Origin of the sequence: Siphonobacter sp. (assembly GCF_048595215.1) — a bacterium.
Taxonomy (GTDB): Bacteria; Bacteroidota; Bacteroidia; order Cytophagales; family Spirosomataceae; genus Siphonobacter.
In genome coordinates, this window is sequence record NZ_JBMDWJ010000047.1 from 1 (window position 1) to 42,967 (window position 42,967).

Sequence of the window (42,967 nt, forward strand, 5' to 3'; positions counted from 1 at the left end):
AACCCACGGAAGAGGGGGTTGTTGACCAGGTAAACCACCTGACCACGACCTAAATCCTGCGTACCGAACATCAGCGTATTTTCCAGTTTCTTTTTCGCTTCAAAGCCCACGAAGCCAGCAACGGCCGGGTTTTTCTGCAGATACCCTACATTCCAGCCGTTCTTCAGGAAGCCATACTCACTCGTCGAAAGTACCAGTCCGTGGTAAGGATTCGTCAACCCATACGCCAGCGGGTGCGTAGTGTCTAGGTTAAATTTGTAAATGGCTCCTGGCGTGTCGGTCGATACGGATTCGCGTTCGCGGTTACCGAATACTTTCAGGTCGCTGACCGCTTTTCCTTTCTCGTCCTTTTCCTCTTTTTTCGTGATTTCAAAACCATCCTTGCCCGCCAGTGATCCAACGGCACCTTCCAGGGCAATCAGTTTACCACCCGCCTGTACCCAGCTTTTCAACTTGGCCAGACCTGATTCGTTGAGTACCCGTCCGTAATTACCATTCGCCAGAATCAGTACGTCGAAATCGGCCAGCTTGGCACTCGCAAAATCGTTCGTGTGAATCATCGTGGCCGGGTAGTGCAGCTGCTGATCGAAGTAATGCCACACTTCGCCTACGGCGTAGGGAGAGGTGCCTTCACCCGTCAGGATCGCTACTTTCGGAGCCTTCATCTGTGCTACGTAATTCGAGCCCAAATCCGGACCGTTCGTTACGTAACCCGTAGCCACGGGGATCAGGCTGCCCGGCATTTCTTTGGCTTCCTGTTGTAAAATCGTGTCGAACGCGTCACCCAGTCTGGCGTTTTCACCCCGCGTCAGAATGACCGTACCAATGTCGTATTTCTGACCTTCTACCTCAAACGCCTTCGTAGCTACCCGGGCCCGAACGTTTTTCCGGAACAAATGAGCCAGCAAATGAGCATCTTCCTGTGATTTCCAGCGAAGCAGATACGCGTAGGGTTTCGTCGTAATGGCCGCTGGCGTAGTAGCTGCCGGAGCGGTGGTCGTAAACGGCACTTTTTCTTTCAGAGCAAACGCTTTCAGACCGTAGGCGTATGGAAGTGCCCAAGACGTGATATCGTAGGTAACAGAATCTTCCAGTGTAGTTTTCGGTTCCATCAGAATTTTCAGGAAGGTCGAACGAGGCTGGGCGGTACTAATCACAATATCACCGGCTTCCACGGAAGCAGAGGCCGACTTATCATCCGCAAAACTATAGGCTCCCGAGAAATTAGCGGACTTGTCCGCGTAACCGTACTGGAAGCCCATGCGTTTAAGGTACGCTGTGAACGCCCGTGCATTACCTTCACTGCCTTTGGTTTTGATGACGTAAGACTTGTACGTTCCGGTCGGGTTATTTTTGGCATTGGTGAAGAACTTGATAAACTCCGCCGCCGCTTTATCGGCATTCGCCGAAAGGGCTTCCATCGTTGCCTTACTGGCCGCTACGTGGTGGCTGATGCGTTCGTGAAGCGTCAGCGTATCGCCGTCTTCCTTCTGAATAGCCAAACCCGCCCGGCCATTTCCGGCTTGTTCAAACGTCATACCAATAGCCCCGTTGAAAGTCGGGTACGTATCGCCATAGCTAGGGTAGAACAGGTCAAAGTTCTCGCGGGTAAAGTACAGCCAGCCGTTTTTATCAAAGGTTTTCCGGTTGTAATCACCAATGATGGTTTGAAATTCCCGTTGCCAGGCCGTAACGTCCTGATGTACGGGTTTGGCCGGGGGCGTAAAGAAATAGGGAGAATTGATGCCTTGCTCGTGGAAATCGGCGAATACGTGCGGCATCCATTGCTGATAAATCGTATTACGAGCCTGACTTTCCTTCTGTACCATCCAGGCCCAGTCGCGGTTCAGGTCAAACATGTAGTGGTTCATCCGTCCGCCCGGCCAGGGTTCCGAGTGCTCCCAGGCACCGGCGTAGGCGTTAGCTACGTTACCCAAACGCTGGTTGTAGCCATTTACGTAGCGATCGTAGCCATCGGGGTTCACGCAGGGATCGATGATCACAACCGTATTCTTGAGAACGGCCGTGTTGTCGCCTTTTAATAAGTTATACGCTACAATCATGGCGGCTTCCGACGATACGTTTTCGTTGCCGTGAATGTTGTAGCTCATCCAGGAGACGGGTACTGATTTCCCAGAGGCGGAACCTTCCAGTAAGCCAATCGACTTGAGGTGATTGGTACGGATGATTTCAAGTTGGGAGAAATTGTCTTCAGACGCGATGATGGCCACCATCAAAGGACGGTTTTCATAGGTGGTGCCGTACTGCTGAAGTTTGACCTGCTTGGGAAACTGCTGAGCCAGGTACTCAAAATAATCCAGAACCCGGTAATGGGGGGTACAACGAATAGTACCGGGTTCGTATCCTAAAAATTCTTTGGGAGTCTTCTGAGCCAGAGCTTGGTACGCAAAGAGGGTTAGGAGAAAGAAAAGGGAAACTTTTTTCATGCCAATGTTGTGTATTATCCGGAAACTTCAAAATTAGGCGAATTTTCTCCTACTCGGATCGCAGATCGACAAAAGATAAAATCAAATGCACCTGTCTGGGATTATCGTCGATCAAGTACAGCTCTAAAGTGTTCAGGAAAATCTGAAAGAGCCAACTGATTTTTTATTACGTATGCAGTATTTATTGATCCGCTTGTTTTTCGTGATGGGTACGCTGGTTCGTCCTCCGGAGACCTACTATTATTTTCTGACGGCTACGAACGATGAAATTCGAACACCGGGTACGACACGCTTGGTGTATCTAAGCACGGTTCGCACCACTGACACGTACATTTCGGCCAGTTTTCTTCGCAACGCTCAGGAAGATTTTGCGGCTCAGATCAATGCGTACCATAAGCATAGCAAACCCGAAAAAGAATGGTTCGATACGGAAATACGAACGGGTACGGATGAAGAGGAGGTAGGGGCTGAACGGGCTGAGCTTGTTAAAAATTCTAAAGCAGATACTAGTACCCGGCTCGTTGAGTTTAAGGAATGAAACCTTTATTCCTTAATCTATACCTATGAAACGTGCCTTCTGTGTGCTTATCCTTTGCTGCCTCAGCTCTCTAGCTCAAGCTCAAGTATTTGTGAATGGATTTGACCTTAATACCTTGAAGGAAGGAACCGTGGTTAGTATCGAAGTTACGGAATCATCCCTCCTCAGTTCTCTTTCTACGCGAGTCGATTACGGTCAGAAAAACCGGTCTAATCGAAAGATGGCCATCGAAGACCCTGAAACAGAAAAAATCATAAAATTCAACTCTTCGATGGAAGTCGTCAATTTTATGATTGACAATGGCTGGGAATACCTGCAAGCGGTGTTTCAACAACCGAAAACGGTTAATGACTACTACGATTACCGCTACTTCTTTCGAAAGAAAAGTCCGTCGGTGTCTTTGGATCGTTAAGGCTGGTTTGTGTCTTTTCTGGCAATCAGTAGAGTCAGTCCTGTAAATTCCGTAGTTTTGCGGCGATTTTAGACTTTGGGAATGATTCGTTCGGTTCTGGTTTTTGTGTTTTTGGGCTTACTCGGGGGAATGATGGCCTGTTCTTCGGAAGAGCAGGCGGGGGGGCGTATTCCGCCGCTGCCGAATATGAACGAAGGTTTTTCTACCCCCAAAGCTCTGGATTTGCTGACCCGTGTTATTCACCAGTACCCGGATGCTCCGGACAACTATCAGAAACGGGCCGAAATTTATCTCCAGCGTTCGGAGCTGGATGCCGCCCTGGAAGACATCAACCGGGCCATCGAACTCAAGCGAAATACGGGTCGTTATTACGTAACTAAAGCGAAGATTTTGCGGCAACGCCGACAGATCGATGAAGCTCTATACGCGGCTCAGCGGGCCGAAATTCTGAACGAACGTACTCCCGAGCTCTTCGTACTACTGGCGGATTTGTACCAGCAAAAGTACCAGTTGGGAAAAGCCCGGCAGTACCTAGCCCGTACCTTGCAAATCAATCCCTACCACGGCGAAGCCTATTTTTATCGGGGCATGATTGCCGCCAAATTAGGGGATACGACGTCGGCACTAGTACTGTTTCTGCGAAGTCGTACACTGATGCCGGGTTTTCTGGATGCGTATCAGCAACTATCCCGGATTTATTACCAGAAAAAGGAGTATCCTAAAGCTTTGATCTTTGCTCAGGAAGGACTTCATTTTTATCCGAATGATGCCGATTTACATTATCGTCGGGGACTGACTTTCCTGCAAACTTCGCAAGTGGACAGTTCGTATACGGAGTTTATGAAAGCCATTAAAACGGAGCCCAATAACCCCGGAGCGAACTTGTATGTAGCCTCGCTTTTGTTCAATGTCGAAAAAGCAGCGGCTGCCCTTAAGCATCTGCAAGTGGTGGAAAAGGTGAACCCTAACTATCCCGGATTGAACTTTCTGATGGCTCAATGTCTTGAATTAGTAGGTAACGACGACAAAGCCATGGATTACTACTTAGCGGAAGCCCAGCAAAATCCGGGCAATCGAAAGGCAGTAGGCGGCTATTGGCGAACGCGACGAAAACAGTTAAGCAATTATCCAGAGCTGCGGCAGGATGAACGATACCGACCAGCCCTGACCGTCCCAGATAGAACGGGAACCGCCGCCGCCGATTCTATTTAGTAGTGCTTTTATCCGGAACGGTTGCTAGTTTAGGGCATTAAATGAAAGGATTTCATAGTACAAGTAACTATACATCGCGTTGACAGAATTGTTTTCTGGACACAGTTCACTGAAAACAGCAAACGATACTCTGGAAACTGTAAGGCTCTCACGGACTTTGTATCTCCGTGATTTTTAATCGTTTATTTCACATATTCATGGAAAATCAAATCCAGATTACCCTGCCGGACGGAAGCATCCGTACGTTTCCGAAGGGCGTCTCCGGCCTGGACATTGCCCGTAGCATCAGCGAAGGCCTTGCCCGTAATGTATTAGCCGCCGAAGTAAACGGCGAAGTATGGGACGCTAGTCGTGCCATCGAAAACGATTCAACCGTTAAACTGCTGACCTGGAACGACACGGACGGAAAAGCAACCTTCTGGCACTCGTCAGCTCACTTGCTGGCTGAGGCTCTGGAAGCCTTGTACCCTGGCGTGAAATTCGGGATTGGTCCGGCCATCGAAACTGGTTTCTACTACGACGTTGACCTGGGCGATCAGAAGTTCTCGCAGGAAGATTTCAAGAAAGTAGAAGACAAAATGCTCGAACTGGCCCGGCAGAAAGAAGTGTACGCTCGCACACCGATCTCAAAAGCGGAGGCTATTGCGTATTTTGAAGAAAAAGGCGACGAGTATAAGCTGGATCTGCTGAAGGACCTCGAAGATGGAAAGATTACGTTCTATTCGCAGGGAAATTTCACCGATCTCTGCCGGGGGCCGCACATTCCGGATACTGGTTTCATTAAAGCTGCCAAGATTCTCAACGTTGCCGGAGCCTATTGGCGTGGTAACGAAAACAATAAAATGCTCACCCGGATTTACGGTGTGACTTTCCCGAAACAGAAAGAGCTGGACGAATACCTTCATCTGCTCGAAGAAGCCAAGAAGCGGGATCACCGGAAGCTGGGTAAAGAATTGGAGCTGTTTACTTTCTCCGAGCGGGTAGGGCAGGGCTTGCCCCTGTGGCTGCCTAAAGGAGCGGCTCTTCGTGAGCGGCTGGAAAATTTCCTTCGCCGGGCTCAGGTTCGGGCGGGGTATTTGCCGGTCGTAACGCCGCACATTGGCTCCAAGCAACTCTACGTGACTTCCGGTCACTACGAAAAATACGGTAAGGATTCCTTCCAACCCATCCATACGCCGGATGAGGATGAGGAATTCCTGCTGAAACCGATGAACTGCCCGCACCACTGCGAAATCTATCGGTCGAAGCCCCGCAGTTACCGGGATCTGCCCGTACGGTTTGCGGAATTCGGTACAGTGTATCGCTACGAGCAATCGGGTGAGTTGCACGGACTGACCCGCGTACGTGGCTTTACGCAGGATGATGCTCACATTTTCTGCCGTCCCGATCAGGTCGAGGAAGAGTTCATGAAAGTAATTGATCTGGTTCAGTACGTATTCAAGGCTCTGGGCTTTAATGAATACAGTGCTCAGATTTCATTACGGGATCAGGAAGATCGTTCCAAATACATCGGTTCGGAAGAAAACTGGGATCGGGCCGAACAAGCCATCATCAGCTCCGCCGCAGCGAAAGGACTGAATACGGTTATTGAATACGGTGAGGCAGCCTTCTACGGTCCCAAGCTGGACTTCATGGTGAAAGATGCCCTCGGCCGTAAGTGGCAGTTGGGTACCATTCAGGTAGACTATAACCTGCCCGAACGTTTTGATCTCGAATACACCGGAGCGGATAATAAAAAGTATCGCCCCGTGATGATTCACCGGGCACCTTTTGGTTCGCTCGAGCGTTTTGTAGCTATTCTGATTGAAAGTACGGCTGGAAATTTCCCGCTGTGGCTGTCACCGGAACAATTGGCAGTATTGCCGATTTCAGAGAAATACACCGATTACGCCAACGAAATTTTCCTGTTGCTTCAGGAGGACGACCTGCGGGGATACGTAGATCACCGGGATGAAAAAATTGGCAAAAAAATCCGCGATGCGGAGGTTTCGAAAACGCCCTTTATGCTCATTGTAGGTGAGAAAGAGCAGGCCGAAGGAACCGTTTCTGTCCGTAAAAAAGGCGAAGGTGATCTAGGCAGTATGCCAATCGGTCAGTTTATTGCCCTGGCTAAGGAGGAAATCAATAAAAATTTGCTTAAATTTTAAAAATACTTCATCTTAGGCACGTATTTTTCGAAGCCGTTACGTAAGGAAGCTTTCGTGACGGCTTCTTCTCAGTTTTCAGTTCAGGATCAGGAGTTTTCAGTCTACTTCCATTCTGCTGAAAACAGTAATCACTGAAAACTTAAAAATCACCAAATTAACAAGTATGGCATTACGCCCCGGCGGTATGAACCGCAGACCTCCTGTAAGGAAAGAAGAACCCTACCGCATTAATCAATTGATTCGCGGAGTACAGCAAGTACGCTTGGTTGGCGACAACGTAGACCAGGGTATTGTTGATATTCGTCAGGCTCTGGAAATGGCTCAGCAGCAGACGCTGGATTTAGTGGAGATTTCTCCCAATGCAGATCCTCCAGTATGCCGCATCGTTGATTATTCGAAGTTCAAATACGAACAGAAGAAAAAACAGAAGGAGCTGAAATCCAAGCAAATTAAAGTGGTAATTAAAGAGATCCGCTTTAGTCCTACGACGGATGATCACGATTACGACTTTAAATTAAAGCACGCGACAAACTTCCTGAAAGAAGGTTCGAAAGTGAAAGCTTACGTACAGTTCTCCGGACGTGAAATCGTATTTAAAGACCAGGGTTTCAATCTGCTGAAGCGATTCATGTCGGATCTGGAAGAACATGGAAAACTGGAATCAGAAGCTCGTCTGGAAGGTCGCCGGATGAACATCATCATCGCTCCGAAAGTGAAAAAATAAATCGACCCGCTTTTTAGCAAAGTCGAATCTGTACCAACCCATGGAGTAGTATTCACATGAATACTACCCCATGGGTTGTTTTATGACCTGAAAACGAGGAAGATAGCTTAAAAAACGTAATTAAATCGTAGCTATTGTTGCTTTTTTTGTTACTTTTGCGGTTCATTTCACTTTGAGTACTTTTTTCATCTATTAACAGGTTCAGTTTATGCCTAAGCAAAAATCAAACTCGGGCTCCAAAAAGCGTTTTAAGCTGACTGGAACCGGACAAATCAAGCGGAAGCACGCCTTCCACAGCCACATCCTGACGAAGAAGTCTAACAAACGTAAGGCTAACCTCGTTAAGACCACGCTTGTACATGAGTCAGATCACGCTCGCGTAATCGCTCTGCTTGCCAAGTAGTTCGTCTTCGGACCAATTACAGGTTTCCTTGTTTAACCCGACTCATGGCCATTTAAGTGAGCAAGCTTAGTTTTCAGTTTACTCTTTTCAGTCTTCAGTTAACTGACAACCGAAAACCAACAACCGATAACTAAACGCTCCGCCAACGTCAAAAAACTAACACAACATGCCACGTAGTGTCAATCACGTAGCGTCTCGAGCCCGTCGCAAAAAGGTGCTCAAACTGGCCAAAGGTTATTATGGCCGTCGTAAAAACGTTTGGACGGTAGCTAAAAATGCCGTTGAACGTGGTTTAAATTATGCTTACCGCGATCGTAAGCAGAAAAAACGGAATTTCCGTGCTCTTTGGATTGCTCGTATCAACGCCGGTGCTCGTCAGCACGGCTTGAGCTACTCACAATTCATTGGCAAACTGCATAATTCAGGCGTTGAACTGAACCGTAAAGTATTGGCTGATCTGGCAATGAACCATCCTGATGCGTTCAAAGCTGTGGTTGACCACGTGAAATGAGCCATAGATTAGAAATCAAGTTTCGATCTATAGAAAATCCTCCGGCTTGCCGGAGGATTTTTGTTTTAGTAGCCTATAGAGAATACGACGAAATGTCACTTTTTCAAGAAAGGAGACTTCAATTCATGACTACACGTCAGGCTTGAAAATTGATAGCTATTCCGTTTCTGTCGCTTTCGTCTTTAAACTTACCCAGGGGCCATCCACGGACTGCCCCACGATGTAAATGTCGATTTCTACTTCTCCCACGCGATATACCTGAGGTTTTGTCAACTGGGTAGCGACGAAGCTTTTCAATTGCTGATAGCGTTCTACCGTCTGATTTTCTTCTTCCCCAAACCAGTCATAGGTCTTCAATAAAGGTCTGAAAAACGATTCTATTTTTTGGATTTTCACGGGTACATCCGCTTCTAGTCCCAGCAAGGAACGGAATGCTTCTGCTTCGGGTGGCGTCTCTTTCTGCCATTCGGGCAACGCGTTTACCTCAAAAGGAGCATCAGATTCGCTGGTATAGAGCAGGCCATTTACTTCCTGCTTCAGGTTTTCGATCAAGAGATTGGAAGCCAGTCGGGCAGCCATAATCGTAAGGTTGAAAAAGTCCGAGATTGAATCAAAAATAAGCGTACGAAGTGAGGTAGGCTCAACTTTTTTACAAAGTAATGCAGCAAAGGTAATTTTTGTTTTTCAAAAAAGTAGAGTACTATTGCTAAGTAAAAACGACCATACGCTTACTAATAAACAACTATGTTAGATCAGCTCCTCAATCTCGTCAAAAATAATTCACAGGAAGCCATTGTCAACAATCCGGCTATTCCTGAACAACAGAACGAAGCCGCTCAGACGACCATCTTTACGTCTATCGTACAGGGTTTACAGGGCGAAGCAGCCAAGGGAAACATCAGTGGCCTGATGGAATTATTCTCCGGTCGCCAGGCAGTACAACAGAGTCCTATTGTTTCGGGAATTTCCCAAAATGCCATAGGTAGTCTGATGGACAAATTTGGAATTAGTGGCTCTGTGGCACAGAGCATCGTCGGAGCCATTGTCCCAATGGTATTAAGTACAATCATTGGCAAGTTGAACAATCCGAACGACAAATCCGTGGATGCTAATTCCATGATGGGATCGCTTCTGGCGGGTACGGATGCCAACACGGGTGGATTTAACTTTAATCAGGTAGGAGCGGCTCTGGCCGACGGTAAACTTGATATGAACGATTTGAAAAATATTGGAGGTAGTTTGTTTGGTTCGTCCAACGATAAAAATGACAAAAACAACGAAGGCGGATTGGGTGGTATGCTCGGCGGACTTTTTGGTAAATAAACTGTCAGTACCTCAACGATGAGTAAAGTTTGTGTCGAAGGCTCGCAGATTTTTTCGCTGCGGGCCCTTTTTTATGCTGTCAATCTGTCAGAATATAAGACAGAAAATAGCCATAGGCACGGGGATTTAGATAAATAGAGCATCTACCGATAACCGAGAAATTAAACCAAATACTTTATCATGGGAAAAATCATTGGCATTGACTTAGGCACGACAAACTCCTGCGTTGCTGTAATGGAAGGTAACGAGCCCGTTGTTATCCCAAACAGCGAAGGACGTCGTACGACTCCTTCAGTCGTAGCCTTTATGGATAATGGTAATGGCGAGCGTAAAGTAGGAGATCCTGCCAAACGTCAGGCTATTACAAACCCTACGAATACTATTCAGTCAATCAAGCGTTTCATGGGTAAACGTTTTACGGAAGTACAAAACGAAATGAAAACCATTTCGTATGTCGTAGAACAAGGCCCTAACAATACTCCCCGTGTACGGATTGGTGACCGTCTGTATACGCCTCAGGAAATCTCGGCTCAGATTCTGACGAAAATGAAGCAGACGGCTGAAGATTACCTGGGACAAACCGTAACAGACGCCGTTATTACGGTACCTGCGTACTTTAACGATGCCGAGCGTCAGGCTACGAAAGAAGCCGGACAAATCGCTGGTCTGGACGTAAAACGGATTATCAACGAACCTACAGCTGCCGCTCTGGCCTTTGGTCTGGACAAAAAACATGACATGAAAATTGCCGTGTTTGACTTAGGTGGTGGTACGTTTGATATTTCAATTCTGGAACTGGGTGATGGCGTATTCGAAGTAAAATCAACTGACGGTGATACGCACTTAGGTGGTGATGACTTCGACCAGGTGATCATTGACTGGCTGGCTGGTGAGTTCAAGGCGGACGAAGGATTAGACCTTCGTCAGGATCCGATGGCTCTGCAACGTCTGAAAGAAGCCGCTGAAAAAGCGAAAGTAGAACTTTCTTCTTCCAGCCAGACGGAAATCAACCTGCCGTACATCTTCCCTGTGAACGGTATGCCCAAGCACTTGGTGCGTACGCTGACTCGGGCGAAATTCGAACAACTGGCCGATAGCCTGTTCGTACGCATGATGGAACCCGTTCGTAAAGCGATGAAGAACGCCAACATCAGCACTTCCGAAATCGACGAAGTGATTCTGGTAGGTGGTTCGACGCGTATTCCGAAAGTACAGGAAGAAGTAGAGAAATTCTTTGGTAAGAAACCTTCGAAAAATATCAACCCTGATGAAGCCGTAGCCATTGGTGCTGCCGTACAAGGGGGCGTATTGACGGGTGAAGTGAAAGACGTACTGCTGTTAGACGTTATTCCTTTGTCACTGGGTATCGAAACTATGGGTGGTGTATTCACGAAATTGATCGACGCGAACACCACGATTCCTACGAAAAAATCTGAAACGTTCTCAACGGCGTCGGATAATCAGCCTTCGGTTGAAATCCACGTATTGCAGGGCGAGCGTCCGATGGCCGGTCAAAACCGTACCTTGGGTCGTTTCCACCTGAGCGATATTCCGCCCGCACCCCGTGGTATTCCTCAAATCGAGGTAACTTTCGACGTGGATGCGAACGGTATCCTGAACGTATCAGCCAAAGATAAGGCTACGAACAAAGAGCAGAAGATTCGGATCGAAGCTTCCAGCGGTTTGAGCGACGCCGAAATCCAACGGATGCGTGACGAAGCCAAAGCGAACGAAGCCAACGATAAGGCTGAACGTGAAAAAATCGAGAAGCTGAACCAGGCCGATTCACTGATTTTCCAAACGGAACGTCAATTGAAAGAGTACGGTGATAAATTGTCAGAAGGCAATAAATCAGCCATCGAAACGGCCGTTGCTGCTCTGCGTACGGCTCACCAAAGCCAGGACGTTGCTGCTATCGATGCTGCTTCCGAACAACTGAACAATGCCTGGGCGGCCGCTTCTACTGAAATGTACAACGCTGCTAATGCCGGTGGTGGTGCTCAGCCGAATGGTTACCCCGGTGGTGATGCTACCGAAGGTCAGGCTGGCGGTTCTGCTGGTAATGATAAAGATGTTCAGGATGTGAACTTTGAAGAAGTGAAGTAATCCTTTCTGAATAGTTATAGTAAAGTCCCTAATCAATTGCGAAATTGGTTAGGGACTTTTTATTTGCCACGGTATCTGTGTATAGGTGTGCCCCAATCTTTCTTCCACTGTTAACCACCCAACTATGCTTATCGAAAACTGTACACTCGACGACTATTTTATCATCATTCGGGACATCGCCGAATTTTGGGGAAGCGAACGTACACTGTCCTTCCATCATCCCATTTACATTCACGAATTCGGAAATACGGCTTTTGTCATTCGAGAAGAACAAAAACCCGTAGCGTATCTCTTCGGTTTTCTCTCCCAGACGGATCAGTCAGGGTACGTCCATCTCGTTGGGATTCGGGAAAGTCACCAGAAAAAAGGGCTCGGTACGCTCCTGTACCAGCATTTTATCAACTATTGCAAAACGAAAGGCTGTACGCATGTAAGAGCCATCACAACGCCAGAGAATACTAAATCAATTGCCTTCCACCATCATAAAATGGGCATGGAGATGATCGGTGAGCGGGGCGGCTATGACGTACCCGTTGTCAAAAATTACGCAGGCGAAGGGCAGGATCGCGTCGTATTTATCAAAGAAATCTGACGGACGTTTGTAATAAAAAGCCTTCTCTGATCAATCAGAGAAGGCTTTTGTATTTAGAAAAACGCAATACTTATTTCGGCATGAGTACGGCACTAATCACGTGTACTACACCATTTTTCTGAGCCTGATCAGGGAATTCTACCACTGCCTGATGGCCTTTTTCATCGGCTACCACAAACTGATCACCTGATTTTGTTACCGTCAGGTTTTGACCGGTAAGCGTGCGTAGTACGGTTTTTCCTTTACCCTTATTCACAGCGTTTTGGAGGTCATTCGCCGTCCATTTGCCCGTTACGACATGATGTAGCAGGGTTTTACGTAAGGTCGTCACATTGCCAGCCGAAACAAACTGAGCTGCGTCAGGAACGGCAGCAAATGCTGAGTCGGTAGGAGCAAAAACCGTGAAGGGACCGCTGGAAGATAGGGTATTGCTAACGCCGGTTTGTTTCAACGCGGCGGTAAAAGTCTTTAAGCCCGGTGATTGAACGGCATTTTCCACAATCATTTTCTGGGCACTCATGATAATTTGACCTTTTTTAGCCGCATCTACGGGAGCTGTTTCCTGAGCGAAGGTCTGGGTGGAGGTAAGCAAACCAGCGGCTAATACTGACAAAAGAATCGCTTTCATATTCCTATAGTTTTAAGGGGTGATCGTTGTTATGGGTTTCGTTGATTCTAGTGCAAGTTTAGGTATTTATCGATGCGATGCTATAAATGTCGTGTTAAAAATTACTAACAAACGTTCTCCGGTTCCCCTAACATATGGGCTGATTCCCAACCGATCAAAGCCGCTTTTCGACTCGCTCCCCAGTGGTAGTCACCAATCACACCCGTAGAGCGAATGACGCGGTGACAGGGTATCAGGTACGCAATGGGATTTTGCCCAATCGCCGTTCCCACGGCCCGGCAAGCGGAGGGCTTCCCAATCACCTGCGAAAGGTGTGCATACGTGCTCAGTCGTCCCGGTGGGATTTGTAGCAGGGCCTGCCATACTTTGAGCTGGAAATCCGTACCCATCAAATGTAATTTCAACTGGGGTAAATCCGCGGGCGAATTTTCAAACCGCAGCAGTACGGCCCGATGAAATTCAGTAGGCAGAAGCTCCAGCTGAGCGTAGGGAAAGCGGAGTTGTAGGGTAGTTCTTCCTTCATCCTCACTGGTAATAAACGCCACGTGGCAGACGCCTTTTTCGGTGGAAGCCATGCAAATTGGTCCGAAGGGCGTAGAGCCAAAGCTGTACTGAATTTGTAGGTACTGTCCGCCGTTTTTGTATTCGCCGGGCGTCATGCCTTCGATGGTAATGAATAAATCATGCAGACGGCTGGTACTGGAAAGGCCGGTTTCGAAACTGGTATCGGCCAGGGAGTGTCCCTGAGCCAGTAAGCTCTTGGCGTGTTCGAGGCTGATGTACTGCAAAAACTTCTTGGGACTTACCCCCGCCCAGTCTTTAAACAGACGTTGAAAATGGTATGGGCTCAGGTGGACATGCTCAGCCACCGCGTCCAGCGAAGGCTGTTGCTGGAAGTGCGTATTCAGGTACTGAATCGCTTTTTCAATGCGTTGATAGTCATTCATGAACCAAAAATACCGCCTTCATTGCAGTCCCGTAACCCGAAACTTGCGGACTTAGGGCCAAAGCACGGCGTCAGTTACGTGTACAATTCCGTTACTAACGGCATAGTCCGTGGTTTCAAGCTTGGCCTGATGGCCGGTTTTATCTGTTACCAGCCACTGGTCGCCGTTCTTGGATACGTAGATGTATTCGCCTGCGAGGGTTCGCAGTTCTACGCGTTGGATACCCCGATCTAAAGCTTCCTGGAAGTTTTTGGTTTGCCAAACGCCTGTAACGATGTGATAGGCCAGCACTTTTCGCAGGCGGTTCATCTGATCGGGTTGCAATAGGGCAGTAGCTTCCGGCGACTTGTGAAAGGCGGAGTCCGTGGGAGCAAATACGGTAAAAGGTCCAGAGTTCTGTAAGGTGTTTACAAACCCGGTTTCTTTGAGAGCTTTGGTAAGGATACTGTGTTCCTGTGAGCGGGCCGCATGCTGGGCAATATTCACGCGTCCGCCACTGGCTGAAGCCGCAGGAGAAGTCGGTTGAGATGGGGTAGAGGTACGGCTGGGGCCCTGGCTACTTACACAACCGGTAGCCCAGAGAGTGAGTAAAGCAAAGCAGATTTTTTTCATGATGGGGATATAGGAATAAGAATCCGGCAGGAGCGAATACCTGCCGGATTCCGGGGTTACTCTGCCGCTGGTTCGACCCGCTCAAAAGGCTGTTCGGGTGAATCCTTTGAGGTTGGGTTCGAATCATTTTCAAACGCCGCCACTGCCTCCGATAACGGACGCAACTGATCCATCTTCTGGTTGTCCACGTCGTAGGGAACCACTTCAAGAATGGGTGTAAGGGACACGTCCGTAATTTCGTAATCTTCTACGCGACCCAAGGCATCTTCCACCCGATCGTAGGCCTGTTTGATGGAGTCGGCGTTGATGAGAAAAGAGGCCGAGGACTTCTTTTCTTTCTTCGCTTTTTCGTCAAAAGTCGTAATCAGAATTTTGACTTTAAACCACTTTAATTCAGGGCCTTCCACATGAAAAACTTCCTGAACTTTCATGGGCGACAGGCTGGTTACCCGGAAATCGGGAGCGTTGTCACCTAATAAATCATACAAGCGGGCTTCGGCATCTGTAAACGATACGGCGTCGAGTAAATACGCCTCCGTAACGGTTTGAAACTTCCCTGCATCAATTTCCTTTGTAAATCGGATCTTTCCTAAAAACCACGTAGCCATGTAAAAATATAAAGTGTAAACGGATGATGGAGCAATTTACAAGATCACTCCTATATGCAACGAAGGATCGACGAAAGAAATTCTCTTCCATCGATCCTTCGAAAATGTAGTGACAAACTAGTACGAAAACAAATACCTACTTCGTCTGATCAACTGTATCTATAATGTGAATGATGCCGTTATCGGAATTCTGGTCGGGCATGATTACTCGGGAGGTGCTCCCGGCTTCGTCGGTAATCAGGACGGCGTCTTCTGATAAAGCTGCCGTCAGGGTACCGCCACCCAGGGTTTTGAATGTGGCTTTGCCCTGGCCTTTTTCAATGGCTTCACGAATCGATTGAGCCGTATACTTTCCCGTCAGTACGTGGTTGGATAGTAACTTGATCAACTTCGGTTTATTTTCGCTTTTTAGGAGTTCATCCAGCGAAGGAACCTTTGCAAAAGCCTTGTCCGTAGGTGCGAATATGGTAAAGGGACCGTTGGCACGTAACGTTTGTGACAAACCGCTCTGATTGAGAGCGTTAGTGAACGTGGCGTAATCGGCCGTACTGCTCAGATTTGCAATCAGATCCTTACGAGAATCATTAACGGAAGTTTGAGCGTAGCTGGTCGTAATACCCAGAGCGAATACAAACAGTAGCGTTTTCATAAGCTATATGTTGGTTGAATATCCGCAATAGCCTAAAAAAATAAGGCCACTTGGGCCGCTGGAATGAAAATGGTAGCGGACCAGAGGCAAATCAATCCCTATGTTAAAAATTGCTTACGCAGCTGAGTACTGCTATTCGCTTCCCGAAGGTCACCGCTTTCCCATGGAAAAATACGAACTAATTCCCCAACAACTGTTGCGGGAGGGCGTCGTTCGGGAGGATTCCTTTTTTCAACCCCAGCCCCTCGATCCGCACTGGATTCTTCGAACGCATACGCCAACGTATTGGGATGATCTGCGGAATCTTCGTTTATCGGACAAAATGGTGCGGCGGATTGGATTCCCCTTAACGGAGGCTCTGGTACACCGGGAAATCGTCATTGCTCAGGGTACGATCGACTGCTGCCGGTACGCTCAGCAATACGGTATAGCTATGAACATTGCCGGCGGTACACATCACGCTTACGCGGACAAGGGCGAAGGGTTTTGTATCCTCAATGACGTAGCCATTGCCGCGAATTATCTACTGGATGAAGGACAGCGGAAGAAAATTCTGGTGATCGATCTGGACGTGCACCAGGGAAATGGAACCGCCTGCATTTTCGAAAACGAACCCCGCGTGTTTACGTTTTCGATGCACGGGAAAGATAACTATCCGCTACATAAGGAGAAGTCGGACCTGGACATCGAATTGCCCTCTTACCTAACGGATGAACCGTATTTGCAGCAACTGTATGATACGCTGCCCGGCTTGCTGGAGCAGGAAAAGCCCGATTTCCTCTTTTTCATTGCCGGGGTCGACGTGCTCGAAACGGACAAACTCGGCAAGCTGAAGATGACCAAAGAAGGCTGCCGCCGTCGCGACCAGTTTGTATTCGAACAGGCTCAACGCTATGGTTTGCCGCTCGTGGTGGTCATGGGCGGGGGCTACTCGCACCGGCTCGCCGACATTGTCGAAGCTCATTGCAATACGTTCCGACTGGCGGAAGAGATGTATTTCTAACGTTTGTCCGAAATGAGTCGTAAGGTCTTTTGCTGGTTCAGTTCCTCTTCCATCCGAAGCAGCCGTTTTTCAGTCTCGTGTTTGGCCGCCAGCGTCGAATCATTGCTAACGATGGCATTGTTTAACTGCGTACGTATAGCCTTTTGGGAGGTCCACTGTACGAGATTGCCCAAGATGGAAAGCAGGAGTAGTCCAGAAAGAATGCCGGCAGAAGTCCGTTTGGCTGGCCGGGGTCGGTATCTGAGTCCGTTCAAGTAAAATGCCATACTTATCTAATTGTTACAGAAGTACCAATAGAACGCGTTGAAAATCTGTGTTTTCTCTAGATATAAATCGTATGGGGCTAGGAATGCGGTCCAGGGCAAGAGTATTGCTGCCAGGGTAGCTCCGCATCCTTTCACTTCGTACTTTCTTCAGGTCCCAACCGGCAAAGACCGTCCACCCTTGTACTGGGAAGTACGGTGAATCGAAAGCATAAGCGGGTCAAAAGTAATGGATTACTGGAAAAGATGCATTATACGCTTGTTGTAAAATACTTAGAGTAGGTCCGGAAGACCTACTCTAAGTACCATTAATGTAAGTTGATTGTGAGTAGATTGTTGCAGTAAAGCTAGAATGGAGACGTCGATGTTTCGACAAAAGGCTTTTACGCTAAACTCTGCGTTCGTACTAATTTTCGAGCAGGCAAAGAGGTAAGGGAAGTTTAAGCATATTCCTAATCTTAACAGGTTTAAGACTCATCGCTTTCCTAGACTCCAGTTACTTGTTGGCTAGAGCATCCGATAGTTGTGAAACTGAATTGATCGCTGGCAAACTCAAATATCAAATCTTTGATGCCGATGTACTGGGCGACGAGTGCTTCGAGATGGGTCATAAGATTTTTAGAGTTGTCGAACTATCTTCATTGAAACCCCATGTTGGTAATCAGCACTTCCAAACGTTAATGAAGATGTGCTTGTGTTAGGATAGGGAAGTGCAATTAAGGAAACTCTAGCTCCCTGTGAGACATATAGCATGACATGGCCGTGAACTTTAGGATCTCCTTGAGAGGAGATTTGTACGGAACCTGGAACTACTCCATTGGATGAGCCAGTATTATTTGCGACGTTCAATAGTAGTTGATATTGATTACCTGTCACAGAAATAGGAGTCATATCATATTCTATGCTATAGACACCAGATTTGTTTATAGTAATAGAATGGGGCTCTTGGCTGTATATATCTCCGTTTGAATAGGGTACTCTCAAAGATATTTGGGTTGGAAAGATAGGCTCCACGTTTAAAACGTAGTCTGTAGTGAAGTACGATACCGCATAAGCAAACCCTTGGGGCTTTACATCCATAGGTGTCATTACTTTTATCCAGCCATCCCAGTTGTATAGATAAAATCCAGGTATACCATCCGGCTGATAAACAATCATCCCAGGCGTAGCCGCTTCTTTGCCAGGGCTGCCGGGCCGGTTGACTTCGGTAACCCTTGGAATCAAAAGTGCTTTATCGGGAGACACGATGTCGAGGGCCGCCCCTGGATGAGGGGTTGACGTACCAATACCCATTTGGGCGGAAACGGAAAGAACAGAAATCAGGAAAAAGATGGGAGTAAACAGTTTGTACATACTGGATTGAGTTGAAAAGTGGAGGTATAAATTTGAGTGGATTTGAGTGCTGTAATAATGAGGTTGGCCATTAGGTAATCTACCAATCAAACCAACGAGGCTCTTGGGCTATCGGATAAGGTAACGTTGAATGGCTAAAATATTTAAGGCTGTATTCGATTGTAAGTCCCCGAGGAAATTAAGGAGTTACTACTGAAAGAAGAAAGTACTTTAACTCTCTTGAATTTTAAGAAAGCAAAACTTGATCTGAGGGGAGGGCTTAATGAGGCATGCATCAAATAGAAGATGCTCGCAAAGAGGATACCCATAAGCATAGTTCAATAAAGATGTGGTTCAATTACAAGAGGTTGATGATATATCTATCGACTTGGTAGAAAGTTGATAGTAGGAATATAAATTTCAATAGATGGACAACACTTTTCTTTTGCCTCGAATATACGTTAAGATTCGTAATTTTTTGCGTACAGCCCAAAGGTGTGGGTTTCTTTAACGGGTTAAAGCTTTTTCAAAGAGCTTCAAGGTTTGAATGATCCGAAAGAGTAAGTAGATAGATATGAGCCGATAAAGGAAGAGTGTTTCTACAATATTACTTGAAACTTTGCAAAAAGGCCTTACCAGATCAAGGAACAGACAATCCCCAAGCATACGAAAACCCGTATATCAAGCAGACGACTTTGAGGAGGATACCGAACGGCGATGATTTGTAAGACGAATCCGGAAGGTACACCGATGAGTACCGTAACCAGCATCATTTCGCGAGAGGATACGAGGTCTGTCCAGGGGTAGCAGTACCAACGAACCATGCCGCCTAACGCAAACCCGGCTATGGTAGCGACCAGGTAAGGCATATACTTCATGAGGGTAAAAGAGGTTACTGATCAAAAAGACTACGCTGGAGCCGACAGTAAGGGCCCCAGCGTGTCTGCATTTCCCCCATTACAAACCATCTAACCGGATGAGAAAACTGGTTTGCTTTGCAAGGGCAAATGAACGGGCCAATACTTAAGCACACGTGAAGCAATCCTTAAAATCTACTGAAAATTTGGTTTAGCCTGAGGAATGACGATACGAAAGGTCACGTTTCCTTCCTGCGAATCTACCTCAATCGTGCCATTATGCAATTTTATGATTCGGTCTACCAATGATAAACCGATGCCGTACCCCGAAATACGTACGGATTTCTGACTACGGTAAAACGGCTGAAAAATTAGACTCAACTCTTCCTGAGCAATGTCGGAACGGTTACTGAAGACCAGCTCGAGTTGCGTCGGGCTAGGCAGTACTTTCACAAAAACCGTATGATCGTTGGAAAACTTACAGCCATTTTCCATCAGATTGATTGCCGCTACCTTCAATAGATACGCATTGCCGTTTAAGGTTAAAACGGAGTCTTCTTCAATGTCAACCGGAAATTCAACCTTAATGGTATACGACTGATGGGTCGAACGAAGCAGATCACGGGCATCCCACAGTACTTCATCAATGCGTACGGGAGCCGTGAGGAAGGGCTGATTTTGATCAGAAACTTTAGCCAGTTCGAGTAGGGTATTCGAGAGCTGACTCAGGTCGCGGGCGTCCGCCAAAACGGAAGAAGCCGTCTGGCGGTACTCTTCGGTACTACGTTCCCGCAGCAGCACTACTTCCAACTGAGAGATGATCTTAGTAAGCGGGTTTTTTAGTTCGTGCGAGACATTCGAAATGAACATATTCTGTAACCGGAACGCCTGTTCCACCCGGTCGAGTAGAGCATTGAACGTGAAGGTGAGCCGCCCGATTTCGTCCTTTTCGTTTTGCGTATTCACCCGCCTACTCAGGTTCTGCGGATAAATTCGCTGCACTTCGTTGATGACGTCCGATATGGGTACAAGGGCTCGTCCCGCAAAAAACCAGCCTACTACCGCTACCAGCAAAATACAGGCAACGTAGGCGTACAGCATAATCCGCAGCAGCGAACGCATACTCACCTGATCGGCTACGTCGGCGGCTCCGGCTACGCTCACCATACGTTCGCCATCGTTAGTGTAATAGAGTCCGTAGAGCTTGTACTCACCCTGATCAATTCGCAGCTCTTTATTCAGCCGGATGCGGTTCAGGATATTCCGGTCCAGATCGAAGCGAATGGTATCATTATTGGCATGGTAGATGTCATTTCGATAGGTGTACAGAATGACATTCTCCTTGTACAGCAGGTCGTAATTCGACTGGTCGATGAGCTTGAGAATCTCGGAGTTTACCTCATTCTGGTTAACCAGCAACTCGACTGTACTCAGGGCTTTCTGACGGAGACGTTTATAGAACTGTTCCTGCAAAGAGTACTCCCGGAAGTAATAAATGGCCGCAAACGCCAGCAAAACAATTACCGAAACCAGTAGGGTAAATTGAATGGTAAGGCGAGTACGAATTTGCATGGAACCCTAATAAATCAGTATTGAGAAAGAGGAGAAAGGTGGCAGTAGCATCCGCTAATCTTCCACCTTTAGTACGTAGCCCATCCCGTATTGAGTGTGAATGAGACGGGTCGTGAAATCTTTGTCCACCTTTTTGCGTAACAGGTTGATATACACCTCAATTACGTTCGTTCCCGTATCGAAATTGACATCCCATACTTTCTCCGCAATTTCGGCTTTCGAAAGCACTTTTCCCTGATTCCGTAACATAAATTCCAGGAGGGCGAATTCCCGGGCGGTAAGTTCAATTTTCTTCTCGCCGCGGGTTACCGTTTTCGAATCCAGGTTCATTTCCAGATCCGTGTACCGCAGAATATTGGAAGCGATGGGCATGGAGCCGTTCCAGCGGCGGGTCAGCACGCGGATACGGGCCAGCAGTTCGGCAAATTCAAAGGGTTTAACCAGGTAATCGTCGGCACCGGCGTCGAAGCCCATCAGCTTTTCGTCAATACCACCCAACGCCGTCAATAGCAAAACGGGCGTTTCCACACCTTCACTCCGAAGCTCACGGGTCAGTTCCACACCATTCAGGCCCGGCATGATAATATCCGAAACGATCAGATCGTAGGGATTTCGCTTGGCCAGGTGTTTACCAATCAGACCATCGTAAGCAATATCTACTTCAAAACCATTTTCTTCCAGGCCCTGTCTGATGGACTGGACGGTTTTCGGCTCGTCTTCGATGATCAATAGTTTCATAAGTCGTCTATCTTGGGAGGCTCCGGGCCCATTTCCGCTAACAAAGCGAAAGGTACGGGCCAGGAGTCAAAAAACCTCGGCCATTAAACCGTAGCAAAGCGGTAAAAGATGCCCAGCGGTAACTTTTTATGGAATGAATCGGGTAGGTACAGTTCACCGAACTCAGGATTTTCGGTTTTCTCGAAAATTCGCAGAATCAGACTTTCGGCAATCAGGGCCGAAAAACTCAGGGAGTATAGATTGATCAGAAAAAAGTGCTGTTGTGGATTCAGTAATTGCTTGCAAAGTTTGAGTAACTCGTTGATCTGTTCTTCCAGTACCCACTTCTCGCCGTCAGGACCACGACCGTAGGCGGGCGGATCCAGAATGATGCCGTGATAGGTATTGCCCCGGCGAACTTCCCGCTTCACGAATTTCATGGCGTCTTCCACCATCCAGCGGATGTTATCCAGATTACTAAGTTCCATGTTTTCCCGCGACCAGCTAATGACCTGTTTCACCGAATCCACGTGCGTAACGTCAGCTCCGGCGGCCCGGGCTGCCAGCGAGGCCACGCCCGTGTAGGCAAACAGGTTGAGGACTTTGGGCTTCTCTATGCCGAGGGCCTTGGTTTTCTGGTAGATGAATTCCCAGTTAGCGGCCTGCTCCGGAAACAGACCCACGTGTTTGAAGGAAGAGAGAGCCAGCTTGTAGGTAAGCTTCTGCGAACCCAGGGGGTAGGTGCCCGTCCAGCGGTCGGGCATCCCCTGCTTCGTCAGCCATTCGCCGCGTTCGGAGTTGCCTTTTTCGCGTTTAAAGTAGGCTTGGGCTTTGCTTTCCCATTCGGCATCGGATAGGGTTTTATCCCAGATGGCCTGCGGTTCGGGGCGGGCCAGTACGTAGGCACCAAAGCGTTCTAATTTCTCGAAACCTCCGCAGTCGATCAGTTCATAATCAGACCAGGGGGTGGGAGTCAGTAATTTCATAAAGGTATTGTTTAGACAAGTCTTTTGCTTGCCTTCAGTCGTTCAGGTTTAATCATACATTCGTACAAGTCACCGAGCGTGTGATTCGTTCATCGATGAGCGTATTACTTCTAAGCACTAAAATACGGCTACTATTCCTAAAAGAAGTTGATGGTTCAGAGACAGGAAAAGGACTGATGAGGTAAATCATCAGTCCTTTCGCATCGTATTTCGGGCAAAATTAATATGCTACTTTATTGAGATAAAACACGTTCCGACGGCCTTCGGCATCGTTGGTGATGCGTTGGAAACCCCAGGCCAGGAAGTAGTTATCGTACCAGTAATCCAGATTATCGGTCGAGTTGCGGCGAACCCGGTCTCCGTTGTTATTCGTGGCAATCGCCTGAGCTGTACCGTCTTCGAGCACCATACCGCCTTTGATACTTTTCGAGCGGAGGCTGCCTTTGTCACTGTACACCAACGTTACCTGATCATTCTGGAGATTTACTTTCACTTTTTCCTTCAAGGACAGGGTTTTTACCTTGTCAATTTCAAAGCTGTTATCCCACACTAACGCTCCCTGCTGGTTGATACCTGCCACCACAGCGTGCGTATACTGCCAGCCATCAAACATCTGCGAACCGTTGTTATAGAAACCACGATTTCCGAAGTAGAAGGGGTTCAGACTATACATCCCCCAACCCCAACCGGGATAAAAACCACCCATCGGACTGCCCCAAGGGCCACCGCCGTAACCCCAAGGATTTCCATTATTACGGAAGGTAGCCTGGAAGGCTTCAGCCACTAGAATCAACTGTCCATCCTTCTGAATCAGATCGTGCAACAGTAACTGCGTGTTCAGTTTCAGATCGCTGCCTTTTTCCTTCTTGCGTTGAACCTGACGCTCACGACGCTCTTGGTCGCGGGGACTCAGGTAGGAAAAGAAGTTTTTGAAATCCGTGAAGCTGTAATACTTCAGGGGCAGAATTTCGTTGTCGGTTACCTTACAGATGTAAATTCCCTGTACCATCCGGCCCTTCGTCTGCGACTGCATATTCCGGAAACCATAGGTACCAATCATCAGATTCGTACCATCGGCCAGCGGACTGAGTCGGCCATCGAGCAGGGCGTAATCTTCATCGGGGGTTACCACAATTTCCGAAAGCTGTTTTCCTGCATCGTCGAAGGATTTTACTACAATTGAGTACTCCCGATTTTTCCGAACGGCGTAGGTGACGTTTACGCGATTGGTTACCGAATCCACGTCAATGGTCTGTACTTCGGCCTGACCTTTGAAGGAAGCATTAAGGAGACGATTCTGACGCGTTTGCAGGTTCGTGTAGGATAAAATGGGTTGTTCCCGAACCACCCCAGCAATGTATATGCCATCGTGGAAAGCTTTGAACTGGGAAATTTCCATTTTATCCACCGAATGAATTTCAAATTTTTCGGTGAAACCCGGACCTACGTATACTTTAATGATTTCGTACACATTACTCTTATTCCGGCTAAAAAGCAGATACACATTTTTGCCGTCATACGAATACGTGACATACTCCAGGCCATCCGTAATCGTGCCATCTACCGACCAACTACGGTCCAGATTGGTATCGAACCGATCGATGTGATACGAATTTCGGCCCGTCTGGGTGAGCAGCATCACGCCTTCCTGACCCACGGGGATCGTGAAAATATTGGCGGTAGACGAGGGAATAGGAATTTCAAGTCGCTTCTGTTGAGCGAATAGAGTAAAAGAGCCCAATACAAGGGCAAGGACAATAAGGGGGCTACGCATGTTCATGGCCTAATCCAACGATGATATCAAATTCTTCGGGCCGGACGGGGGAAACCGATAAGCGTGACTGACGGATCAGGGCAATATTTTGTAGGCGGGTATCGGCTTTGATGGTTTCCAGTGTGACGCTTTGGGGGAGCTTTTCGACGGGCTCCAGATCCACGACTACCCAGCGGTCATCCTCCGTTGTGGGGTCGGGATATGCCTCACGTACCACTTTAGCAATGCCTACAATTTCTTTTCCTTCGTTTGAATGATAAAATAACACCAAATCTCCGACTGCCATTGCCTTCAGGTTATTACGAGCCTGAAAGTTTCGTACACCATCCCAGACGCCTCGCTTTTCTTTAACGAAATCATTCCAGGAATATTTAAAAGGTTCGGATTTGACGAGCCAAAAATTCATGAATTTTATAATTGGGGGAATAAGCAGCAAAAAGGCAAGTCCGATCGCTTGTTACAGGGCCTTCAAAATGAGAGCATCCTTGGCGAGAATCAGTACTTCGTAGCGTAATACCGTAGGGATTCGCTGACCCGCTTCCGTATAATTAATGGTCAGTTCTTTCACGGAATTACCGTTCATTACTACCGTATAGCTGCCTTTGTACTGCGTAAGCTTGTTGTTTTTAATGACTGAAACCTGTACGTCATTTTCACTAAAAGTAAACGTCTGACGGTCTTTAGTAGTCGGGAATTTGTAATCGGCATTGCGATAAATCAGGCGGCCTTCGGTATCTTCTTCGTCGGAATGTTTCCAGGTCTGATGCAGATAACTCAGCTCATCCCGATCCTGCGGATCACTGGTATCCCGGCAACTGCCCAAAAGAGTCACTAAGGCCGTAAACAGCAAAATGGATTTCAGATAGTTCATACGTTCCGTTTTCAGTGGTTAGTTTTCTGTTTTCAGTATTACTTACCAGTTAGCATAAGAGCAGATTTATGGCCGTGCCAACATCGATTCAGTCATAGATACGTAATAAAGTAGTACCAGAGCATGTACTGAAAACAGAAAACTGTCAACCGTAAACTATTAAGGAAACTGCGGGAATTTCCGGAAATCGGGTTTGCGTCTTTCCAGGAACGAACGCTGCCCTTCCTTGGCTTCGTCGCTGAGGTAGTACAGCAGGGTGGCGTTACCGGCCAGCTCCTGAATACCCGCTTGTCCGTCCAGATCGGCGTTGAACGAAGACTTAAGCATCCGTAAAGCGATGGGGCTGTTTGCCAGAATCTTACGGCACCATTCTACCGTCGTGTGTTCCAGTTTTTCGATGGGTACTACCTTATTAACCAGACCCATCGACAGAGCGTCCTGAGCGTCGTACTGATCGCAGAGGTACCAGATTTCACGGGCCTTCTTCTGACCTACGATACGGGCTAGGTAGCTAGCACCAAAACCGCCGTCGAAGCTTCCCACTTTCGGTCCCGTTTGACCAAATCGGGCGTTTTCAGCCGCAATACTCAGGTCACAGATTACGTGCAGTACGTGTCCGCCACCGATGGCCCATCCGGCTACCATGGCAATGACGGGTTTGGGAATCGAACGAATCTGACGTTGTAAGTCCAGTACGTTCAAACGGGGAACGGAATCTTCGCCCACGTAGCCACCGTGACCACGTACCGACTGGTCGCCGCCCGAGCAGAACGCCCGACCGCCTTCACCCGTCAGAATGATTACGCCGACCCGCGTATCCTGACGGGCCAGTTCCATCGCTTCAATCATTTCACTGACCGTCAGGGGCGTAAAGGCATTGTGTACCTCTGGACGGTTAATCGAAATCATCGCGATGCCTTCGTAGTACAAATAGCGGATTTCGCGGTATTCTTTAATCGGTTCCCAGGGCAGCTGCCAGGAAAGGATCGGAGTGGTTTTCGGATTATTACTCATTACTTCGTGATTTTCAAGATGAAGTCTTTATGCAGCGACTAAATTTCAACGCGTTCTTCGTCGCCTTCGTCGTTATAAAACAGTACATCCCAGGTGTGATCGTACAGCATCGTTACCTGAGCTACGTAGCGGTTATATTTAAAGGAACGTCCCCATTCGTGCGGAGCCACCAGCGAGAGCAGGTCTGAGCCATCGGCTTTTTCGTACAGATACATGGTCTGACCAATGAAGGGCTCAAAGTTAATCGCCGCCGTATAGACTCGTTCCGAAACTTCCACCCGCTTCTGAATGGCTTTGGCCTGATCCAGCAGGGTTTTCATTTGTCCGGCGAGCTGATCGTACTGCTTGCCCGTCTGCTGCCGCATGGCGGTCAGAGCTTTAGCTTTGATTTTACCTTCGTCTTCGGGACGAATGACTGCACTGCCCGCGTTATGGGCGTAGGGAAGGAGACCGGGATTTTCGGCTACCTTGTCTGGGTTAATGGGGTTTTCGAACGCCCCTGCTTCCGTGTTTTCCGGCATAGTACCGATGGTTTTTAGTAGAAAAACGCCCAAAAATACGGATTGTTTGGCAGGAAATTGGAAAGGGGAGACAGGAATCGAATGGAAGCAGGCAAAGAAGCCCGTATTAGGAAGCGTAAAAATTTAGCTAGTGCATAGAATATCAATTGAAAAGCCCTGAAAAGTTAGGTAGATCGTTCTTTCACGACCCGGCGGGAAGGGCGGAGGGCTTTACATTCACCGTTCTGTACAGTCAGATTATGGTCATAAAATTCAAGAGCCCGGTGCAGCGTTCGTTGGTTAACGGCGACGAGGTACGGCTGTTTTCCCGGCGTTTGTACGAGTCGAGCATCCAGTTTATAAATGGTTCCTTCTGGAAACTGACGTAGTAAACGCAGCGGACAACGGACGGATAAATCGCCCGGAACCCGTTGATTGGTAATGGTTTTCAGCCGAGGCCGATTCCGGCGGGAATCGAAAACCACTTGAGCAAACAGGTCAATAAAAAAACGGCGTTCGTCGGCTGGTAAGAAAGATAATTGCATGGGTTACGCGTAATAAAACGTTCCAAATATACGTCGTAACTGTCCTATAGTCAACCATTTGTCCATAATTGCTTGCGGTTTTTCTTGAAGAGGAGCAAGCCAGATTTCTTGGGTAAATGAGCAAAGGGGACTCAAGGAAATCGCCGGATTCCGTATCTTTGGGTTTGATTTTCGTTTTACTATTTAGAGCAGAATATTATGCAATTGATTGACGGCAAGGCTGTTGCCTCTCATTTCAAGGCCCAGATCGCCGAAGAAGTACAACAATTGAAAGCTCAATCCGGCAAAACGCCCCATTTGGTGGCTATTTTGGTGGGTACCAATGGAGCTTCTGAAACCTACGTTGCTCACAAAGTCAAAGCCTGTGCAGAACTGGGTTTTGAGTCGACTTTGGTTCGTTTTGACGAAACGGTAACGGAAGCCGAACTGCTTGATAAAGTCCGCGAAATCAATGAAAATCCGGACATGGACGGTCTGATCGTCCAGTTACCCCTGCCGGCTCATATCAATCCCGACGCCGTGATGGAAACGATTCATCCGGCAAAAGATGTGGACGGTTTTCATCCCATCAACATTGGCCGCATGGCCAAAGGCCTGCCCGCCTACATTTCAGCCACGCCTCAGGGCTGCCTGATGCTGTTGGAACATTACGGCATCGAAACGGCAGGTAAACACTGCGTCGTTGTGGGCCGCAGCCAGATTGTAGGTTTACCGATGAGCATTCTGATGCAACGGAATACGTATCCGGGCAACTGTACCGTAACGATCACACACTCCAAAACTAAAAATCTGGCTGAAATCTGCCGTCAGGCGGATATTCTGGTAGGAGCCCTGGGCCGTCCGGAATTCATCACGGCGGATATGGTAAAAGAAGGAGCCGTTGTACTGGACGTAGGCTTGGAACGCGTACCGGATGCCACTAAAAAGTCCGGTTTTTCACTGAAGGGAGACGTGAAATTTGATGAAGTCGCTCCCAAGACCAGCTTCATTACTCCGGTACCCGGTGGCGTTGGCCAGATGACTATTATTTCACTGATGCAGAATACGCTGTTAGCAGCCAAAGGCAGCATTTATAAAAAGTAATGTTCCGTTTGCGGGCTTCCGGCCGACCGTACAAAGCAATCCGGAAGCCCACTAGTTAAACTTATTCTTCACTCAACTCCGTATCTAATTCATTCATGGCCTCCAATTCGTTGCGGCAGGTTCCGATATTGACCCTGTTGCTGGTGGCTGGTTTAGTGGCCTTTTCGTATGTACCCGAAAGGGTTTGGAGCGATATAAATCTGAAACCAGTTCGATTGTTTTCGTCTATTCAGGAAGATACGAAGCCCTCGCCACCTTTGTCTCTTGCGAAAAAAAAGCCTTCGGTAAAGACTGCACCGAAGGTAGAAGAGCTCGTGGCGGTACAGAAGAAGCATCTGCCCTGCCCGAACGGAATTACCTGTATTGAAGACTATGACAGCACGGGACAAGGTCTCCGGCAGATTATGCAGGCTCTGAGTCAGGAAGCCCAGACCAAGCCCGTACGGATTGCCTTTTTTGGCGATTCCTTTATTGAAGGAGACATGTTATGTGGGGATTTCCGGGATACGCTACAGGCATTGTTCGGAGGACGAGGGGTGGGTTACGTACCGCTCACGTCGCCCGTAGCTAATTTTCGGGCCACCATCCGCCATCAATTCCGGAATTTCAAAACCTATTCGGTCCTACAAAAACAGCAGGGAAGTCCGGCTTTAGGTGTATCTGGCTACAGCTTCATTCCTGAAGGCAATAATCTGGTCAATTATAGTACCGGACGACCATACGGGGCCAGTCGGTTTGATCGCGTTCGGGTCTTTTACCAAGCTAAACAGAGCAGTGCTTTACGGTATACGCTGGGTTCTGAGCCGGAGCAGGCCGATACATTGGTCGCCCGCTCTGCACTGGCCGAGCACGCTCTGATGGCGGCGGGAAATCAGGTTCGTTTTTCGTTCGGGAATAATTTAACGCTGTACGGACTGAGCTTCGAAGCGGATCATGGAGTCTACGTCGATAATTTCAGTATTCGGGGAAATTCAGGCTGGGGTTTGCTGGGGGTTTCGGAATCCATGTATCAGCAATTCAACAACCTCCAACATTATAAACTCGTCATTTTGCAGTACGGCTTAAATGTCATTCAGCCGAATACGACGCAACTGGGCTGGTACGTTCCCAAAATGATGGCGGCCATTGAACGAATCAAAAAAGGATTTCCCGAAGCAAGCATTTTGGTTATTGGCGTATCCGATCGAAGCATGCGACAGGCGGGTTCGTACGTTTCCTTTCCCAGTATTCCATACCTGATTGAAGCCCAACGTGAAATGTCCCGCAAAACGGGCGTAACCTTCTGGAACCTCTGGGAAGCCATGGGCGGGGAAGGCTCAATGGTCAAGTACGTAAATGCGGGGTTGGCGAACAAAGATTACACGCACATGAAATACGCCGGTGGCCGTAAGATTGCCCGTTTGTTGGCAAAAGCCCTCTTGTTTGAAAAGAAAAAATATGATCAGAATCTTACGACTGAGCCTGTTGCTGTTCGCACTGTTGCCCAACGTTCAGGCTCAAACCTCACTCGTCAAACTACTGTCTCCCAGCATCGAGACCTCCGAAACCAACGCGATCCAGCAGGTAGAAAGCCTGAATCCGTTTTTTGATGCTCTGACGGAATTAAAGGCACGGCAACAGGGCGTTGTCAATATTTTACACATTGGTGATTCTCACCTGCAAGCTGATTTTCTGACGAATACTGTTCGAAAGCAGTTTCAGTACGAGTTTGGGAACGCTGGCCGAGGACTGGTGGTACCCCTGCACGTAGCTCGTACTAACGAACCGCATACCTATCAGACCAGTAGCGAGGCCATCTGGCAAGCCAGACGTTGCATTTTTCCCGACACTGAATTACCAATTGGCATTGGAGGTGTAACCATTCGGAATGCCTATCCCGGGAAACGAATGAACGTACAAATTCGCTCGGACTCGGCCTTAGGGTATCAGTTTGATCGCCTTAAAGTGTTCTGTTTACGGGATACCAGCAGTTATGACTTGAATATCCTGGATGCTTCGGGAGCAGTAATGGCTTCCGTACAAACCTCTGGTGGAGCGGAGGGACAAGCACCGATTTCAGTCGATCTAAATGAACTGAACGACGAATTTTCCCTGGAATCCGTCCAAACAAGACCGGGACAAAACCATACGACCTTGTTTGGATTTAGTCTGGAAAATGGTCAGCCCGGCGTACTCTATCACTGTGTAGGAGTAAACGGGGCTCAGTTTTCGCATTACCGCGACGCCCAGTATTTCGCGGAGCAGACCAAAGGGCTTGAGCCGCAGCTTATTGTGGTTTCGCTGGGTACGAACGAAGCCCATAGTGCTGCCCTGACCATGACGGAGTTTTACACCAACATCGATGCTTTAGTACAAAACCTGCAAAAGGCCAATCCGCAGGCGACGATCTTACTGACCACGCCCGCTGATTCATACAAACGTCGTACGCAGGCCAATCCGAAGATGGCGGAAGTACGGCAGACCATTCTGAACTACGCCAGTGAACATCACCTGCCTTGTTGGGATTTGTACGGAATTACGGGACCAGCCGCGTTCTGGAAAAAAAATCATCTAATTACGAGCGATGGGGTGCACTACACTCGCAAAGGCTACGAATTGCAGGGAAATTTACTGTATCAGGCTCTAATGCAGGCCTTCAACGATTATGCCACCCATCGACTTTAGTAAACTGACGGAACTGCTTCAGTATCAGCCCGAGGCACCGATCTTATTTAACAGTGGCCTTTTTTTGTGGTTGTTTCTAGGGTTCTCGTCGATATACGTACTGCTGCAACCACACCACCGGGCCAAGGTCATTTTCGTGACCTTATTTTCGCTGTACTTCTATTACAAATCTTCGGGCTGGTATTTCCTATTGCTGGTACTAGCTACCGTGGTGGATTACGTACTGGGCTGGTTTATCTACGATGCCGATCAGAAGGTTTTCAAACGGCTCTGGATGGTTATCAACCTGATACTTAATCTGGGCTTGCTGGCGTATTTCAAGTACACCAACTTTTTCTATGAGGCCTGGACGGAGTTTTCGCACCAGCCCTATAATCCGCTGCCGATTTTCCTACCGGTGGGTGTTTCGTTTTACACCTTTCAGTCGCTGAGCTATACCATTGACATTTACCGGGGTGAAATCAAACCCGTCAAGAGCATTCTGGATTACGCCTTTTTCGTTTCCTTTTTTCCGCAGCTGGTTGCCGGTCCGATTGTACGGGCCAAGGACTTTATTCCGCAGCTATACCGACCTACGATCGTAACACCCGAGCAGTTTGGGCGAGCTATCTTTCTGATTGGTAGTGGATTATTTAAAAAGGTCGTTATCTCCGACTATCTCAGTGTCAACTTCGTCGATCGGATTTTTGATAATCCTACGCTGTACTCGGGGCTGGAAAATCTCTTCGGCGTTTATGGCTACGCTTTGCAGATTTACTGCGATTTTTCGGGGTATTCCGATATGGCAATTGGTATTGCTCTGCTGCTGGGTTTCGAGTATCCGGTCAACTTCGATTCACCGTACCAATCCCGAAACATTACCGAATTCTGGCGTCGCTGGCACATTTCATTGTCCAGCTGGTTACGCGACTACCTGTACATTTCGATGGGGGGAAACCGTAAGGGCATTTTCCGTACGTATTTCAACCTTTTCATGACGATGGTTCTGGGCGGACTCTGGCACGGGGCCGCCTGGCGATTTATTCTGTGGGGCGTATTACACGGCGGGGCCTTAGTTTTCCATCGCGTTATTCGTTCGTATTTTTCTCCCGGAGCGTACCCGACGTACCGCTGGCTATCTCAGCTGATAACCTTCCATTTTGTCTGCTTTTGCTGGATTTTCTTCCGGGCCGATTCCATGGAAATTGCTCAGCAACTCTTGCACCAGATCGCTACTCAGTTTAATCCCATGCTGATGCTCCAGTTTATTGAAGGCTATCAAAACGTTCTGTTGGTAATGCTATTGGGTTATACGTTACATTTTCTGCCCCGATCCATGGAACTACAGGCCGAAAACTGGATTATTCGCTTACCCCTCGTGGGCAAACTGGCCTGGTTGCTGGCGGTTATTCTATTGATGACACAGGTACAGTCGGCGGAAGTACAACCCTTTATCTATTTCCAATTTTAGAAGCGACGGTTAGGCTGTAAGAATCGAAAAGTTTCTTCCGAGTGAACCGATTTCAATATATACAAAAAGAAAGGCAGCCTCTATGACTGCCTTTCTTTTTGTATAGTGAACGAGTAAAATCTAGCGACGGCCGCGAGTAATGATTACTGAGCCAATACGATCATTCCAGCCAATGTTCCGTAGACGGTTATTGCTGCTCGTCAGGGTATAAGAATTGCCCGTGAAGCTATCGTTTTCAAATACTTGAATGGTGTAACCCGCCGGAACCTGAATCGAAGAGGCTTTTTTGCTCATTTGACCCAGGGCTGACGAACGATAACGACCCGTATTCAAAGTCACCGAACCTCCCTGATAGTCATCATCCGCGAAGAAAACGACGGAACCATTATCGTTGTACCCGGGCCGATTGTTGTGGGAGCCCGGACGATCGTTGTAATCTGGACGGCCACGGCCCGGACGGTTGTCGGAGTAATCGGGGCGACCGTTGTAGTTCCGGTCTTGCACGATGCGTAACGAACGAATCTGGTTACCGGACTGGGCTACGTTGCCACTGAACTTCACCGATTGTCCGCGGAAATTAGGCTCCGAAAACGCTTCGACAATATAGCCATTAGGTACGCGGATGGAACCAATGGAAAAATTGATGGTCCGGAAATCACCGGAATATTGCTGTACGGATTGACCCCGGTAGTTGGAGTTCGAAAAAAAAGTAACGGCTTCGCGGTCGTTACGACGATTCCGATTGGAACCGAATTGAGCAAAAGAGTAGGTGCTGAACAACAGCATAGCGAAGACAACTAGATAACGTTTCATGGCTAAAGTGTTAAAAATTTACGGGTACAAACATTACTTTGATGGGGGCAATTAGGGTGATAGAAATGGATTTGCCAATAGCCATAGGTCGCTTTTGCGATGAAAAGGGCCTTTTTGGCTGTTAAAAAATGTGAATTCAAGCAATGGGAGGCCCATGAAACGAAAGTTGCCAACCCAATGGGGCTGGCAACGCTGTACAAAGGCTACGGTCAATGAAACAGATCGGGTTATTTCAGGGCCTGATCGTAAAAGGTGTCGGCATCTTTCTTCAACTGGACCAGCGAAGGCTTATGGATGTACATCATGTGCCCGGATTCGTAATAGGTAAACGATACGTTTTTCCGCTGTTCCGGTTTAAGTCCCATGTGGTGAAAGGTGTACTCGGCGGCAAAAAACGGCGTCGCCAGATCGTAATAGCCCGCACCCACCCAAACTTTCAGAAAGGGATTCTTGCTCATGGCCTGTCGCAAGGTTTCACTCACGTTGAGGTAGCTATTCTGGACATTGTTGTAATTCCAGGGTTGTACACGTCCCGTCAGGGCCAGGTAAGGCAGGTCATTTTCGTACTTGAGTTCCTGCCGTACATAGTGATTCAAAGCCGTAGAGTACGGACCGGAAATCGTAGCATCAAGACTGGGATCGAACTCGTAGCCATCGCCCGCATCGTCGAAATCCGTACCGGTCATGCGGCCATCCAGCCGACCCGCCGTTTTGCCTTCCGAACGGAGTAATTCTTTTACAAAACGGCCAATTTCAACGCGTAAACGCGTTTGCCGCAGGTAGGTTTGGGAAAGGCCCGTAAACTTCGACAGCTTTTCAACCAAGGCTTTTTCTTCGGTTTCCGTCAGCAAATCACCCTTCATCAGAGCTGTAGTGTATTCGCCAGCCGCAAAGTCGCGGGCTGCCTGAAGCGTTTTTTTGAGATCGGCTTGGTATTCCGGAGCCAGTTTCTTGTGGTACCAGGCAATCGCCGTGTACGTAGGTAAAAACAGAGCGAAAGGTAAGTCATTGCCCCGGTCAAAACGGGCCGTCTGGAAATTCAAGATGGACGAGATGAGCGATATTCCGTTGATGTACAGGTTGTAACGATCCTGCAAATAGCCCGAAAGACCTGCCGCCCGGGTAGTGCCGTAACTTTCGCCCGCCAGAAATTTAGGCGATCCCCAGCGGCCGTACTGCGTCGTGTACAGACGAATGAATTCACCCACCGACTGAATATCTTCATTGTAGCCGAGAAACTGTTTCTCGTTCTCACCGGCTGCGGCCCGACTATAGCCCGTATTGACGGGGTCGATAAAAACCAGATCCGTTTTGTCGAGCCAACTGTATTCATTGTTGACCAAGGCATAGGGCGGAGCCAGGGATTCTCCTTTGTCGGTCATGGGGATCCGGCGGGGGCCAATGCATCCTAGGTGTAACCAGAGCGAAGCCGAACCAGGCCCACCGTTAAAGGTATACGTAATGGGACGTTTCGTCAAATCCGACACCCCATCCCGGGTATACGCAATGAAAAAAATGTTGGCTTTGGCTTTACCACTTTCGTCCTTTAAGGTAAGGTAGCCGGTACGGGTCGTGTACGAAATAGTTTTGCCCTGAATGGTTACTTGTCCTTTGGTTTCAACGGGGCTGGGCGGAGCCACAAAGGGGACGGGTTTTTCCTGCGAAGGCTGAGCGTTCAGCGTACCACTCAGTAGCAGGGCGGAAAACAGGTAGAGCGATCGGATTTTCATACGGGAATAGAGAAGAATGAAACGGATGGTAAGGATTTAAAATCCAATATTAATAACTAAAAATTGAGATTGAAATGCACCGCCCCGGGTCCAAAGACCCCGAAAGCCCAGCTCGAAAGCCTGTCGTAAACGCAGGACGTTGAAATCGAACGTAACATCAACGCCCGTGGACTGGTAAGTACGGGTTCGGTCACCCGTGACGGCATAGCCCAGATCCGCGAAAGCATTGAGTTTGATTCGTTGCACGTACAGCAAGCGACCCAGACTCCAGTCGGGGTAGGCCAGCGGCAACTGGTACTGAAGCGTACCCGTGGTTAGTTTCGCAGCACTGGCGTACACATACCCCCGGGGGAAAAACATTGGGCTGCCAAATACGTAGGAATCGCCAGAACCCTGAAACTGTACGCCGCCGTAAAGACGGATGGAATGATGCGGGAAAAATCCCGGAAAGTACAGTCTCGTTTGTAAAGCCAGTAAGTTACCCTGTAAGGCACCCCCGAAAGGCGTATTGCGGGCGTAGAGACTAAAGGTTTGTCCCCAGCGAGGCTGTACATCCCGCTTCGCCTGCCGTAACAGACGAGAATAACTGAGGGAAACGGTCGTGGCCGATAAACTGTGCCGACCCGGCTCGGTACGGCTCCGTAGGGGGAGATCGTAACCCTGGGTCTGAATAAAATTGGCTTGTACAGCAAGTGAGAGCCCTTCCCGATACTTGGAGTGAGTTAAGACCAGGGGCATACGTAGTCCGACGTTAAACTCGTTTTGTCGCCAGTAATCTTTTCGGAGGCTATCGATGGGTGGTTGCTCGTCGAGTGAAAAGACCGTCTGACGTCCGGCACTCGCCACACTCACATCAATCACCGGATACCAGCCGTAGTAACTGAAATTGCCTTCCCAGCGGCCTTGTCGTTCGTTAGCGTTGTAGGTGTACCCGGCGGAGGTAAAGGCCGTAGAAAGCAGATTCTGTGACTGGATGCCCACGGATAAGTCCGTCTCGGACGAAGTCAGCACCGGGCCCCAACCGTAGATATTAAACAGATTAGCTTTTGAATACGGCTTGCGAACGTTCGACTGATTGGGTACGGAAGTCAGTAACGCGGGATTGTTCTCCTGTTGAACCAGCGGACCAAACGAGCGGGTAGGGGCGGTCGGGATTTCAGTAAGTTCAGTCCATTCCGCTGGATTAAAGGGCAGGCGGGCAATCCGATGGCCCTGTTCCGTAAAATCCTGAAAAGCCAGGGTACGACCATCAGGCGAAAGAGCGGCGTGGTACGCCCCAAAAGGCCGTTGCGTGACCGCGTAGTGCTTTTGGTTGATTCGATGAAATGCGTAAATCTGGTCGGTACCCGTGTACGGGGCATTGTAAAGTACCCAGTCGTCGTACAACAGCGGTTGAGAAAGATTCTGCGTTTGGAGTGGAAAGACGTCCTGCGATTGACCGGTCTCCAGATTCAGTATCGTTAACGTTTTCTGAGAACCTACCTGTCGTACCATAATGGCCCGGCGACCATCCGCCGCAAACCGAGGCTGCTGGTACAAAGACTGTTGAGGATTCGGAAAGGTCCGGAGAACCTGACCGTCCGAGGCTTGTACTAACACCAGTTGACTTTTTCCTTCGGTATCAATGGATACGGTAAGAATGGTACGCCCATCGGGCGAAATTGTTGGAGCAAAGTAGCGACTTTTTCGGGTGACTTGCCGCGTCGTTCCCGTACGCAGGTCGAGCGTCTTGAGTACCGTATAATCCCGCATGCCCCAGCGAGGATCAAAGTGTTGTTCTGCCCAAACCAGCGTAGTCTGGCCCAGCGAAAGGGTGGCGGAATTTTGGAGAAAACCCGTTTCGTACAGCTTCGTTTCGTTTTGCCCGTCCAGCAGTACAAAGGCGGGAATATTCGCTAATCCTGATTTTAACGCAACTATACGTCCATCGGGTAGTAATTGCGGGTACTCGTAATCCGTATACACCCGAATGGGTTTGGTAGAAACCTGCGGGGCGGGCGACGCTACGGCTTGCTGAGCGGCCCACTGTTGGGTAAAATCAGCTGCCGCTTCCTGATACAGATCCTCCGTCCGCAGGCCTGAGATTTTCCGAAGCTTATCCGAAAAAGAAAAGGGATAAAAGGGGAAACGGTAGTACCGATCAAGAACCGTATTCCAAACCTCAGGTCCCAGCTTTCTGCGGGCGTAGTTCGTTAAATGATAGCCCAGAACGTACCAGTCGGGGAGGTTATCCCGGTACGAACCCGCAACGATTTTAGGGTAGCTAAAAGGTTTATTCCGGCTTAATAGCTGGGTACGGAACAGGAGATTAAACTCCGGGATTCGCCCGCGTCCGCCGGGGGAGAGTGCCGTTTCCGTGCACACGGCGTCTCCTTCCGCAAACCAGTCCGGGATGCCAGTTTTTAGAAAATTAGTAGCATTGTAGCCAAACAGATAGAACAATCCCTTGCTAATACCGGTCATCGCTTTTTCATTCTGAACGACGTGCCGGTATTCGTGCACAGCCAGCAGGTCAAGCCAGCGATTAGTACCCAGAAAGTTGGCGTCCTGTGGCGGCGTGATGTAGAACTCCGTATGACGGGGCGTCAGGGTTACAAACCCGTTGGAAACCGTGGTTTGGGTTTGCAGTACCAGAGGAATACGACGGGGTTTCCGACCGAGGGTCTTGGATACGGGCTCATAAACGGTTTCCATGGTATTGGCCAGTCGATTACTAACCGAATCAAGACCTTCCGGATAAATGATCTGGAAGTGGGGAGTGCGGTACTGAAACCAGCGAATGGAGGCAGGGTTTTGACTGGCGTTACCTAATTGAGCAAGTGCCTGATAGCCAGTCAAACAGCACCATACACAGAAAAGAAAGCGATTCATTCCTACGAATCTATGGAAAAAATGAAGGGTGTAAGCTAAGCACAAACTTTGAAATTTTTAGCAGGGCTACGTAGGCGTATTGGTTTCTTTTGAGGAAAAACGGGGTTAATCTGAGGAAACGAAGGAGCAAAAAACTTGACTCGCTTTCTATTTTAAATAGTTTTGCTAAAAATTTTGTCAATTTAGGAGGCGGTATGAGCATCATTAGCGAGAATATTCGGTATCTGCGGAACCGTAACGATCTGACACAGGAGCAGTTAGCTCGTCGCCTGGGTACCAAACGGCCAAACATTGGTGCGTACGAAGAGGCAAGAGCCAACCCGCCCCGCGAAACGCTCATCAAACTTTCACAACTCTTCGGCATTACGCTCGATCAGTTGCTAACGGTTGATTTACGCCGGATTCGTGATACGCCCAGCCTGAATTTAGGTCCCGCCTCCGCGACGCCTCCACCTCCCGTTTACCGTCCTGAAACGGCTCGTCCACCGCAGCCCATTCAAAAAGTGGTGGATACGTATTTCCGGGAAAAATCGCAGGTCAACCTGGTGGCCCAGCGAGTAACGCTTCGCAAACTCAATCGCTTGGATTTTCTGTCCGATACGCCCGTAGAATTACCCAAAGCGTCGGAAGCGTTCAACCGAGCAACGGCTCCGCCCGTGATTCAGGCACCTGTTACTACGGCCTCGGCTTCGGTAGATCCGGGTATTCGGCTGGTTAATCAGGGGCGGATAAACGAATACGTCATGAAATCGCGGCAGGGTGAGTTCATTGAGCAGTTACCGCCGTTTCAGGGACCGCAGACGAAAACGGGTGTTATCCGAGCCTTTGAAGTGGGTGATGACTTTTCCATTCCCGGTTCTATCCTGATTGCCGAACAGGTAACGGACTGGTATTTGCTCGAAGACTCCAAGCACTATCTGATCGTATCCCGAATGCAGGGTTTACTGTACCGACGGGTGTATAATCAGTTGAAAATTAAGAGTACCCTCTTACTAAGTTCGGACAATCCAAACATCCAGACGATCGAACTTTCCCTGAAAGATATTGTGGAGGTCTGGTCCGTTCGCGGCTTTTATAGTACCAAACTACCCGAACCACCCGTATCGCTTGACCGTATGAAGGCGTTAGTAGAAGAACTAAAAGAAGAACTTGATCGGGCGAAAGCCTGAGACATAAAAAAAGCGGATGGCAACCATCCGCTTTTTTCTTTATTCTGTAGGTAACTGTGAAAGTTCGTCCAACGTACGCTCAATGTCGTTCAGAAACCGATTGTTACCGCTCGGATTAACCAGCGATTTGCCAAATTCGTACCAAAGGCCGTCGCCGACATTGATAAAGTTACCCGGATGATCAGGCTTCTTGGGCGTAGCTTTTTCGGCTAAAAACTCACCCGCGTAGATGAGTCGTAGTACCGGATTCAACGTGTCCCAGCGAAGTTCATTCGACTTTTCAATGTTGTCCACCTGCATATTCATCTTCACCGTACGTTTGGAGAAGAAGACGTTCATTTCCAGTTGAACCGACTTATCCTTCAGTTTTTTCAGATAAATCAGTTTCAGCGGAGCTTCCAGACGGGCCGTTTCGTAGATGGCCTGAATGAGTTCCTGCGACAGGTATTCCCAGGGCTCCCGATTCCGGGGTTTGCCCAGGAGAGGTTCCTGATCCTTGTATTCAACATTAAGCCAGAACTGATTTTCAGCTTCCTGGGCCGGACGACTGGTCTTGTAAAAGTCGGTTTTAGCAACCAGCGACCGAAGTTCTTCCGTCCAGACGGGCAGGAGTGTACCTTCCCATTCGAAATCATCGTTACCCGTGAATCCTTCGCCCAGAATTTCCTCTTCCGTCAGATCATCCCGATCGGTGTATTCAATGCGAAAAACCACGTGTAATTCGTCCGCCCGATTGACCGTACAGCGGATGAAATATTTATGGGAATAGGGAGCAGGGATAAGCTCTGCCGTTTGATAGTTGATCTCAATGGATCGAAGAAGAGTTTCCATAAGCACAATTCTGTGCGTGAAAAATAGTGAATAGTTTTTAGTTTTCGGCGTTTAGCGGCAGTTTTCGGGCAGATCTTAGCAATTATTCAGTGGGTAGTCCCTGTACAGTAGCCCGTTTGTCAACTTTTTCCGTGGGCGTATGCTGGAAAGCTTGTACCGTACGCAAAGACCGTGGGGACTTATACGCGGGAAGCTGATTTTTAAGTTGCTGGAGCAGTTCCTGATTTTGTTCGGGAGCGAGCGACTCCGCTTCGATGACGAGCGTTAGTGCCTGCCCCAGCCGTTCATCGGGAAAACCCCAGGCAAAAAAACGTTTTCCGGGGTAATAATCCTGTAAGATGGGTTCAACCCAGCGTTCGACTTCTTCCAGTTGAATTTTGATTCCTCCAGAGTTAATGATATGATCCGCCCGACCTAGAATACGAAAACGTCCGCCGTCCTGCATTTCTACGACATCATTGGTCTGAATGCGTTCGAAATTAGAAGCGGCGGCGGTAATGTGCAGACAATCGCGGTCGTCAAGCCCTAGAACTACCCCCGGTAAAGCCTGAAAGTAATCCGACTGCTCGGTACCGTTCAGGCGGCGAATGGCAATGTGCGAAACCGTCTCGGTCATCCCATAGGTAGCATACACGGGAGCCTGTATGATCTGTAGAGCCGTATGCAGGGCTTGAGAAACGGCTGCTCCACCAATGATAATGGCCTTCATTTGATTGAGCTGCGGTACAGATGCACTCGGTTTTTCCAGCAAATGTTGAAGTTGCAAGGGTACAAAGGCCGCAAAATCGAGGGGAACAGCCGTCGGTAACGGGTCGGAGCTGGGTTCCGTCAAAAAAGTGCGTAATCCACATTCCAGCGTGCGAACCAGCATCATCACGCCCGCGATGTAGTGGACGTTCAAACAGCAAAGGGCCCGATCGCCGGGCTGCAACTGAAAGGTTTCGGCCGTAAGGCGGGCGGAAGCCTGCATTTGGGCTCGAGTTAGCGTAATGACCTTGGGGGTACCCGTCGAACCGGACGTTTGCAACTGGAAATGCGATTGACCCGAAAGCCACTGCTGGCAAAAATGCAGGGCCTGAGCTTCGTACTCCGTCTGAGGCTCGGGTAAAGGAAGAGCGGCATCGATTACTAGCATGCGTGTAAAATTAACCGGTTGCCTGAGAAAAACGGAGAGCCGTTGTCTGACAACGGCTCTTCGCAAGGTAAGTATACTTAATAGACACCAAAGCTTAGTTATTCAAAAAGGCCGAATACATCCAGACCATTTTTTCTTGCGAACGAATGTAATCGCTCATCAGGGCACTAGTTCCTTCGTCGTTGATTTCACCCGCTACCGCCAGAATTTCGCGTTGCAGGGGCATGATCACCTTAAAGGAATTCAGGATGCCTTCTACCGCCGTAGTGCCGTTGGAAACTTTGGCACTTTCCAGAATTTGCGACTGACGGGCGTATTCCGAATAGTTATGGTTGGGCGTATAGCCCAGCGTTAAAATCCGCTCGGCTACTTCGTCAATTTTTAGCAACAAATCGTTGTACAGCTCTTCGAATTTTACGTGTAATTCAAAGAATTTTTCGCCCTTGATATTCCAGTGATACCCGCGGGTATTTTGGTAAAAGATGGAATAATTAGCCAGCAATTCGTTCAGTTTCTGGGCCAGTGCAGCGGATTTATCGGTATCTAAACCAATGGCATTTAAAGTACTCATGCTATCGTATCGTTCGGTTGACAAAAAGTAAAACAGCGTTACGGACACAAAGAAAATTACTCTTCCTCGGGGGCTTCGACTACTGCCGCAGGAATGCTGCGGCTTTCGTCCTGAACCCATACCGTAAGCTCGTCACCCGCTATATTCTCAATTTCTGTGCCATCTGGTCGGACATGTACATTGAGGATATTGTCCCGGAAACGAATGGTAAACGAATAGCTCTGCCATTGCTGGGGGCAGCGAGGGGATAAGTGAAGTTGTCCGTCTTTCACCCGCAGGCCCCCAAAACCTTTCACCACTGACATCCAGGTGCCTGCCATGGAGGTGATGTGTAGCCCATCTTCGGTATCGTTGTTGTAATCATCCAAATCCAGGCGACTCGTCCGCAGATACATTTCGTAGGCTTTGTCATCCATCCCCAGCCGGGACGCCAAAATGGCATGTACGCAGGGAGACAGCGAAGATTCGTGGACCGTACGGGGTTCGTAGTAATCGTAGTTCTGGCGAATCGTCGCTTCCTCAAATTCATCTTCGAAGAAGTATAATCCCTGCAGTACGTCCGCCTGTTTGATGAAAGGCGACCGCAAAATCCGATCCCAGGACCATTTTTGATTCAGCGGACGATCTTCGGGACGCAGGTCGGTTACGAGAATTTGTTCTTTATCCAGGTAACTATCCTGTTGTAGGAAAACCCCTAATTCTTTCGATTCGGGTAAGTAAAGCTGGTCGATGATGGCCTGGAAACGTCTAAACTCCGCTTCTTCGTTGAGCTGCAGTTGCTGACTCAAAGTGGCGTAACGTTCGGCCTCCGTAGTCTTCAACTGATCGGCTACTTCCAGCGTGTATTGCAGGCACCAGCGAGCGATGTAGTTCGTGTACCAGTTATTATTCACGTTGTTTTCGTACTCGTTCGGTCCGGTTACGCCGAGCATGACAAATTGCTGACGTTCGTCTGACCACGTAATGCGTTGCGACCAGAAACGAGCAATGCCCAGGAGTACCTCAAAGCCGTATTCACCCAGGTAAGCCGTATCGTCCGTATACCGAATGTAATCGTAGAGGGCGTAAGCGATGGCTCCGTTACGGTGGATTTCCTCGAAGGTGATTTCCCACTCGTTATGACATTCCTCGCCGTTCATGGTCACCATTGGATACAGGGCCGCTCCTCCCGTGAAACCCAGCTTCTCGGCGTTTTCAATGGCTTTGCCCAGTTGTTTCCAACGGTAAATAAGCAGGTTCCGGGCTACTTTGGGTTCCGCCGTAGAGAGATAGAAGGGAATGCAGTATGCTTCCGTATCCCAATACGTCACGCCGCCGTATTTTTCTCCTGTAAAACCTTTAGGACCAATGTTGAGGC

At 48.5% G+C, this 42,967-nt stretch carries 42 protein-coding genes; 16 read left to right on the forward strand and 26 right to left on the reverse strand.

The window, feature by feature from the left end; translation table 11 throughout:
• Positions 1-2,447 (reverse strand): M14 family zinc carboxypeptidase (locus ACOJTG_RS02895; protein WP_420152430.1); only part of this gene is annotated, 2,447 nt, incomplete at its 3' end.
• Positions 2,448-2,619: 172 nt separating this feature from the next.
• Between ACOJTG_RS02895 and ACOJTG_RS02900 the strand changes: the two genes are divergently transcribed.
• The 7 genes from ACOJTG_RS02900 to rplT all read left to right on the forward strand — a co-directional run bounded on the left by ACOJTG_RS02900 (position 2,620) and on the right by rplT (position 8,394).
• Positions 2,620-2,985 (forward strand): hypothetical protein, encoded by a 366-nt coding sequence (locus ACOJTG_RS02900; RefSeq protein WP_420152431.1) that lies wholly within the window; start codon positions 2,620-2,622, stop codon positions 2,983-2,985.
• Positions 2,986-3,010: 25 nt separating this feature from the next.
• Positions 3,011-3,397 (forward strand): hypothetical protein, encoded by a 387-nt coding sequence (locus ACOJTG_RS02905; RefSeq protein ID WP_420152432.1) that lies wholly within the window; start codon positions 3,011-3,013, stop codon positions 3,395-3,397.
• An 81-nt stretch (positions 3,398-3,478) separates the two neighbouring features.
• Entirely contained in the window at positions 3,479-4,609 is a 1,131-nt protein-coding gene (locus tag ACOJTG_RS02910; RefSeq protein ID WP_420152433.1) for a tetratricopeptide repeat protein, read from the forward strand.
• 197 nt (positions 4,610-4,806) lie between these two features.
• Positions 4,807-6,756, forward strand: a complete 1,950-nt coding sequence (gene thrS, locus ACOJTG_RS02915) for a threonine--tRNA ligase (protein WP_420152434.1) — start codon at positions 4,807-4,809, stop codon at positions 6,754-6,756.
• 163 nt (positions 6,757-6,919) lie between these two features.
• Positions 6,920-7,480, forward strand: coding sequence for a translation initiation factor IF-3 (gene infC, locus ACOJTG_RS02920; RefSeq protein ID WP_420152435.1), 561 nt, complete (start codon positions 6,920-6,922; stop codon positions 7,478-7,480).
• Between the two features lie 208 nt (positions 7,481-7,688).
• The gene (gene rpmI / locus ACOJTG_RS02925) at positions 7,689-7,883 is read left to right on the forward strand and encodes a 50S ribosomal protein L35 (RefSeq protein WP_106634870.1); all 195 of its coding nucleotides are present in this window, start codon (positions 7,689-7,691) and stop codon (positions 7,881-7,883) included.
• 166 nt (positions 7,884-8,049) lie between these two features.
• Positions 8,050-8,394, forward strand: coding sequence for a 50S ribosomal protein L20 (gene rplT, locus ACOJTG_RS02930; RefSeq protein WP_094817007.1), 345 nt, complete (start codon positions 8,050-8,052; stop codon positions 8,392-8,394).
• Between the two features lie 156 nt (positions 8,395-8,550).
• Here rplT and ACOJTG_RS02935 read toward each other — a convergent pair whose 3' ends face one another.
• A complete protein-coding gene (locus ACOJTG_RS02935; protein WP_420152436.1) occupies positions 8,551-8,973 on the reverse strand; it encodes a nuclease A inhibitor family protein in 423 nt (140 codons plus the stop codon).
• 165 nt (positions 8,974-9,138) lie between these two features.
• Here ACOJTG_RS02935 and ACOJTG_RS02940 point away from each other — a divergent pair, with 165 nt between their 5' ends.
• The 3 genes from ACOJTG_RS02940 to ACOJTG_RS02950 all read left to right on the forward strand — a co-directional run bounded on the left by ACOJTG_RS02940 (position 9,139) and on the right by ACOJTG_RS02950 (position 12,415).
• On the forward strand, positions 9,139-9,717 hold the full coding sequence (locus ACOJTG_RS02940) for a hypothetical protein (protein ID WP_420152437.1): 579 nt from the start codon (positions 9,139-9,141) through the stop codon (positions 9,715-9,717).
• A gap of 180 nt (positions 9,718-9,897) precedes the next feature.
• Positions 9,898-11,823 carry a molecular chaperone DnaK gene (gene dnaK / locus ACOJTG_RS02945; protein ID WP_420152438.1) on the forward strand — a complete coding sequence of 642 codons (1,926 nt, stop codon included), beginning with the start codon at positions 9,898-9,900 and terminating at the stop codon, positions 11,821-11,823.
• Between the two features lie 124 nt (positions 11,824-11,947).
• On the forward strand, positions 11,948-12,415 hold the full coding sequence (locus ACOJTG_RS02950) for a GNAT family N-acetyltransferase (protein WP_420152439.1): 468 nt from the start codon (positions 11,948-11,950) through the stop codon (positions 12,413-12,415).
• Positions 12,416-12,485: 70 nt separating this feature from the next.
• On the opposite strand, the gene ACOJTG_RS02955 is transcribed toward ACOJTG_RS02950, so the two are convergent.
• The 5 genes from ACOJTG_RS02955 to ACOJTG_RS02975 all read right to left on the reverse strand — a co-directional run bounded on the left by ACOJTG_RS02955 (position 12,486) and on the right by ACOJTG_RS02975 (position 15,859).
• Positions 12,486-13,043, reverse strand: a complete 558-nt coding sequence (locus ACOJTG_RS02955; RefSeq protein WP_420152440.1) for a fasciclin domain-containing protein — start codon at positions 13,041-13,043, stop codon at positions 12,486-12,488.
• A 104-nt stretch (positions 13,044-13,147) separates the two neighbouring features.
• Positions 13,148-13,990, reverse strand: coding sequence for a bifunctional transcriptional activator/DNA repair enzyme AdaA (locus tag ACOJTG_RS02960; protein ID WP_420152441.1), 843 nt, complete (start codon positions 13,988-13,990; stop codon positions 13,148-13,150).
• Between the two features lie 51 nt (positions 13,991-14,041).
• Positions 14,042-14,602: a fasciclin domain-containing protein gene (locus ACOJTG_RS02965; protein WP_420152442.1), complete on the reverse strand. Its 561-nt coding sequence runs from the start codon at positions 14,600-14,602 to the stop codon at positions 14,042-14,044.
• Between the two features lie 56 nt (positions 14,603-14,658).
• Entirely contained in the window at positions 14,659-15,210 is a 552-nt protein-coding gene (locus ACOJTG_RS02970; RefSeq protein WP_420152443.1) for a DUF4494 domain-containing protein, read from the reverse strand.
• A gap of 136 nt (positions 15,211-15,346) precedes the next feature.
• Positions 15,347-15,859, reverse strand: a complete 513-nt coding sequence (locus ACOJTG_RS02975) for a fasciclin domain-containing protein (RefSeq protein ID WP_420152444.1) — start codon at positions 15,857-15,859, stop codon at positions 15,347-15,349.
• Positions 15,860-15,959: 100 nt separating this feature from the next.
• On the opposite strand from ACOJTG_RS02975, the gene ACOJTG_RS02980 reads away from it, so the two are divergent.
• Positions 15,960-16,862, forward strand: coding sequence for a histone deacetylase (locus ACOJTG_RS02980; protein WP_420152445.1), 903 nt, complete (start codon positions 15,960-15,962; stop codon positions 16,860-16,862).
• On the opposite strand, the gene ACOJTG_RS02985 is transcribed toward ACOJTG_RS02980, so the two are convergent.
• The 12 genes from ACOJTG_RS02985 to ACOJTG_RS03040 form a co-directional block, all read right to left on the reverse strand.
• Complete coding sequence (locus ACOJTG_RS02985; RefSeq protein ID WP_094817018.1) at positions 16,859-17,128, reverse strand: hypothetical protein; 270 nt, start codon at positions 17,126-17,128, stop codon at positions 16,859-16,861. The two genes, ACOJTG_RS02980 and ACOJTG_RS02985, sit on opposite strands and share 4 nt — an antisense overlap.
• A gap of 615 nt (positions 17,129-17,743) precedes the next feature.
• Positions 17,744-18,478 carry a hypothetical protein gene (locus tag ACOJTG_RS02990; protein WP_420152446.1) on the reverse strand — a complete coding sequence of 245 codons (735 nt, stop codon included), beginning with the start codon at positions 18,476-18,478 and terminating at the stop codon, positions 17,744-17,746.
• 611 nt (positions 18,479-19,089) lie between these two features.
• Entirely contained in the window at positions 19,090-19,335 is a 246-nt protein-coding gene (locus ACOJTG_RS02995) for a hypothetical protein (RefSeq protein ID WP_104711812.1), read from the reverse strand.
• Between the two features lie 174 nt (positions 19,336-19,509).
• Positions 19,510-20,886, reverse strand: coding sequence for an ATP-binding protein (locus ACOJTG_RS03000; RefSeq protein WP_420152447.1), 1,377 nt, complete (start codon positions 20,884-20,886; stop codon positions 19,510-19,512).
• A 54-nt stretch (positions 20,887-20,940) separates the two neighbouring features.
• Complete coding sequence (locus ACOJTG_RS03005) at positions 20,941-21,624, reverse strand: response regulator (RefSeq protein ID WP_420152448.1); 684 nt, start codon at positions 21,622-21,624, stop codon at positions 20,941-20,943.
• 83 nt (positions 21,625-21,707) lie between these two features.
• Complete coding sequence (locus ACOJTG_RS03010; protein ID WP_420152449.1) at positions 21,708-22,589, reverse strand: class I SAM-dependent methyltransferase; 882 nt, start codon at positions 22,587-22,589, stop codon at positions 21,708-21,710.
• A 220-nt stretch (positions 22,590-22,809) separates the two neighbouring features.
• Positions 22,810-24,363: a hypothetical protein gene (locus ACOJTG_RS03015; RefSeq protein ID WP_420152450.1), complete on the reverse strand. Its 1,554-nt coding sequence runs from the start codon at positions 24,361-24,363 to the stop codon at positions 22,810-22,812.
• Positions 24,356-24,769 carry an EVE domain-containing protein gene (locus tag ACOJTG_RS03020; RefSeq protein ID WP_420152451.1) on the reverse strand — a complete coding sequence of 138 codons (414 nt, stop codon included), beginning with the start codon at positions 24,767-24,769 and terminating at the stop codon, positions 24,356-24,358. Before ACOJTG_RS03020 ends, ACOJTG_RS03015 begins: the two co-directional genes overlap by 8 nt.
• 51 nt (positions 24,770-24,820) lie before the next feature.
• Complete coding sequence (locus tag ACOJTG_RS03025; RefSeq protein WP_420152452.1) at positions 24,821-25,234, reverse strand: hypothetical protein; 414 nt, start codon at positions 25,232-25,234, stop codon at positions 24,821-24,823.
• A 159-nt stretch (positions 25,235-25,393) separates the two neighbouring features.
• Positions 25,394-26,248, reverse strand: a complete 855-nt coding sequence (menB, locus tag ACOJTG_RS03030; protein WP_420152453.1) for a 1,4-dihydroxy-2-naphthoyl-CoA synthase — start codon at positions 26,246-26,248, stop codon at positions 25,394-25,396.
• Positions 26,249-26,286: 38 nt separating this feature from the next.
• Positions 26,287-26,769 (reverse strand): DUF2452 domain-containing protein, encoded by a 483-nt coding sequence (locus ACOJTG_RS03035; RefSeq protein WP_094817028.1) that lies wholly within the window; start codon positions 26,767-26,769, stop codon positions 26,287-26,289.
• A 164-nt stretch (positions 26,770-26,933) separates the two neighbouring features.
• Positions 26,934-27,293, reverse strand: a complete 360-nt coding sequence (locus ACOJTG_RS03040) for a hypothetical protein (protein ID WP_420152454.1) — start codon at positions 27,291-27,293, stop codon at positions 26,934-26,936.
• A gap of 198 nt (positions 27,294-27,491) precedes the next feature.
• Here ACOJTG_RS03040 and ACOJTG_RS03045 point away from each other — a divergent pair, with 198 nt between their 5' ends.
• The 4 genes from ACOJTG_RS03045 to ACOJTG_RS03060 all read left to right on the forward strand — a co-directional run bounded on the left by ACOJTG_RS03045 (position 27,492) and on the right by ACOJTG_RS03060 (position 32,490).
• A complete protein-coding gene (locus ACOJTG_RS03045) occupies positions 27,492-28,376 on the forward strand; it encodes a bifunctional 5,10-methylenetetrahydrofolate dehydrogenase/5,10-methenyltetrahydrofolate cyclohydrolase (RefSeq protein ID WP_420152455.1) in 885 nt (294 codons plus the stop codon).
• 95 nt (positions 28,377-28,471) lie between these two features.
• The gene (locus ACOJTG_RS03050) at positions 28,472-29,965 is read left to right on the forward strand and encodes a hypothetical protein (protein WP_420152456.1); all 1,494 of its coding nucleotides are present in this window, start codon (positions 28,472-28,474) and stop codon (positions 29,963-29,965) included.
• Between the two features lie 418 nt (positions 29,966-30,383).
• Positions 30,384-31,040, forward strand: a complete 657-nt coding sequence (locus ACOJTG_RS03055) for a GDSL-type esterase/lipase family protein (protein WP_420152466.1) — start codon at positions 30,384-30,386, stop codon at positions 31,038-31,040.
• Positions 31,021-32,490, forward strand: a complete 1,470-nt coding sequence (locus tag ACOJTG_RS03060; protein WP_420152457.1) for an MBOAT family O-acyltransferase — start codon at positions 31,021-31,023, stop codon at positions 32,488-32,490. Before ACOJTG_RS03055 ends, ACOJTG_RS03060 begins: the two co-directional genes overlap by 20 nt.
• A gap of 120 nt (positions 32,491-32,610) precedes the next feature.
• Here ACOJTG_RS03060 and ACOJTG_RS03065 read toward each other — a convergent pair whose 3' ends face one another.
• The 3 genes from ACOJTG_RS03065 to ACOJTG_RS03075 all read right to left on the reverse strand — a co-directional run bounded on the left by ACOJTG_RS03065 (position 32,611) and on the right by ACOJTG_RS03075 (position 37,904).
• Positions 32,611-33,303, reverse strand: coding sequence for a hypothetical protein (locus ACOJTG_RS03065; protein ID WP_420152458.1), 693 nt, complete (start codon positions 33,301-33,303; stop codon positions 32,611-32,613).
• Between the two features lie 227 nt (positions 33,304-33,530).
• Positions 33,531-35,033, reverse strand: a complete 1,503-nt coding sequence (locus ACOJTG_RS03070) for a S10 family peptidase (protein ID WP_420152459.1) — start codon at positions 35,031-35,033, stop codon at positions 33,531-33,533.
• 36 nt (positions 35,034-35,069) lie between these two features.
• The gene (locus tag ACOJTG_RS03075; protein WP_420152460.1) at positions 35,070-37,904 is read right to left on the reverse strand and encodes a hypothetical protein; all 2,835 of its coding nucleotides are present in this window, start codon (positions 37,902-37,904) and stop codon (positions 35,070-35,072) included.
• A 194-nt stretch (positions 37,905-38,098) separates the two neighbouring features.
• Between ACOJTG_RS03075 and ACOJTG_RS03080 the strand changes: the two genes are divergently transcribed.
• Positions 38,099-39,073 carry a helix-turn-helix transcriptional regulator gene (locus ACOJTG_RS03080; RefSeq protein ID WP_420152461.1) on the forward strand — a complete coding sequence of 325 codons (975 nt, stop codon included), beginning with the start codon at positions 38,099-38,101 and terminating at the stop codon, positions 39,071-39,073.
• 39 nt (positions 39,074-39,112) lie between these two features.
• Here the strand turns inward: ACOJTG_RS03080 and ACOJTG_RS03085 are convergent, their stop codons facing one another.
• From ACOJTG_RS03085 to ACOJTG_RS03100, 4 genes are all read right to left on the reverse strand, one after another.
• Positions 39,113-39,904: a hypothetical protein gene (locus ACOJTG_RS03085; protein WP_420152462.1), complete on the reverse strand. Its 792-nt coding sequence runs from the start codon at positions 39,902-39,904 to the stop codon at positions 39,113-39,115.
• Positions 39,905-39,986: 82 nt separating this feature from the next.
• Positions 39,987-41,039 carry an AMP-binding protein gene (locus ACOJTG_RS03090; protein ID WP_420152463.1) on the reverse strand — a complete coding sequence of 351 codons (1,053 nt, stop codon included), beginning with the start codon at positions 41,037-41,039 and terminating at the stop codon, positions 39,987-39,989.
• Between the two features lie 94 nt (positions 41,040-41,133).
• A complete protein-coding gene (locus tag ACOJTG_RS03095; protein ID WP_420152464.1) occupies positions 41,134-41,610 on the reverse strand; it encodes a Dps family protein in 477 nt (158 codons plus the stop codon).
• A 56-nt stretch (positions 41,611-41,666) separates the two neighbouring features.
• Positions 41,667-42,967, reverse strand: a 1,301-nt coding sequence (locus ACOJTG_RS03100; protein WP_420152465.1) for a glycosyl hydrolase family 65 protein, incomplete at its 5' end; no start/stop codon positions are given.

What these genes read in the sequence shown, in the direction of transcription:
- ACOJTG_RS02900 (WP_420152431.1), top strand. Translation starts at nt 2,620, where the DNA reads ATGCAGTATTTATTGATCCGCTTGTTTTTCGTGATGGGTACGCTGGTT.
- ACOJTG_RS02905 (WP_420152432.1), top strand. Translation starts at nt 3,011, where the DNA reads ATGAAACGTGCCTTCTGTGTGCTTATCCTTTGCTGCCTCAGCTCTCTA.
- ACOJTG_RS02910 (WP_420152433.1), top strand. Translation starts at nt 3,479, where the DNA reads ATGATTCGTTCGGTTCTGGTTTTTGTGTTTTTGGGCTTACTCGGGGGA.
- thrS (WP_420152434.1), top strand. Translation starts at nt 4,807, where the DNA reads ATGGAAAATCAAATCCAGATTACCCTGCCGGACGGAAGCATCCGTACG.
- infC (WP_420152435.1), top strand. Translation starts at nt 6,920, where the DNA reads ATGGCATTACGCCCCGGCGGTATGAACCGCAGACCTCCTGTAAGGAAA.
- rpmI (WP_106634870.1), top strand. Translation starts at nt 7,689, where the DNA reads ATGCCTAAGCAAAAATCAAACTCGGGCTCCAAAAAGCGTTTTAAGCTG.
- rplT (WP_094817007.1), top strand. Translation starts at nt 8,050, where the DNA reads ATGCCACGTAGTGTCAATCACGTAGCGTCTCGAGCCCGTCGCAAAAAG.
- ACOJTG_RS02935 (WP_420152436.1), bottom strand. Translation starts at nt 8,973, where the DNA reads ATGGCTGCCCGACTGGCTTCCAATCTCTTGATCGAAAACCTGAAGCAG.
- ACOJTG_RS02940 (WP_420152437.1), top strand. Translation starts at nt 9,139, where the DNA reads ATGTTAGATCAGCTCCTCAATCTCGTCAAAAATAATTCACAGGAAGCC.
- dnaK (WP_420152438.1), top strand. Translation starts at nt 9,898, where the DNA reads ATGGGAAAAATCATTGGCATTGACTTAGGCACGACAAACTCCTGCGTT.
- ACOJTG_RS02950 (WP_420152439.1), top strand. Translation starts at nt 11,948, where the DNA reads ATGCTTATCGAAAACTGTACACTCGACGACTATTTTATCATCATTCGG.
- ACOJTG_RS02955 (WP_420152440.1), bottom strand. Translation starts at nt 13,043, where the DNA reads ATGAAAGCGATTCTTTTGTCAGTATTAGCCGCTGGTTTGCTTACCTCC.
- ACOJTG_RS02960 (WP_420152441.1), bottom strand. Translation starts at nt 13,990, where the DNA reads ATGAATGACTATCAACGCATTGAAAAAGCGATTCAGTACCTGAATACG.
- ACOJTG_RS02965 (WP_420152442.1), bottom strand. Translation starts at nt 14,602, where the DNA reads ATGAAAAAAATCTGCTTTGCTTTACTCACTCTCTGGGCTACCGGTTGT.
- ACOJTG_RS02970 (WP_420152443.1), bottom strand. Translation starts at nt 15,210, where the DNA reads ATGGCTACGTGGTTTTTAGGAAAGATCCGATTTACAAAGGAAATTGAT.
- ACOJTG_RS02975 (WP_420152444.1), bottom strand. Translation starts at nt 15,859, where the DNA reads ATGAAAACGCTACTGTTTGTATTCGCTCTGGGTATTACGACCAGCTAC.
- ACOJTG_RS02980 (WP_420152445.1), top strand. Translation starts at nt 15,960, where the DNA reads ATGTTAAAAATTGCTTACGCAGCTGAGTACTGCTATTCGCTTCCCGAA.
- ACOJTG_RS02985 (WP_094817018.1), bottom strand. Translation starts at nt 17,128, where the DNA reads ATGGCATTTTACTTGAACGGACTCAGATACCGACCCCGGCCAGCCAAA.
- ACOJTG_RS02990 (WP_420152446.1), bottom strand. Translation starts at nt 18,478, where the DNA reads ATGTACAAACTGTTTACTCCCATCTTTTTCCTGATTTCTGTTCTTTCC.
- ACOJTG_RS02995 (WP_104711812.1), bottom strand. Translation starts at nt 19,335, where the DNA reads ATGAAGTATATGCCTTACCTGGTCGCTACCATAGCCGGGTTTGCGTTA.
- ACOJTG_RS03000 (WP_420152447.1), bottom strand. Translation starts at nt 20,886, where the DNA reads ATGCAAATTCGTACTCGCCTTACCATTCAATTTACCCTACTGGTTTCG.
- ACOJTG_RS03005 (WP_420152448.1), bottom strand. Translation starts at nt 21,624, where the DNA reads ATGAAACTATTGATCATCGAAGACGAGCCGAAAACCGTCCAGTCCATC.
- ACOJTG_RS03010 (WP_420152449.1), bottom strand. Translation starts at nt 22,589, where the DNA reads ATGAAATTACTGACTCCCACCCCCTGGTCTGATTATGAACTGATCGAC.
- ACOJTG_RS03015 (WP_420152450.1), bottom strand. Translation starts at nt 24,363, where the DNA reads ATGCGTAGCCCCCTTATTGTCCTTGCCCTTGTATTGGGCTCTTTTACT.
- ACOJTG_RS03020 (WP_420152451.1), bottom strand. Translation starts at nt 24,769, where the DNA reads ATGAATTTTTGGCTCGTCAAATCCGAACCTTTTAAATATTCCTGGAAT.
- ACOJTG_RS03025 (WP_420152452.1), bottom strand. Translation starts at nt 25,234, where the DNA reads ATGAACTATCTGAAATCCATTTTGCTGTTTACGGCCTTAGTGACTCTT.
- menB (WP_420152453.1), bottom strand. Translation starts at nt 26,248, where the DNA reads ATGAGTAATAATCCGAAAACCACTCCGATCCTTTCCTGGCAGCTGCCC.
- ACOJTG_RS03035 (WP_094817028.1), bottom strand. Translation starts at nt 26,769, where the DNA reads ATGCCGGAAAACACGGAAGCAGGGGCGTTCGAAAACCCCATTAACCCA.
- ACOJTG_RS03040 (WP_420152454.1), bottom strand. Translation starts at nt 27,293, where the DNA reads ATGCAATTATCTTTCTTACCAGCCGACGAACGCCGTTTTTTTATTGAC.
- ACOJTG_RS03045 (WP_420152455.1), top strand. Translation starts at nt 27,492, where the DNA reads ATGCAATTGATTGACGGCAAGGCTGTTGCCTCTCATTTCAAGGCCCAG.
- ACOJTG_RS03050 (WP_420152456.1), top strand. Translation starts at nt 28,472, where the DNA reads ATGGCCTCCAATTCGTTGCGGCAGGTTCCGATATTGACCCTGTTGCTG.
- ACOJTG_RS03055 (WP_420152466.1), top strand. Translation starts at nt 30,384, where the DNA reads ATGGCTTCCGTACAAACCTCTGGTGGAGCGGAGGGACAAGCACCGATT.
- ACOJTG_RS03060 (WP_420152457.1), top strand. Translation starts at nt 31,021, where the DNA reads ATGCCACCCATCGACTTTAGTAAACTGACGGAACTGCTTCAGTATCAG.
- ACOJTG_RS03065 (WP_420152458.1), bottom strand. Translation starts at nt 33,303, where the DNA reads ATGAAACGTTATCTAGTTGTCTTCGCTATGCTGTTGTTCAGCACCTAC.
- ACOJTG_RS03070 (WP_420152459.1), bottom strand. Translation starts at nt 35,033, where the DNA reads ATGAAAATCCGATCGCTCTACCTGTTTTCCGCCCTGCTACTGAGTGGT.
- ACOJTG_RS03075 (WP_420152460.1), bottom strand. Translation starts at nt 37,904, where the DNA reads ATGAATCGCTTTCTTTTCTGTGTATGGTGCTGTTTGACTGGCTATCAG.
- ACOJTG_RS03080 (WP_420152461.1), top strand. Translation starts at nt 38,099, where the DNA reads ATGAGCATCATTAGCGAGAATATTCGGTATCTGCGGAACCGTAACGAT.
- ACOJTG_RS03085 (WP_420152462.1), bottom strand. Translation starts at nt 39,904, where the DNA reads ATGGAAACTCTTCTTCGATCCATTGAGATCAACTATCAAACGGCAGAG.
- ACOJTG_RS03090 (WP_420152463.1), bottom strand. Translation starts at nt 41,039, where the DNA reads ATGCTAGTAATCGATGCCGCTCTTCCTTTACCCGAGCCTCAGACGGAG.
- ACOJTG_RS03095 (WP_420152464.1), bottom strand. Translation starts at nt 41,610, where the DNA reads ATGAGTACTTTAAATGCCATTGGTTTAGATACCGATAAATCCGCTGCA.